The 57671-nt window shown below is 71.2% G+C and carries 41 protein-coding genes (1 of these 41 running past the window's edge); 10 read left to right on the top strand and 31 right to left on the bottom strand.

From position 1 onward, the window contains the following. The coding region (locus tag IT371_29445) for a hypothetical protein (protein MCC6751814.1) at positions 1 to 1480 on the bottom strand (1480 nt) is incomplete at its 3' end. A gap of 78 nt (positions 1481 to 1558) precedes the next feature. On the opposite strand from IT371_29445, the gene IT371_29450 reads away from it, so the two are divergent. The 5 genes from IT371_29450 (at position 1559) to IT371_29470 (ending at position 8964) form a co-directional block, all read left to right on the top strand. After that, complete coding sequence (locus IT371_29450) at positions 1559 to 2143, top strand: N-acetyltransferase (GenBank protein ID MCC6751815.1); 585 nt, start codon at positions 1559 to 1561, stop codon at positions 2141 to 2143. Next, on the top strand, positions 2140 to 3162 hold the full coding sequence (locus IT371_29455) for a Gfo/Idh/MocA family oxidoreductase (protein ID MCC6751816.1): 1023 nt from the start codon (positions 2140 to 2142) through the stop codon (positions 3160 to 3162). The genes IT371_29450 and IT371_29455 overlap by 4 nt, the downstream gene beginning before the upstream one ends. Positions 3163 to 3226: 64 nt before the next feature. Beyond that, complete coding sequence (locus IT371_29460) at positions 3227 to 5065, top strand: hypothetical protein (protein ID MCC6751817.1); 1839 nt, start codon at positions 3227 to 3229, stop codon at positions 5063 to 5065. Between the two features lie 197 nt (positions 5066 to 5262). Then, positions 5263 to 5796 carry a hypothetical protein gene (locus tag IT371_29465; GenBank protein MCC6751818.1) on the top strand — a complete coding sequence of 178 codons (534 nt, stop codon included), beginning with the start codon at positions 5263 to 5265 and terminating at the stop codon, positions 5794 to 5796. 78 nt (positions 5797 to 5874) lie between these two features. Then, on the top strand, positions 5875 to 8964 hold the full coding sequence (locus IT371_29470) for a PQQ-binding-like beta-propeller repeat protein (protein MCC6751819.1): 3090 nt from the start codon (positions 5875 to 5877) through the stop codon (positions 8962 to 8964). Here IT371_29470 and IT371_29475 read toward each other — a convergent pair. From IT371_29475 to IT371_29505, 7 genes are all read right to left on the bottom strand, one after another. Further along, entirely contained in the window at positions 8939 to 10165 is a 1227-nt protein-coding gene (locus IT371_29475; GenBank protein MCC6751820.1) for a TolC family protein, read from the bottom strand. The genes IT371_29470 and IT371_29475 overlap by 26 nt on opposite strands. Continuing rightward, the gene (locus IT371_29480) at positions 10162 to 13287 is read right to left on the bottom strand and encodes an efflux RND transporter permease subunit (protein ID MCC6751821.1); all 3126 of its coding nucleotides are present in this window, start codon (positions 13285 to 13287) and stop codon (positions 10162 to 10164) included. Before IT371_29480 ends, IT371_29475 begins: the two co-directional genes overlap by 4 nt. A gap of 14 nt (positions 13288 to 13301) precedes the next feature. Then, a complete protein-coding gene (locus IT371_29485; protein MCC6751822.1) occupies positions 13302 to 14810 on the bottom strand; it encodes an efflux RND transporter periplasmic adaptor subunit in 1509 nt (502 codons plus the stop codon). A 639-nt stretch (positions 14811 to 15449) separates the two neighbouring features. Beyond that, positions 15450 to 16505, bottom strand: coding sequence for a hypothetical protein (locus IT371_29490; GenBank protein ID MCC6751823.1), 1056 nt, complete (start codon positions 16503 to 16505; stop codon positions 15450 to 15452). A gap of 224 nt (positions 16506 to 16729) precedes the next feature. Next, the gene (locus tag IT371_29495) at positions 16730 to 17707 is read right to left on the bottom strand and encodes a 1-acyl-sn-glycerol-3-phosphate acyltransferase (protein ID MCC6751824.1); all 978 of its coding nucleotides are present in this window, start codon (positions 17705 to 17707) and stop codon (positions 16730 to 16732) included. Positions 17708 to 17847: 140 nt separating this feature from the next. Next, a complete protein-coding gene (locus tag IT371_29500) occupies positions 17848 to 21918 on the bottom strand; it encodes a tetratricopeptide repeat protein (protein ID MCC6751825.1) in 4071 nt (1356 codons plus the stop codon). 100 nt (positions 21919 to 22018) lie between these two features. Next, complete coding sequence (locus IT371_29505) at positions 22019 to 22690, bottom strand: SOS response-associated peptidase (GenBank protein MCC6751826.1); 672 nt, start codon at positions 22688 to 22690, stop codon at positions 22019 to 22021. A gap of 258 nt (positions 22691 to 22948) precedes the next feature. Between IT371_29505 and IT371_29510 the strand changes: the two genes are divergently transcribed. Beyond that, on the top strand, positions 22949 to 24115 hold the full coding sequence (locus IT371_29510) for a M23 family metallopeptidase (protein ID MCC6751827.1): 1167 nt from the start codon (positions 22949 to 22951) through the stop codon (positions 24113 to 24115). A 1053-nt stretch (positions 24116 to 25168) separates the two neighbouring features. After that, a complete protein-coding gene (locus IT371_29515; protein ID MCC6751828.1) occupies positions 25169 to 26290 on the top strand; it encodes a hypothetical protein in 1122 nt (373 codons plus the stop codon). Positions 26291 to 26296: 6 nt separating this feature from the next. Here IT371_29515 and IT371_29520 read toward each other — a convergent pair whose 3' ends face one another. From IT371_29520 to IT371_29590, 15 genes are all read right to left on the bottom strand, one after another. Then, positions 26297 to 27352 carry a hypothetical protein gene (locus IT371_29520; protein MCC6751829.1) on the bottom strand — a complete coding sequence of 352 codons (1056 nt, stop codon included), beginning with the start codon at positions 27350 to 27352 and terminating at the stop codon, positions 26297 to 26299. A gap of 199 nt (positions 27353 to 27551) precedes the next feature. Then, positions 27552 to 29960, bottom strand: a complete 2409-nt coding sequence (locus IT371_29525) for a xanthine dehydrogenase family protein molybdopterin-binding subunit (protein MCC6751830.1) — start codon at positions 29958 to 29960, stop codon at positions 27552 to 27554. After that, entirely contained in the window at positions 29953 to 30450 is a 498-nt protein-coding gene (locus IT371_29530; protein ID MCC6751831.1) for a (2Fe-2S)-binding protein, read from the bottom strand. The genes IT371_29525 and IT371_29530 overlap by 8 nt, the downstream gene beginning before the upstream one ends. Further along, the gene (locus tag IT371_29535) at positions 30447 to 31313 is read right to left on the bottom strand and encodes a xanthine dehydrogenase family protein subunit M (protein ID MCC6751832.1); all 867 of its coding nucleotides are present in this window, start codon (positions 31311 to 31313) and stop codon (positions 30447 to 30449) included. Before IT371_29535 ends, IT371_29530 begins: the two co-directional genes overlap by 4 nt. Next, on the bottom strand, positions 31310 to 32539 hold the full coding sequence (locus IT371_29540) for a CoA transferase (GenBank protein ID MCC6751833.1): 1230 nt from the start codon (positions 32537 to 32539) through the stop codon (positions 31310 to 31312). Before IT371_29540 ends, IT371_29535 begins: the two co-directional genes overlap by 4 nt. Before the next feature lie 10 nt (positions 32540 to 32549). Next, the gene (locus IT371_29545) at positions 32550 to 34157 is read right to left on the bottom strand and encodes a methylmalonyl-CoA mutase (GenBank protein MCC6751834.1); all 1608 of its coding nucleotides are present in this window, start codon (positions 34155 to 34157) and stop codon (positions 32550 to 32552) included. After that, positions 34154 to 34588, bottom strand: coding sequence for a cobalamin-dependent protein (locus IT371_29550; GenBank protein ID MCC6751835.1), 435 nt, complete (start codon positions 34586 to 34588; stop codon positions 34154 to 34156). The genes IT371_29545 and IT371_29550 overlap by 4 nt, the downstream gene beginning before the upstream one ends. A gap of 2 nt (positions 34589 to 34590) precedes the next feature. Next, positions 34591 to 35703 (bottom strand): acyl-CoA dehydrogenase family protein, encoded by a 1113-nt coding sequence (locus IT371_29555; protein MCC6751836.1) that lies wholly within the window; start codon positions 35701 to 35703, stop codon positions 34591 to 34593. Further along, positions 35700 to 37463 (bottom strand): hydantoinase B/oxoprolinase family protein, encoded by a 1764-nt coding sequence (locus IT371_29560; protein ID MCC6751837.1) that lies wholly within the window; start codon positions 37461 to 37463, stop codon positions 35700 to 35702. Before IT371_29560 ends, IT371_29555 begins: the two co-directional genes overlap by 4 nt. Then, a complete protein-coding gene (locus IT371_29565; GenBank protein ID MCC6751838.1) occupies positions 37463 to 39580 on the bottom strand; it encodes a hydantoinase/oxoprolinase family protein in 2118 nt (705 codons plus the stop codon). Before IT371_29565 ends, IT371_29560 begins: the two co-directional genes overlap by 1 nt. Next, a complete protein-coding gene (locus IT371_29570) occupies positions 39577 to 40206 on the bottom strand; it encodes an indolepyruvate oxidoreductase subunit beta (protein MCC6751839.1) in 630 nt (209 codons plus the stop codon). Before IT371_29570 ends, IT371_29565 begins: the two co-directional genes overlap by 4 nt. After that, entirely contained in the window at positions 40203 to 43613 is a 3411-nt protein-coding gene (locus tag IT371_29575; GenBank protein ID MCC6751840.1) for an FAD-dependent oxidoreductase, read from the bottom strand. Before IT371_29575 ends, IT371_29570 begins: the two co-directional genes overlap by 4 nt. After that, positions 43613 to 44113: an L-2-amino-thiazoline-4-carboxylic acid hydrolase gene (locus tag IT371_29580; GenBank protein ID MCC6751841.1), complete on the bottom strand. Its 501-nt coding sequence runs from the start codon at positions 44111 to 44113 to the stop codon at positions 43613 to 43615. The genes IT371_29575 and IT371_29580 overlap by 1 nt, the downstream gene beginning before the upstream one ends. Before the next feature lie 129 nt (positions 44114 to 44242). Beyond that, complete coding sequence (locus tag IT371_29585) at positions 44243 to 44401, bottom strand: hypothetical protein (GenBank protein MCC6751842.1); 159 nt, start codon at positions 44399 to 44401, stop codon at positions 44243 to 44245. Between the two features lie 39 nt (positions 44402 to 44440). Continuing rightward, positions 44441 to 45268 (bottom strand): M20/M25/M40 family metallo-hydrolase, encoded by an 828-nt coding sequence (locus tag IT371_29590; protein MCC6751843.1) that lies wholly within the window; start codon positions 45266 to 45268, stop codon positions 44441 to 44443. A 108-nt stretch (positions 45269 to 45376) separates the two neighbouring features. Between IT371_29590 and IT371_29595 the strand changes: the two genes are divergently transcribed. The 3 genes from IT371_29595 (at position 45377) to IT371_29605 (ending at position 49488) form a co-directional block, all read left to right on the top strand. After that, a complete protein-coding gene (locus IT371_29595; GenBank protein ID MCC6751844.1) occupies positions 45377 to 47227 on the top strand; it encodes an acyl-CoA dehydrogenase in 1851 nt (616 codons plus the stop codon). A 170-nt stretch (positions 47228 to 47397) separates the two neighbouring features. After that, on the top strand, positions 47398 to 48855 hold the full coding sequence (locus IT371_29600) for a hypothetical protein (protein ID MCC6751845.1): 1458 nt from the start codon (positions 47398 to 47400) through the stop codon (positions 48853 to 48855). A 78-nt stretch (positions 48856 to 48933) separates the two neighbouring features. Next, on the top strand, positions 48934 to 49488 hold the full coding sequence (locus tag IT371_29605; GenBank protein ID MCC6751846.1) for a prepilin peptidase: 555 nt from the start codon (positions 48934 to 48936) through the stop codon (positions 49486 to 49488). Between the two features lie 5 nt (positions 49489 to 49493). Here IT371_29605 and IT371_29610 read toward each other — a convergent pair whose 3' ends face one another. The 8 genes in view from IT371_29610 to IT371_29645 are tightly spaced (at most 20 nt apart) and all read right to left on the bottom strand, a layout consistent with a single transcriptional unit that may run on beyond the window. Then, positions 49494 to 50690 (bottom strand): hypothetical protein, encoded by a 1197-nt coding sequence (locus IT371_29610; protein ID MCC6751847.1) that lies wholly within the window; start codon positions 50688 to 50690, stop codon positions 49494 to 49496. Next, on the bottom strand, positions 50671 to 50967 hold the full coding sequence (locus IT371_29615) for a hypothetical protein (GenBank protein MCC6751848.1): 297 nt from the start codon (positions 50965 to 50967) through the stop codon (positions 50671 to 50673). Before IT371_29615 ends, IT371_29610 begins: the two co-directional genes overlap by 20 nt. Beyond that, positions 50964 to 51788 carry a tetratricopeptide repeat protein gene (locus IT371_29620; GenBank protein MCC6751849.1) on the bottom strand — a complete coding sequence of 275 codons (825 nt, stop codon included), beginning with the start codon at positions 51786 to 51788 and terminating at the stop codon, positions 50964 to 50966. Before IT371_29620 ends, IT371_29615 begins: the two co-directional genes overlap by 4 nt. A gap of 4 nt (positions 51789 to 51792) precedes the next feature. Next, positions 51793 to 52800, bottom strand: coding sequence for a type II secretion system F family protein (locus IT371_29625; protein ID MCC6751850.1), 1008 nt, complete (start codon positions 52798 to 52800; stop codon positions 51793 to 51795). Positions 52801 to 52810: 10 nt separating this feature from the next. Then, on the bottom strand, positions 52811 to 53776 hold the full coding sequence (locus IT371_29630) for a type II secretion system F family protein (GenBank protein MCC6751851.1): 966 nt from the start codon (positions 53774 to 53776) through the stop codon (positions 52811 to 52813). Next, positions 53773 to 55101 carry a CpaF family protein gene (locus IT371_29635; protein MCC6751852.1) on the bottom strand — a complete coding sequence of 443 codons (1329 nt, stop codon included), beginning with the start codon at positions 55099 to 55101 and terminating at the stop codon, positions 53773 to 53775. Before IT371_29635 ends, IT371_29630 begins: the two co-directional genes overlap by 4 nt. Position 55102: 1 nt before the next feature. Continuing rightward, the gene (locus IT371_29640; GenBank protein ID MCC6751853.1) at positions 55103 to 56290 is read right to left on the bottom strand and encodes an AAA family ATPase; all 1188 of its coding nucleotides are present in this window, start codon (positions 56288 to 56290) and stop codon (positions 55103 to 55105) included. Between the two features lie 20 nt (positions 56291 to 56310). Continuing rightward, positions 56311 to 57671 carry the 3' portion of a type II and III secretion system protein family protein gene (locus IT371_29645; GenBank protein ID MCC6751854.1) on the bottom strand. 91 nt of this gene lie beyond the right edge of the window, so the window shows 1361 of its 1452 coding nt (coding positions 92-1452); its start codon lies beyond the right edge, outside the window — the gene reads right to left on this strand; its stop codon occupies positions 56311 to 56313.

The following is a 57671-nucleotide window of genomic DNA, read 5'->3' on the forward strand; positions in this document are numbered from 1 at the left end:
AGAGTCCCTCGCAGCGCGCGCGCACCAGCGTTCCCGGCGGGACCGGGGTCGAACGCGCCACCTCGAGCGCCGTCCCGCTGCCGCACTCGCTGCGCGAGATGACCCTCCAGCAGGGGCACGGGTCGCAAGGTCCCGCGAGCGCCTTGCAGGCCTCGAGCTTCGCCGCTCCACCTCCCGGACGCACATCCTCGACCACGCAGTTCACCTGCGGGCCCGGGGCGGAGTCGGTGTCCTTGAGCGCCTGAAGGCAGGCCGCACCGAGCTTGTCCCGCACGAGCTGCCCCACCCGCGCCATGATCGGCACGAAGTCGGTCGTGCAGATCGGCGCCAGGAACGAACCCTGGCCGAGCCCGCTCACCACGGACCAGAGGCGAACGGACGGCGACGCGTTGACCAACGTGCCCTTCGCGCCGCAGCTCGGGGCGAGCCCGGGCATCGTGCCCTCCTTGATGACCTCGACCGGCTCCGGAGGGCCGGCGATGGCCACGAGCGCGGCCTGTCCGCCGGGCTTGAGGCCCTTGAGGAAGCTGACGTACTCCTGCACCTTGAAAAGGTACTCCTGCGACGGGACGCAGTTCTTGCGCGGACCGAGCTTGTTGCGGTCGTTCACGTCGCACGTCACGCCGAACTCGAAGCAGCGAAACGAGTTGAGCGGGCCGAGCGGGTCGCTGAGACCGTGCTGGCTCGGATCGAAGAGCGTCGTGTTCGCCGCCGAGCAGTCGTCCTCGTCGGTGACGAGCAGCACCACGAGCGGCGCCTCGGCGCGCAGGAACCCGCGGTTCACCCCCTTTTGCGGATCGAGGGCCAGGCGCATGGCCTGGAGCTGGTGTTCGAAGCCGCACCCGCCCGTGCCGAGCTGCGCGATGCACGAGAAGCCCTGGGTGATCTGCGCCACCGCGTCGCCGGCGCTCGGCACGTTGGTCTTGCCGTCGGCGTACTCGATCCACGGCAGCGACGGCGGCGTGCACTCCGCGATCCGGGGCTTGCTCTGCAGCCGACCCCCGTCCCCTCCCTTGGTCATGCAGGTGGGCAGGCCGTAGTCCGCCGCCCCGAGGTCCGTCGAGACGACCCCGATGCGGAGCGACGGAAGCCCTCCCGGCAGGAGCGCCATGGAGGTCACGAGCTGGGGCCAGGCCTTCGCCAGGAGCGACTGCTCCTCGGCCATGGTGTTCGAGTTGTCCACCACGACGAGGAAGTCCACCGCGCGCTGCGGGTTCACCGTGAAGAAGTGGTCCTTCTGTCGCGGCACGACGGGCGGGTCCCCGGACTGGGCGTCGGTCGAGGAGCCGCCGTCGCCGCCGAGGCTCGGACAGACGCTCGTCCCCCGGCACCCCGGGTCGGCGCAGTCCACCAGGCGGTCTCCGTCGTTGTCCACGAGATCGGAGCACTGCGCGTTACCGTGCTCGTAGTCCTCCTCGGCCGCCTTGCAGCCCGGGGCGAGCGCGAGGGCCACGCCGAGCCACGCGATGCGAACGCGCATGCAAGCTCCTCCTTCCTCTTTCCGTGACGAGCGTCGTCTGTCTACCGCGGACCGCGGAGATGCCGTATCGTAGCGCGCATGCAGGGCGAGGCGCCACGAATCCATCCCACCGCCACCGTGGACCCGGGCGCCGTCATCGGTGAGGAGACGCGCGTCTGGCACTACAGCCACGTCATGGCCGGCGCCCGCATCGGCGCGCGGTGCGTGCTCGGCCAGAACGTGTTCGTGGCCAGCGGCGCGACCGTCGGCAACGGGGTCAAGATCCAGAATAACGTCTCGATCTACGACGGCGTCTTCCTCGAGGACGACGTCTTCTGCGGTCCGTCGATGGTCTTCACGAACGTGATCGATCCGCGGGCCTTCATCGAACGTAAGAACGAGTACCGCCCGACGCGCGTCGGCCGCGGCGCGACCCTCGGCGCGAACGCGACCGTCCTCTGCGGGCACACCATCGGTCCCTACGCGATGGTCGGGGCTGGCGCTGTCGTGACGCACGATCTGCCGGCCCACGCGCTGGCGGTAGGAGTCCCCGCGCGCCAGGTCGGCTGGGTCTGCCGCTGCGGCGTGCGGCTTCCCGAGGCGGGCGCGACTCTGGCCTGCGAGGCCTGCGGAGCGAGCTATCGCCTGGTCTCGGGGCACCTCGAAGCGGAGCAGCGGACGTGAGCGGCAAAGAACCGGTGAACGTGGCCGTGCTGGGTGCCGGATACTGGGGGCGCAACTACGTGCGCAACCTGTCCGGGCTGCCCGAGGCGCGCCTTTCGTGGGTCTGCGACCTCGACCCCCGGGCCCGCGAGCGCGCCGCGACCGTCGCCCCCGAGGCGCAGGTCACCGCCGACTTCACGCAGATGCTCTCGGACCCCGCGGTGCAGGCCGTGGTCATCGCCACCAACGCCGCGCACCATCACGGCCACGGCCTGGCCGCGCTGCGCGCCGGCAAGCACGTGCTCGTCGAGAAGCCGATGGCCACCTCGGTGCGCGACGCGGAGGAGCTGGTACGCGCCTCCGAGGAGTACGAACGCATCCTGATGGTCGGGCACCTGATGCTCTACCATCCGGCCGTCGAGCGACTGCGCGCGATGGTGCAGGGCGGCGAGCTCGGGAAGATTCACTACCTCTACGCGCTGCGGGTGAACCTCGGGCAGATCCGGAGCGACGAGAACGCGCTCTGGAGCTTCGGCCCCCACGACCTCAGCATCATCCGCTACCTCCTCGGCGCCGAGCCCGAGAGCATCTCGGCGCGCGGGCAGGCCTACCTGCGCGCCGGCGTCGAGGACGTGGTCTTCGTGAACGTGGCCTTCCGCGACCACACCATGGCGCAGATCCAGCTGAGCTGGCTCGATCCCCACAAGGAGCGGCGGCTCACCGTCGTGGGCTCGCGCAAGATGGTGGTCTTCGACGACGTGCATCCGACGGAGAAGCTCCGCCTCTTCGACAAGGGCTTCGACCGTCCCCCCGAGTACGACTCGTACGGCGATTACCTCTCGCTGCGCAACGGCGACATCCACATCCCGCGCGTGGCCATGACCGAGCCGCTCACCGCGGAGTGTCGCCACTTCCTGCAAGCCGTGTCCGACGGTACCAGCGTGCGCTCGCCCGGCCACGAGGGGCTCGAGGTGGTGCGCCTTCTGGAAGCGGCGCAGCAATCGCTCGAGGCCGGGGGCGTGCCGGTCCGCTTTTCCTGAACCTCTCCGCGGCATCTCCAACAATCGCTGGATTTCTCCCGCGCGCATCGCTACAGTGCCGCGCATGAAGCACGTGGTCTTCGCTTCGTGTCGTGGTCCTTCCCTCCTCCTCCTGGCCCTGACGCTCCTCGGTTGCGAGCCGCCGCCCGACCGAACCGGTCGCCCGCCGGACGATCCTTCGACCGTCACCTTTCCGCTCGCACGGGATCCGCTCGACGCGGATCATCCGTATCCGGCCACGCGGCAGCTCGACCCCGCGACGGGGCGCTGGCGTCTCTCCCGGGGCGCGCTGGCCTTCACCACCGGAGCTCCAGTCAAGACGCGGGAGCTCTTCGCCCGCCTCGAGACCGAGCTCGGCGAGCTCGACGGCGTGGGGGCCACGGCGGTGGTGCGCATCCCGTACCGCGGAAGCCTCGTGAAGGAGTCTCTCGCCGCGGCGGTGCGAGTCCTGCCGCTCGGGGGCGGTCCGGCGGTGGCCGTCGAGGCGCGCCTCGAGGGGCAGACGCTCGAGCTCCGTCCGCAGGGGAGCTGGTCGAGCGGCGCGAGCTACGCGGTGCTGGTCCTCGCGGGCCAGCCCGGCGGCGCGCTCTCCTGCACGCCGGACGAGACGGTGAAGGAGCTCCTCGGCACCGAACCGCTCGCCGACCCCTCGTTGCGCGAGGAGCGACGACGCCTCGCTCCGCTCCTCGCCGCGAGCGGCCTCGCGCGCGAGCAGCTCTGCCTGGCCTTCACCTTTCGCGTGCAGGACACCGCCTTCGGCCTGCGCCAGCTACGGGAGCGGCTCGCCACGCTCGCGCGGACCCACGCGCCGCAGGTGACGATCACCGAGGTCGTTCCCGGGGCGCGGGTGAAGGGCCTCGAGGACGTGCGCGCCGTCGACCGCGTGCTCTACGGCACCTACCGCGCCCCCGAGCTGCGCGACGCACGCGGACACTTCATCCCCGCGCGGGTCACCGGGGGCGAGGAGCCGCCCTACGTGGAGCTCCGCTTCGGCCTCGCGCTGCCGCGACGTGCGCAGCCCGGGTCCGGCCCCTTCCCCGTGGTGATGGGCATCCACGGCTTCGGCGGCAGCATCGACACCACGCTCCCGCTCTACGCGCGCTACCTGGCGGAAGCGGGCTTCGCCTACCTGACCATCGACGGCGTGGACCACGGCAGTCGCTCGAACGGCACGCCGGCGGAGATCACCTTCCTCGACGCGTCCGACCTGCGGCGCACGCGCGACCGCTTCCGACAGACCCTCGCCGACCTGTACCAGCTCCGGCTGACCGTGGCGGCCGGCTCCTTCGTCGACGGAGAGCGCCAGCTCCTCATGCGCACGCGCGTGCGGTGGTCGGGGGGCTCGTACGGCGGCATCATGGGCACGATGCTCGCGGCCCTCGACCCGGAGCTCGAGGCCGCGCACGTCGAGGCCTGCGGCGGCCCCTGGCGCGACGTGATGCTCCACACCGCCGCCTCGTCGATCCTGGACATGTTCGTGGCGGTGCAGCTCGGCATGTCCCCGGGCGACCCACGCTTCCGCGGACTCATCCGGCGCTACCTCGAGCTGGCGCAGTGGGTGCTCGACGCCGGCGACGTGTCGGCCGCAGCCCAGCACGTCCTCCGGCAGCCGCTCGACGGTCGCCCGCACCGCCGCCTGCTCATGCAGTACTGGCTCGGAGATCAGCTCATGCCGCGGCAGGCGAGCGACCTCCTCGCCGACGCGCTCGGCGCCCCGGCCAACCGCACGCTGGAGAACGCCGAGGGGGTGATCGGCATCTGGCGCTACGACGTGACCGAATGGGGCCTCACCCCGGGCACCGAAGCCCACGGCGCCTTCTGGCGCATTCCCGCCGCGCGCGCGCAGGCCGTGCGCTTTCTCAGCTCCTTCGGCACGAGCATCACGCCGCCCGATCGCAACTGAGGGCCCGGTGGGCCGCGCCGAGGCGGGCTCCTGCGGGACTAGGGACCGCTGACCCCAGCGCGAGCGGCGGCAGTGGCCAGGCTCGGCTCCTCGGGCCGTCGTCGGCGCCCGCGGCAACTCGTCGAGATCGTGGGGCCTCTCCAACGGTCGGGGCCGGCACGCGCATTGCTCTAGGTCAGTCCCGACCGGAGCTACCGATGCCACGATCACGCGCTCACCTGGGACTCCTGCTGCTGGCCTCGCTCGGCCTCCTCGGCGCGCCGCGCGAAGCGAGCGCCGCCGGCGCCACCGAAGGCCTGGCCGAGCAGATGCAGCACCTCAACTCGCCCCTCTTCAACCTGCGGGCCCTGAGCCCGCACGAGCAGCAGCGCCTGGTCGGCGAGCACCGCCAGGCTCTCTACCGCCTCGCGCGTCGCCACGGGTGGCGTCCGACGGAGGGCCCGCGCGCGGGGCACCCTCCCGTCACCTCCGACGAGGTGCTGAAGGACGCCCTCTTCACGGCCGCCGACTACGCCTGGCGCGCGAGCCACGGCCGCATCGCCGTGCTGCGCATGGTGCGCACCGTGGCCGAGCTGATCTCGGCCGCGCTCTGGGAAGTGCAGCTCACCGCCGAGGCCATCGCCGGCCATCCCCGACAGGGCCTCGAGGCCGACCCCGACTGGCAGGCCGACCGCCAGGTGGAGCGCCTCCTCGGCCCCTCTCCCCGCCCCGAGACCTTGAGCCGCCTGTAGCCGTCGAAGAGGTGATCGCTCGGAGGACCTCGCCCCACTAGGTGGTCAAGCCCATCGCTGACCACCTAGAGGGAGGCCATGCATCACGTCACGCGTCGTGCCCGCGTCCGTCGTCTTCTCGCCCTTCGCCCCTTTCGCCCCGCACCTTCGCTGATGTCCGGCCTGCTCGGCCTGCTCGGCCTGCTCGGCCTCGTGGCACGCGCCGGGGCGCAGACGCCGCCGCCGAGCGCGGGCTGGCCCACGGTGGCCGGCACGCCGCAGCGCACGAGCTGGACCACCGACGAGGTGAGCGGCGCGCTGAAGGTGGATTGGTACCGGCCCATCGAGGCCTATATCGATCAAAAGGTGCAGGTGATCGCCACGGCGGGGAAGGTCTACCTTTCCACGTCGAAGGGGCTCTACGCCTTCGACGCCGCCACGGGCGCGCTGGCCTTCCGCTACGACACCGAGCTCCCGCTCGGCCACTCCCCGACGGTGGCGGGGGGCGTGGCGTACGTCGGCGGCTACGACAAGAAGCTCCACGCCGTGGACGCGACGACCGGCAAGGCGCGCTGGGTCTTCGACGGCGCCCGCGCCGGCTTCAACACGAACCCGCTGGTCCTGGACGGCCGCGTCTACGCCGGCTCGCGCGACGGCTACTTCTACGCGCTCGACGCCGCGACGGGGCGCCTCGTCTGGCAGTACCCACGCGCCGGGGAAGCGCCGCTCGGACCGATCATGCTCTCGGCGGCCCACGACGCGGGGACCCTCTACTTCGCCTCCAACAACATGTTCGCCTACGCGCTCCGGGCCAGCGACGGCACGCTCCTCTGGCGCTCGAGCAAGCTCCCGGGGCTGCAGCTCCAGTCCTTCTGGCCGGTGGTCTACGGCAACCTGGTGCTCTTCTCGACGGCCTTCGCCTACCGGCCGGGCAAGCCGGGCAAGGACAGCCTCGACGGGTTCCAGCTCCAGGACCTCTTTCCCGAGATGACCGAGGGGACGCTGGTCGGCACGGAGGTCACGCCCCCGGCCTGGGCGCAGGGCCGCACCACGCTGCGCGCAAGCCGCGTCACCGAGTACCTCGAGAAGCGACCCACGGCCACCGACCCGCGCAAGGGGAAGCCCTGGCGCCGCGTCGTGGTCGCGCTGAACAAGAGCACGGGCGTCGAGTACACCTACGACTCCGACGGTGACGGCAACCCCGAGTACCTCCCCGCCACCTTCTGGGGCACGGGCTCGGGCAACTACTACCCGCCCATCGTGGCGCCGAACGGCAACCTCTACTTCAACGGCGCGTGGCGCTGCTGCGGGGACGCGAAGGGGCGGGTCTACGCCTGGAACCCCGCCGACCCGGGGCTACTGGCCTACGCCGGCGGCTCGGCGCAGGGGGGCGGCGGCTTCGGCGCGCTCGCCGAACCACAAGCGCTCTCCGGAGCCGGAAGCACGATCTACCGCAGCATCTGCTGCGACCGGGTGCTCGACTGGTTCAAGACCACGCCCGGGCTGAATCCGGGGCAGGCGCAGGGGCAGGCCTACAGCTACGACCTCTCCAAGCTCGCCCCCGGCTACGACAGCATGTGGACCATCCTGCCCGGGTGGCCGCGTCTTCAGGGCTGGTACAAGGGGACCACGAGCAGCCCGAACGGCATCTACCACAACCACGGCGATCAGAACCCCGCCGTCCCGTACGGCGGGCGCGTCTTCATCCACCGGAGCAACGCGCTCATCGCCTTCTCGCCGACGGGGGCGGGCACGGCGCATCCGCTGCTCCCCATCGTCGCGGCGACGGACGCGGTGAGCGCGCCGAGCGCAGACGAGCTCAAGGCGCGGCTGGCGAGCGAGGTGCGAAAGCTCGTCGACGCGGGGCACCTGCGCCCCGGCTACTACAATACCTCGCAGTTCGTGAACGCGGGCCCCCTCGACGCGTACTTCGAGAACCCGGGCGACACGCTCTACAGCCTGGCCCTCGCGTATCCCCACCTGCCGGCCGAGCTGCAGGGGCGCGTGAAGGCCTACCTCGAAAATCAGGTGAAGACCTTCTTCGACCCCGCGATGCACGCCACCATCGGCTGGGCCACCGGCGCCGCGCGCGAGGACAGCGAGGTGCCGCCCGACATCGCGCCGCTCTTCGCGAGCTACCCGGCCAAGGCCGCGAGCCCCGGCTTCAGCTGGAGCTACCCGCCCTTCAACTTCTACGCGCTGGCGAAGGTGGCGGAGCGCGTCCCGGGGACGGACGTGGCCAAGCTCTACGCCCTCGCCAAGGGCAAGCTCCAGGTGCCGGTCTCGAACCTGGCCACCGACGACTGGTTCAAGCAGCGCCCCTACGAACACAACGCCTGGATCGGCGGCTACGTGGGCTTCCTCGAGCTCCAGCAGCGCGCCGGGATGCAGACCACCGACGCCGCGCTCCGCACCCGCGTGCAGGCGGAGCTCGACCGCCTGCTCGCCCTGCGCAAGACGCTCTTCAGCAAGGACACCTACTGGATCCGGCCGGCGGAGAACTACTTCAACTACCACCGCAAGCACCTGGACGTGGCGCGCAACTTCCTCTATCTCACGCCGCGCCTCGCCGAACATCTGGCGCGCGAGGTTCCCGCCGCCCGGGTCGCTCTGGCCGAGTACGAGTACCTCGCGCCCTACTGGTTCGTCTCGCGCTACGAGGCCACCAAGGGTGAGGGCGTGATGCAGCCGCTCTACGACGTGCCCGCGCTCTTCCAGGCGCGCGCGCTGCTGCTCAAGCAGAGCCGGCAAGCGCTCTACAAGGTCCTCGACGTGCCGGCCTTCGCCCGCGGAGACCTCTTCTACCTGCAGAACCTGACCCTCGCGATCGAGGCCTCCGACGACGGCAGCGCGCCGAAGCCACCGCTCCCCGACGGAGGCGGCGCCCCGGGTGGCGGCGGCTCGGGAGACGGCGGGCTCGCGGGCGGTCCCGGGGGCGGCGCGGGAGGCCAGGGCGGCCACGGCGACGGCGGCGCGAGCGGCGGGGCGAACGGTGGCGCGAACGGTGGCGCGACGGGGTCGGGCTCGAGCGGCGGCGCGGAGAGCGATCGCGCGCAGGCCGCCGGCGGCTGCGCGGTGGGAGCGGGGTCGCTGTCGATCGAGGGCGGGCTCGGGATCGGGATCTTGCTGCTCGCCTCGAGCAGGCGTCGATTCCTGGCAGCCCTCATTCGGCGCCGACGGCGCGCCTGATCTCCGCTTCCGCGACGCGAACCTCCTCTACAGACTCGATGTGGCCGCGCCGCGCCTCGAGCGCATCCCTCCGGATCAGGATGAGTTCGAAGAGGCCGATCTTTCCCGCGCGGTAGGCGGTTGCGAGCAGCGAGAGGTTCTCCTGCGCGGCCTGCACGACCTCCCCCTCGTAGGCGCGAGCAGCCTCGCGGGCCACGACGAGGCGTGAATGAGCGAGGAGCACCTCCTGGCGCACGCGTCGGAGCGTGGCCTCGAGCGCTCGCTGCGCCTGGATGAGCCGCGCCCCTGCGGCTCCCCGGCTCGCTTGATTACGGTTGAAGACCGGCAGCTCGAAAGACAGCGTGCCCAGGATCGCGTCCGCGCCCTCCTCGCGCTGGTAGCGGGCACCGAGGCGCGGGCGCGGCAACCACTCCTTCCGCGAGAGCCGACCTTCGGCTACCGCGGCCTCGACCCCGCGACGCGCCGCAACGAGATCGGCCCTCGCGCCCTCAGCGCTCCTGACCAGCGTTCCTACGTCCTCGGTGGGCGACAGCCCTGTCTTCAAGTCCCCCTGCAGGCGGAGCTCGTCGGTCGGCTCCAGTGCGAGCAGCATCCGGAGCTCCTTGTGGCCGACCGCCAGGCGCTGGGTCGCCAGCTTCAGCTCGCGGGACGCGCGACCGACCTCGATTCGCGCCGTGTTGACCTCGATCTTCGAGCCGTCACCAACCTCGAAGCGCTTCTCCGCCGCCTTCAGCGTCTGCCGGGCGAGCTCCACCGCCTGCCTCGCAAGGCCCAGGAGCTCTGCGGCGGCCAGGGCGCGGGCGAAGGCGACGCGCACCTCGGCCGCGAGCTCGTTCCTCCTCGTTGCCAGGCGGGCCTTGGAGGCGCCGATCTCCGCGCGGGCTAGGCCGATCCGGGCGCCTCTCTGGCCGGAGAGCTCGAGCTGCTGGCTGAGCTCGGCATCGACCTCGAGCTCGCCCCCGCGCGCCGATCGCCGGGCCCCGACGGCGATCCCCACCTCGGGGTTGGCCTGAAGGAGTAGGCTGGCGCCGCGAAGGCGCGCCTGACCCGCGATCACCTCGGCGCTGAGCGACGCCAGCTCCGGGTTGCGCTCGAGGGCGAGCCGCACGGCCCCATCCGCGGTCAGGGTCCGAACCGGCCCGGCGACTGCGGGCAAGGCAAAGAGACTGGCGAGCGCGACGTGACGAAGCAAACGCGTCATGAGGGGTCTCCTTCCACCGCGCCAAGGCCCGCGTCGTCCGGCGCCAGCTCGCTCTTCCCCCTCCGGCCGCCGCTGCCGGAGGTGCCGAAGGCGGTAAAGAGCACCGGCAGCACCAGCAGCGTGAGGAGCGTCGACGAGAGCACGCCTCCAATGACCACGGTCGCCAGCGGCCGCTGCACCTCGGCTCCCGGCCCGGTCGCCAGCGCCATGGGCAAGAAGCCCAGCGACGCCACCGAGGCGGTCATGAGCACGGGACGCAGGCGCGAGCGCGCCCCCTCCCGCACCGCTTGGGCGAGCTCGACCCCGCGATCGAGGAGCTGGCGGATCCGCGACACCAGGACCAACCCGTTCAGCACCGCGACGCCAAAGAGGGCGACGAACCCGACCGCCGCCGACACCGAGAACGGAAGGCCCCGGACGAGCAGGGCGAGCACGCCTCCGACCAGGGCGAAGGGGACCCCGCTGAAGATCCGCACGCTGTCCATGACCTGTGGGCTCGAGAGGTAAAGGAGGAAGAAGACCAGCGCGAGCGCGAGCGGAACCACGATAGCGAGGCGGGTTCTCGCTCGCGCGAGGTGCTCGAACTGGCCGCCGAAGCGCACGTAGTAGCCGGAGGGGAGCTTGACCTTCTCATCGATGGCCAGGCGCGCGAGCTCGACGAACCGGCCCAGATCAGCGCCACGCACGTTGGCTTGCACGACGATCCTCCGCTTGCCCCACTCACGCTGGATGGTCGTCGGCCCTGAGACCTCCTTGATGCTCGTCAGCCGACCCAGGGGGATCCGCTCGCCGGCCGGGCCCGCGACGAGCACCGCGCGCACGGCCGTCGCGTCGCGGTACTCCTCCGCGAGACGCACGCCGAGGTCGAAGCGGCGCTGTCCCTCCCGGATCTCGCCGGCCCTGCGTACCCCCATGGCCTCGACCACGTCCAGGACGCTCCGCGCGGGAATGCCATGGCGAGCGATCGCGTCCTGATCGACGGTCACCTCCAGGACCGGCTGGCCGGTCACCTGCTCGATGGTGACGTCAGCGGCGCCAGGGAGCGTGCGCACGGCCGCCTCGATCTCTCTGGCCTTGGCCTTGAGCACCTCGAGGTCGTCGCCGAAGAGCTTGATCCCCACGTCGGTGCGAACCCCGGCGACCATCTCGTTGACACGCATCTCGATGGGCTGGGTGAAGCTCAGGCGCATCCCCGGAATACCTTCGAGCTCTGCCTGGAGCTCCCGCACGAGCTCCGCCTGCGTACGGGCCCGGCGCCACTCGCCCCGGGGCCTGAGGGCGAGAAACAAATCCGAGACCTCGACGCCCATCGGATCGGTCGCCACCTCCGGGGTCCCGGTGCGGGTCCAGGCCCGCGCCACCTCGTTCGGGAACTTCTCGAGGACGATCCTTTCCAGCTTCTCGCCGATGCGCACCGACTCGCCGAGCGAGATGTCGGCGAGGCGCACCGTGTTGATGACGATCGTCCCCTCGGAGAGACGCGGGATGAACTCGCTGCCCAGGCGCGAAGCCGCGAGCGCCGTCGCGACGAGGAGCACGAGCGCCGCGGCGATCACGGCCTTCGGGCGGCCCATCGTCCACTCGAGCGCCGGGCTATAGACCCGCTTGAGCCACCGCACCAGCCGCGGCTCGGCGTACCCACCCTTGCGCAGCGCGAAGGAGGCGAGCGCTGGCGCGAGCGTAATCGACAGCACGACGGACCCGAGCAGGGCGAAGACGACGGTCAGGGCCATCGGCCGGAAGAGCTTCCCCTCGACCCCTTCGAGCGTCAGGATCGGCAGGTAGACGAGCGCGATGATGAGCTCGCCGAAGAGGGTGGGTTTGCGCACCTCGACGGCCGCATCACGGACCACCTCGAGGACGCTCCTGCGTCCCGGGTCGAGTCCCAGCTGTCGCTCGGCGTTCTCCACCAGGATGACCGAGCTGTCGACGACGAGGCCGAAGTCGATGGCGCCGAGCGACATCAGCGTCCCCGCGATGCCGAAGCGGCTCATCGCGTTGAAGGCGAAGAGCATCGAGAGCGGGATCGCCGCCGCCACGATCAGCCCCGCGCGCAGGTTGCCGAGAAAAACGAACAGCAGCGCGATGACGAGCAACGCACCCTCGAGGAGGTTGTTTCGCACCGTGCGCAGGACCAGGTCGACGAGCTCGGTGCGCTGGTAGACCGGCGCCACCTCGACCCCGGTGGGCAACGTCCTGGCCACCTCGCGCAGGCGCTGGGCCAGCGCCGTGGTCACTGCGTGGCTGTTCTCGCCGATCAGCATGAAGCCGAGCCCGAGCACGACCTCGCCCTGCCCGTCGGCGGTGACCGCCGCGCGTCGGATCTCGTGGCCCACCTCAACCGTGGCCACGTCGCGAATGCGCACCGAGACCCCATCGTGCGCGGCAAGGACCACCCCCGCCACCGCCTCTCGCGTGCGGAGGGCCCCGATGCCGAGCACCAGGCTCGAGGCGCCCCCCCGCTCGAGGACGCCCCCGCCGACGTTGGCGTTGTTACGCTCTAGCGCCTGGTAGACGTCGCCGAGCGAGAGGCCGTACTTCTGCAGCCGCCTGGGGTCGACGACCACGTGCCACTGACGCTCGTTGCCGCCCCACGCGTTGACCTCTGCGACACCAGCGACCGTGCGGAGCTGCGGTGCGATCACCCAGTCGTGCAGCGTGCGCAGCTCCTCCAGGCTCTTGCCCTTGCCCTTGACGAGGTAGTGGAAGACCTCGCCGAGCCCGGTGGACACCAAGCCGAGCGCCGGCTTCGCCACCCAGTCCGGCAGGTCGACCCGGTTCATCCGCTCGGCCACCTGCTGTCGCGCGAACCAGAGGTCTGTCCCGTCGAGAAAGCGGATCGTGATCTGCGACAGACCGAACTTGGAGATGGAACGGATCTCCTCGACTCGAGGCAGGCCGCCGAGGGACTGCTCGAGCGGCGCGGTGATCTGCCGCTCCACCTCGAGGGGCGCGAGCGCCGGCGCCACGGTGTTGATCTGGACCTGGGTCGGCGTCGTGTCGGGGAAGGCGTCGATCGGCAGGTCGTGAAAGGCGAACAGGCCGGCGGCGACCACGACAAGCCAGGCGACCAGGATCGCCCAGCGATGTCGGAGGGCCCAGTCGATGATCCTGGTGAGCAAGGGCGTTCCTCCGGTTAATCGTCGGCGCAGCCGGCGCCCATCGCGTCCTTCAGGATCTCGCTCTTGAGCAGGAACGCCCCGGTGGTCACGACCTCGGCCCCGGCGGAGAGCCCCGCGAGCACCTCCACCTCGCTGCCAGCCTGGGCTCCGAGGTGGACCTGGACGGGCTTGTACTCCGACGCGGCCGTCTTGATGAAGACGAGGGCCCGCCCTTCCGCGCGCTGAACTGCGTCACGCGGTACGAGCAGCGCCTTGCGCCTCGCCGTAACCTCGATGCGGGCGCGCACGAAGAGGCCGGCACGCAACGAGCGGTCCTGGTTCGGCAGATCGACGCGAGCTCGTACGGTGCGGGTGTTTGCATCGACCGAAGCGCCGATGCGATCGATCGTCCCTTCCCGGAGCGCTCCACCGAGGCCCTCGAACCGTAGGGTCACCTTCTGTCCGCGGCGCACCGAGGCAGCAGCGTCCTCCGGCACCTCGAGGATCGCCCACATGCTCGCCAGATCCGCCACGGCGACGAGCGGCACCTCCCCCGTGACGCTCTTGCCCATGACCGCCTCGCGGCTGACCACCGTGCCCGCGAACGGCGAGGTGAGGACGTAACGACCTCCGGCACCGGAAGTCCCCGCGCCGGACGCGCCCAGCGCCGCCCGGGCCGCGTCGAGCTCGGCCTTCGCCGCGGCGACCTCGGTTCGAGCGGCGTCGACGCTCTTCCTCGAGCTGATACCGCTCTCGACCAGAGCCTGTTCGCGCGCGAGCGTCGCCCGGGCCGCGTCGAGGCGTGCGCGGGCAGCGGCGAGCTTCGACTGCTGCTCGCCCACGCCGCTCGAGGCGAGCACGACCAGGGCCTGGCCCCGCTTCACCTCGTCGCCGATGTCGACCTTCACCTCCAGGACCAGCGCCTCGCCCCGCGCGGAGAGCTTGGCGTGGCGGTTCTGGTTGAACTGGATCTGCCCGACGACATCGATTCCCGTGGCGAGGGGCCGGGGGGTGGCTCGGATCGTCTCGATGCCGGCGAGCCGCCCCTTCTCGGGCGACGAGAGCTTCACCACGGTGCCGGGCTTCGGGTAGACGGGCAGCTCGTGGCCGGCGGCCCTGACCCGCTCCGGGTGGCAGACCGGGCACACCGACTCGGGGAGCCCGTGCTCCCGGCAGAAGTCGCCTTCCTCGATGAACTTGGCGATGAGCTCGGGCCTGCACTTGGTGCACTTCGCCTCCGGCACGCCATGCTCGTTGCACCACGGCTCGCTCGGCGCGGGCTCGGCGGCCTTGGAGGAGGTGAGGCTTGGGTTGCACTTCAGGCACTGGGACTCCGGCACTCCGTGCTCGTCGCACCAGTCGCCCTTGGCCTTGAACACTGCCTCGAGCTTCGGATTGCAGCGGGCACAGAGGGCCTTCTTGGCCCCGTGCTCGCACGTGTCCGAGACGGCCTGCGCGCGAGCGGGGGCCGGCTCGTTGCGCGTGCACGAGGCGGCACCGCCCAGAAGCGGGAACAGAAGCACGAACACGGCTAGAGTCCGCATGTAACCTCCATCGCGACGGAGAGCCATCGCGACCAGACCAAGAAGAGGAACCGGTTACTCGACGAAGGAGAGCCCGCCGCCGCAAGCACGCGCCTGTCCGTCGGCAAGACGCACCACTCCCGAGGTCGACGGGTCTCAGGTCCTGGGAGGATGAAAGACGCCCGGGGTCCTGCCCAAGGGGAGGGGCGAGGGAGGTTCGAAAACCACGCGAGCTACCTCGGCAGCAGGTCGCAGCGGCTCGACGGGCGCGGAGAGGACGCTGAGGACGATCCTGGCGCACGAGCCCGAGGTGCAGTTCGGAGGGCACTCCCGCCCGGCGAGAGACCCCTCGCAGTCCGACTCGCACTCCACCTCTGGACCGGTCGCGGCTAGGAAGATGGTGGGTACGCCGGAGGCCAAGAGCGCGAAGGCGACCACGGCCACCGATCTCAGCAGGGCTGCTCTCGCGCGGGGGCGCGTCATCTGGCCTCGCCGTGCTGGGTGCGCTCTCTGCAAAGGGGGATGCGCTGTTCCTCTCGCTGTCGCGCCGGCTTCGTTACCATTCGTGTGCAAATGTAACGTGACCGTCGAGAGTGTCAAGCAGGGGGGAACGGCGGGAGGGCCACCAGCGCGGCGTGATCGACGCGCGCGAGCGGTTCGCTACCGATAGTAGTGCGCGTAACGCTGGCCCGGCTGGCCCTGCTTGCGCAGGTAGGCCCGCTGGCTGCCGTCCTTCGCGCGGCCGACCCACTGCACGCCCATCTCCTTGAGGAGCGCCTTGTCGAAGCCCGCCGCGCGCCGAACGTAGCTGCGGCCGCGCTTGTCGAAGACCAGCTGCACGCCGGCCTGCTTGAGGATGTGCTTGGGCAGGTCGACCACGGTTCGCAGCCCTGAGTTGAAGCCCGGGTCCGTCGGGCGTAGCGGCAGGCGATAGGCCAGCATGCGCTCATGCGACCAGAGGCGCGCGTGCTCGGCGCGCGAGACAGACCGCTCCACACCGTCGGGGGTGATCAGCACAAATCGCGGTCCCCGGGCTCCCGCGACGCGCTCTTGACCGACCCAACCCCCCGGGCGCTCGCTCATCGGCTGGTAGAAGTAGACCGTCTTCCGCGTGCGGGCCCCCACCATGGCCTCGTCGATGACCTGCGTGCTGCCGTAGCGGCCTTGGCTCGCGGTGAGCTCGACGTTGCGCGACGCGATCTCCTTGCCGTCCACGTAGCGGTAGACCTTGACGAAGAGGCCCGAGCTGCCGAGCGACCCGCCCCGCGGAAACATCAAGATCTCGAGGCGGCGCTCGCCGTCTCGAAAGCGCATCTTGGTCATCATCCCGAACTCGGGGAAGCCCGTGACGGCGAGCCGTGGGCCCGCCTGAGCGACGAAGTCGTCGATCACCTTCAGCGCCACGGACGGGGTTCGCTTCATCGCGGCGGGCAAGGTGCTGCCCACGAGCTCGAGTTGCTCGATCTGGCGGGCCACGTCGCGGACCTTGCCCAGGATGGTGCCCATCTGCTCGGCGGTCGGGTTGATCCCCTGCCACCCCGGCTGGCCCCAGCCTCGGATCTGCTGCTGTTGCTCCGGGTTGAGCTGCTCGAGGAAGTCGTACTCCCCGTCGCTGACCCGGGCAGCGCGGGCGTGCGTGGCCGAGAGCGGGCCGAGCGCAAAGAGCGCTCCGAGGAGGAGCGCGAAGCGGCGAACGGTGCATGGATGGCGAGACATGGGTTCTGCTCCTTCGGCGCCCGCCTCTGGCACGGCGACGCCGACAGGGATGGTTTGCAACCGGGGGGCCAGTGGTCACGCTGCGACCAGGCGTGGGCACTCGCGCCGGATATGCTTGAGATTTGTTGTCAGGTTCGGAGCTGCGCCGCGGCGCGCCAGAAGCTGGCCTAGCCGCCACCTGGCCCCCTCGCCGGATTTCGTAGAGGGCGGTCCCCCGGCCGAACTCAGACGAAGCGCTTCGCGCCCTTGACGGCCGTGGAGGCCCCGGCGCGGTACTCCTCGTCGAGGAGCTCGCTGATGCGGGCCATCACGACGTCGGTGATGGCGCGGTAGCGGTCCTCGAACTGCTCCGCGTCCTCCGTGCTCGGCACGACGTGCTCCGGCACGCGATAGGGCGCGAGCTCGGGGCCATCCACGGGCAGCGGCCGGCCGACGCGGTAGACCACGCGCCCGCCCTTCGAGAAGGGGGAGTTGCCGGGGTAGATGCGATCGGAGCCGTTGCACCCCACGGGGAGGATCGTCGCGCCGAGGTGCTGCGTCATCTGCGCGAGGCCCGTGTAGCCGGGGCCGAGCCGCTTGGAGCGCGTCCCCTCGGGGAAGACGAGAATGTGCAGCCCGAGCTCCTCGAGCGCCTGGCGATTGAGCCGCACCACCTCGGTCATCATGGTGCGAAAGAGCGCGTTGAACCACGCCCCGAGCGCCGCGGCGTCCGGGCCGTGTTGCTCGAGGAGCGGGCGCACGCCGTCGGGGATCTCGTCGATCGACGGTCCGCTCTCCGACGGACGACCGTTGACGGCCTCGCGCAGCCAGCGGTACTCGGCGTCGTCGGGGACGCGCCCCACCGCCTTGCGGAACTCGGTGGTGATGAGGTAGCCGCGCGAAGGGAGCGGGATGCTGTTCATCCGCGAGAGGAAGCCCGCGTTGAAGGGATGCTCGAAGTACTTGCCCTTGACCCAGGTGGCCGTGAAGCCGAAGCCCTGGCGATAGAGCTGATACTGGAAGGGCCAGTAGTTGTAGCGGTCCGTGTGGTTCATCGCGAAGAACACGCCGCGCCCGCGTGGGATGTTCTCCGTCCCTTCGAGCACGATGGTCGTGCGCCGCGGGAACCGATAGTCGACCGAGAGCACGAGATTCGCCACGAGGAGCTGCCCCACCGGCGTCCGGCTCAGCTTGGTGTGCTTGAGACGTTCGAGGTCCAACATGGCGGCGAACTATGCCAGGCCGCTTCGCACGTGTCGACGCACATGCGGGACCCGGCGGCAAAATCGCCCCGCCGCGTTTCGACACGGCGCGGCGACGGGAAAAGGCGGTGCGTGGCGGGGCGCGTCGAGGGGTCGGCGGGCTATTCCGGCTGCAGCGACTTGAGGAGCTTCTGCGCCTCGGCGCGTTCGGGAGCCCCGGCGGGGGCCTTGCTCAGATAGGTCTGCAGGGACTTCTGCGCCCCCGCTGCGTCCCCCGCCTTGGCGAGCGCCTTGCCCAGCCGGAAGTGCGCGTCCACCAGCGCCGGGTCAGCCTCGATCGCCTTCTGGTAGTAACCGACCGCGCGCTGCGGGCGGTCGAGCTGGTCGTAGGTCAGCCCCATGCGGTACTGCGGCTCGGCGGCCCGCGGGTCCAGATCCATCGCGTCCTGGAGGTTCGTGATCGCCCGCCCCGTGTCCTTCTTCTTCAGGTAGGCCAGCCCGAGCGTGGAGAAGCAGGTGGCGCGCATGCTGTTCGGAAAGCCGCGCTTCTTGATCTCTTCGAGCGCCGTGGTCAGGCGCTTGATCGCCTCGGCGTACTCGGCGTCCGCGACGGCGATCTGCGCCAAGCCGATGAGCGCCTCGGGGTCGCCCGGGTCCTCCTTCAGCGCGAGGTGATAGGTGTCGTACGCGTCGTCGGTCTTCTTGGCCGCGAGCTGCGCGCGCGCCAGCGAGACGAGCAGATCGCTGCTCTTCGGAAACCCCTTGCGCGCCTGCGCCAGCAGCGACGCGGCGTCGGCCCCCTTGCCCGCGGCCAGCGCCACCTCGCCCTTGGCCCACGCGATCTCCTCGGTCGAGGCCCCCGCCTGGTGGGCCGAGCTCACCGACTGGGCCGCCTGGTCGAGCTTCCCCTCCGCCACCGCGAGCCGCGCCTGCAGGAGCTGCACGTCCGCGCGCCCCTGATCCGCGGCGGGGATCTCGCCCGCCTGCTTGAGCGCGTCCGCGAGCCGGCCCCGCTTGAGCTGCAGCAGCGCGAGTCCCACGTGCGCAGGCGTGTAGTCGGGCCGCCGCTCCAGCGCCTTGCCCAGCCGCTTCTCCGCCGAGGCGAAGTCGTGCTGCTCGAGCGCCACTCGCCCGAGCAGCGCCGGGGTCTTGGGGTCGAGGCTGTTGATGCGCCACGAGGCCTTCAGCGCCACGTCGGCGGCCTTGTAGTCCCCCGCCCAGTAGTGCACCTGCCCGAGGGCCAGCGGCGCCTCGTAGCTGTGCGGATTCGCCTTCACCAGCTCCTGCAGCGCCTTCACCGCGGCCGCGCTCTTGCCTTTGCGCGCCAGGTTCAGCGCCTGATACACGTTGGCCTCGAGCTGGTCGTTCTTCTCGGCCAGGATGGCCTTGAAGAGGCTCTCCGCCTTGTCGTACTCGCGCTGCGCGTACGCCACACGCGCGAGCAGCAGCCGCGTCTCGAGGAGCCGCGCCGGGGCCTTCTGCAGGTAGTTCGCCGCCTCGGCCGGCTTCTCCATCTCGATCAGCAGGCGGCCCATGCGCTGCAGGTACTCCGGCTGCTTGCCGTTCAGCGCGAGCGCGGCCTTCATCTGCTCGTGGGCGTCGATCATGCGAAAGATCCCCATCAGCTCGCCGGCCAGCTCGTAGCGGAAGGAGGAATCGCAACAGGGCGGCGACTTGGTAGCCGCGTCCAGCGCCGAAGACATCTCTCCGACCTTGCCCTGACGCCGCGCCACCATCCCCAGCACGAGCTGCGCCCAGCCGAGCTGCCCCTTCGAAGCCTTGGTCGTGAACTCCGAGCTCACCTTCTGCGCGTCGGCGGCGGCCTGGTCCAGGTCCTTGCCGTGCACGGCGGCGAGGCGCGCGCGCTCGATGAGCGCCTGGATGTTGCCCGCGTCCTTGGCCAGGATATCCGTCAGGGCCTGCGATGCCGTCGCGTAGCCCGACTCGTCCCGCCCCATGAGGACGGCCAGGCCGATGCGCGCGGCCACGTAGCCCGGCTCGAGCTTGAGCGCCCCCTGGTAGGCGTCGGCCGCCGTCTGCGGCTCGCTGCCGGCAGCGGCGAGCGAACGGCCCTGCAGGTAGCGGAGCAGCGCGCTCTCGGGAAAGACCTCGGCCCCCTTGCGCAGGTAACCCGCAGCCCCCACCGGGTCATCGATCAAAGAGAGATACCCCGTGGCCGCGGTGCGCCACTCCGAATCGTGACGCTCGCTCTGCTTGAGCGCCTCCTTGGCCTGCGCCAGGCGATCCTCGCCGAACTCGATCGAGAGCGCCGCGTCGCACATGGCGAGCGCCGCCAGCGCGCTGGGCTCCGCCTTCTTCCGGGCGAGGATGCGCTCGGCCGCCTTCTTCACCTCGGCGTACCCCTCGGGAGTGCTCTTGTGCACCGCCACGCGCACGGCCTTCCACTCGGCCTGGAGGTACTTGTGCGTGCGATACCAGAGGTAGCCGGCGAGGCCGCCCCCCGCGAGGGCCACCCCGAGCACGCTCACGAGGACCAGGCGCCCGGTCTTGCCTCCGGAGGCGCGCGCCGAGCTCCCCTTGCGCCCGGAGGCGCGGCGTTCGTAGGCGTCCTCCGGTTCCTCCTCCTCGCTCCCCGACTCGGCCATCGGGTCCCAGGTCTCGCCGGTGCCGGTGGGCGTGGGACGACGCTTGCGTCCCTTCTCGCCCGCGTCGAGCTCGGAGGGATCGCCGCGCCCGCCGAAGATGTCCAGCACCTCGTGCGAAGTGCCCGTGTCGTTTGCGCCGCCCGAGAGCTCCTCGGTGGAATCGCCGCGCTTGGCCGCCGGCGGCATCCCGGAGCTGGCGCGCGCGGCGCGGGCCTTGAGCGGGTCGATCACCTCGGCCGGGATCGGCTGCGGCTCGGGACGCGAGAGCGGGATGCTCGCCTCTTCGACGCCGAAGTCCTCGAACGCGTCCAGGTCACGCCCAGCGAGCCCCGCCGGCCTCGGGGCGGGCGGTGGCGCGCTCGCGGAGGACGCAGGAGGTGCCGGCGGCGCAGGGGGTGCCGGAGGCGCGAACCCGGAAGGCGGCGACGAGAACCCCGAGCCGATCTCGCGCGTCTCGGGGCGCGGGAGCTTGCGCGTGTACTCGTCGGCCCCGGGACCGCTCCCCAGCGCGAGGGTGTAGTTCGATTTCGGGTCCGACGGCGCCGGGCTCTTGTGCACGGGCTCGTGACTCACGGGCTTCGCGGCGAGCGGATCGAGCCGGAGCTGCGGTGCCGGAGAGGCGCTCGGCCGGAGCAGCGGCATCGTCGGCGCGTCCTCCTCCGTCGGAAGATCGTCGAGGCTGCCGAGCCGCAGGGTCCCCTGGTACTTGGCGCCGCTCCCCGCTCCGAGGTCCGTGGGCGTCATCTGCGCCTGCCAGCTCCCGCCGACGTCCTCGGGCTTCGACGCAGGCGCGGGCTCGGGACGCGGCGAGAAGGCCGCGCTCGAGAGGGCGAGCGTGGCGTTCGTCGGGGGAGACGACTCCGGTGGCCCCGTGACCGGGCGGTCGACGGCCAGCGTGGCGTGCCGCGCCTCGTCGTCGCTCAAGGTGCGCAGGCCGCGCGGAACGATCACCTCGCGGGCCGGCTCCACCACCAGGGGCTTCTGGCCGCCGCGCCCCGGGAGCTCCTCCATCATCGAGTCGGTCACCTCGAAGGAGCCGCTCGTCTCGAGCCCGGGCTCGGCCCCGCCGAAGGTGTAGGACTGGCCAGAGAAGGGATCGACGAATTGCCCGCTGGCAGAGGTCTCGCCCTCCACGAGCTCCTCGAGGTCCTCGGCGTCCAGCACCACGGCCGCGGCGTCGTCGATGAAGCGGTCGAGGGAGGCCGCGCGGATGGCCGGCCCTCCCGCTGCCGACGGCGCCGGCTCGCGCCCCGGTCGAGGCATCGCCGACGGGCGCGACAGGGTCTCGAGCAGGTCCCGACTGCGCGCGTCGGAGGGATCGAGGTCGATCACGCGCTCGAGGTGTTCGCAGGCCGTGGCCAGCTCGCCCCGGCTGCACGCCACGTCGGCCAGGATGCGGTAGGCCTCGGGCTGCTCGGGGTCGAGGCGCAGCACCTGCTGGGCCTCCTTCTTCGCCCCTTCGTGGCGCCCCTGCGCGAGCAAGCTGTGCGCCGCCACGAGCCGGAGCTGCGGGTCGTCGGTGCCACGCGCCAGCTCGTCCGTGCACACCTGCAGTGCGTCGGTGTACCGCTTGTCGCGCAGCATCTGCCGCGCGCGCTGCGAGGCGCCCTTGCCAGCGCTATCCATGGGATCGGATCCGGCCACCGCTCAATCCTGCTAACCGTTTATACCCTGGCGGACAGCGTCGGAGCAAACTCGGTTCCTCGCCCGAGGCGCCCGGGCATCGTCACGACGCCTCGACGGGCAGCACCAGCTCCGGCCGGTCCACGGCGGGGGCATTCACCGCGCGCGAGACCGGATAGGCCTCGAGCTCCTCCGCTGCGCACGGAACGAGCAGCGACTGGAGGAGCGGCTCGCCGCTCGCCGCGTGCAGCCACGCCGCGCGCCCCTCGCGCCCGAGGATCACCGGCATGCGGTCGTGGATCGGCGCGAGCAGCGCGTTCGGCTCGGTGGTCACGATGGTGCAGGTGCGCACCTCCACGGGCGACGCTTCGGCCTGCCAGCGTTCCCACAGGCCGGCGAAGGCGAAGGGACGCAGGTCGCGCCGGCGGATGTAGATCGGCACCTTCCCCGCGCCCGTGACCTGCCACTCGTAGAAGCCGTCGGCCAGGACGAGGCAGCGGCGCTTGCGGTAGGCGCTGCGGAAGCTGGGCTTGCTCGAGAGGGTCTCGCCCCGCGCGTTGATCAGCCGGGAGCCGATCTTCGGGTCCTTGGCCCACGACGGGATGAGACCCCAGCGAAGGAGCGACAGGCGCCCCGGCTCGGCGTCGGTGATCGCGGCCACGTCCTGGCTCGGCGCGATGTTGAAGCGCGCGGAGAGACCGCTCGGCAGCTCGGTCAAGCCGAAGTCCGCCTCGAGGAGCGCCCCGGGTCGGGTGAGTGTGTAGCGACCGCACACGGCCCGGACATTGTGCCCCGCGGCGCCGGCCCTGTCACGGCGCTGCCCGCCACACGGCGCTGCCCACCGCCGGTTGCGGCCTGCGAGAGGCACGTGGGGCCCCTTCCCCTCGACGGACGAGGTCCAGCCACTCCGCTTGTCGTCGGAATCACGGCGCATCGCCCCCCCCCTCCAACGGGCACTGGCCTTGCTACGCATTCCAGGGTGGGCTCGAGGTCGCGAAGGGCCCCGGTCCATAGACCCGGAGAGCGCACTCGCATGCTTCGCGCCGCCTTCCACCGCCCCCACCGCCGCCGGATTCACGGCCCACTTCTCGCGATGGCAGGCCTCCTCGCCGTCGCGCGACCCGTCGACGCGCGCACCGTGGCTCAAGGGGGAGCCGTGAACCTGCCGGCCGGCGCCGCGCTGCGCGCCCCCTTCCCCTGCGGCGTCAAGTTCACCGTCTCGCGCGGGTACGGCCTCGGCCTGCACCAGAAGACGACCAACACCTCCGGGTCGAACGACTACTACGCGCTCGATCTGGTGCGCGCCGAGGGGGGCGGCGGCAACGGCAAGGCGCTCACCGCGGTGGCCCCCGGCGTGGTGCGGTTCGCGGGGCGGGCGAGCGGCGGCTGGGCGGCTTACGGCAACGCGGTCCTCGTGGAGCACGACTTCGGCGACGGCCACAGGTACCAGGCCTTTTACGCGCACCTCTCGCAGGTGCAGGTGACCGTCTCGCAGCAGGTGGCGGCGGGCGACACCGTGGGGCTCATGGGCTCGACGGGGAACACGACCGGCCCGCACCTGCACTTCGTCTTCTACCGCAACGCCAAGCTCGACGGCGGGCCCTACGGCGGCGTGGCGGTGGTTCCCGAGCCGATGGGTAGCGTTCAGGATTTCGGTAGCACCTCGAGTGGGGTCTCGAACTGCGACGCCGCGCCTCCGACGGGAGGCGGCACGACGCCCGCGCGCGATGGCTCCGTGCCGGCGCCAAAGTCCGTTGTTCCGGGCTCGCCCGACGCGGGACCTCGCGCCCGGACCGACGCGATGGCGCCCTCGCGTCCCACGATCGGGGCGGACCTTGGCGGGCCCTCGCCGCGCGCGCGGACCGACGGGGGCGACGAAGGGCTACGGATCGATCGACCGGGCGGTGCGCTCGACGACCCGCCGGACGGCTCCGGGCAGCGCCTGTACGGGGGATGCACGGTGGGCTCGACGCGAGCCGACGGGCCGGGCCAGTTCGCAGCGCTCCTCGCCCTCGCGCTTGCGCTTGCCGCGCTCGCAACCCGCGCGCGTCGCGGGAGACGCGGCGGCTCACCGCGACGGTCGAAGGAGCGTGCCCAGCTGACCGCCGATCCAGGGCCCGGAGGCCCCGAGGTAGGCCACGCCGTGGAGGTTCGGCGCGCGCTGCCCCGGAGGGATGACGTCGGGGGGGAGCGGCGGTAGCGCCACCGCGCTCCAGCGCGTCCCGTCGAAGCGCACGACGGTCCCCTCGTCCCCCACGGCCCAGAGCTCCGTCGGCGAGACGCCCCGGAGGGCGTGCAAGGTCTGGCTCACGGTCGAGGGGATGCGCACCCAGCCCGCCCCCTGCCGGCGCAGCACCAGGCCGCCGTCGCCGACGACCCAGAGCTCTGTCGTCGAGAGACCCCAGATATCGCGTAGGCCGTTGGCCGGCGCGTCGGGCTCGCTCTTCCACGCGCTGCCGTCGTAGCGCAGCACCAGGCCGCCGTAGCCCACGGTCCAGATCTGAGACGCCGAGAATCCGAAGACCGTGCGCAGCTCGAGCGTCGTGGGCGACGGCGCCCTCTTCCAGCTCGCACCGTCGAAGTGCAGGAGCGTCCCCTGATCCCCCGCGCACCACACGTCGCGCGCGTTCGCCCCCCAGACGCCGCGCAGCGCGACGATCGTTTGGGAGGGGCTCGCGACCCAGCCTCCGCCGGGGAGATGCCGCAGGATGACCCCCTTGTCCCCCACGGCGAAGGCCTCGCCCGTGGCCGGGTCGGCCCAGACCGCGCGCAGGATCTCCGTCGTGACGTTATCCGCGTGGAGCTGCCAGCTCTCGCCGCTCAGGCGCAGCATCGCGCCGCTGTACGTGGCGGCGTAGCCCACCTTCTCGGCCGGACTCCAGGCGAGCGCCATGATCGCAGTCTTCTTCGGCGCCGGCACGAAGGTGAGGGGACCCCCGCTCGCGCCCCCCTCGCCCACGGACGCGCCGTCACCGGGCCGTGGGAGACCGTCCCAGGCGCCGGTCTGCGTGCCGCCGTCGGAGACCGCTCCGTCCCGCGCGCGACGCGCGCCGCCGTCGTCGGTTCGGTCGAAGCCGAGGCGGAGGCACGCCGGAGTCTGCACGGCGAGGAGCGCGAAGAGAGCAGCCAGCGCGCGGGACCGTGCGACGGTTCGGGAAGGTGTGCACCGGCGGCCGATGGATCGAGTGTAGACCGTGCCGTGGAGCCGCCACAAGCGCGCCCGCGCCGAGACGCACGGTGCTACGATGAAACGGTGAGACGTATTGCTCGGTCCGTCGGCGTTTCTCGGCACGCCCGGCCCACGCGACGGGCGGTTCGCGCGAGCGCATCCTTCACCCTCGTTGCGCTGCTCGCCGGCGACCTCGCCTGCAACCAGTTCTTCTCGTATCGACCGGGAGCAGGCCCCGCGACCGACGCGGCGGGGTACCCGCGAGACGGAGCGCGCGCGGAGGGCGGCCCGGCAGATCTTTCTTCGCGGCTCGACGGTGAGCAGGCGCCCGACGGCGGAGCTCCCCGGGATGGGGCGGCGCCTCGCGACGGCAGCACGCCTCGCGACGGCAGCGCGCCTCGCGACGGCAGCGCGCCCCGCGACGCCTCCGCGCCGCGGGACACCGGCCCGCGACCCGACGGAGCCACGGTGTGCGGCATCGGCCCGGGCTGCCACGAGTGCGAGCCGGTGCAGAACCCATCGTGCGCCCAGCTCTGCGGAGTGCGCCCCGAATGCGACGGCCTGCCCGATACGCGCGACCCCTGGCCCACGGAGTGCAACGTCCTCGACCTGGACGAGCCCTTCTTCACGCTCAGCGCCTCCCGGTGGGGCGTGGCGTTCAACGGAACGCGTTCGTCCCTCGCGAGCTGCGGCTGGTATCAGCTCGTGCCGCCTGCCAACTTCACGACCTGGCTCTGGACCGATCAGCCCCCGCCCTCCTCGACCGGGTCTCCTCTGCTGGAGATGCGCTTCGAGCTGCCCACGGCGACGACGAACTGGGAAGTCTTTCTCATCGCCGACGCGGCGGCGCCGACCGCCCAGTCCTTCACGGCGACCGACACGAACCCGCGCCGCCTCTGCTCGGTGCGACGGGTGGCCACGACCTTCGAGCTCTACGGGCTCGCGCAGGGGGCGACGACCTTCAATCACGCCACGACGAATTTCTCTCCGGCGGGGAGCTCCGTCGTTCTCCAGAGCTGGACCGACGGCAGCGTGCTCACCTGCCGGGCCATCTCCGGCTCCGCGACTGCCAATCGCACCGTGAACATTCCCGGCGTCCTCCCGACGAAGACTCGGTCCATCGTCGTCGGCGCGACCAACCTCGCCAGCTCGGGTCCCGTGCTGCCCGTCATGCTGGACTACGTGCGCGCCTTCCGGCTGCCCTGATCGCGGTCAGCGCGGCGGAAGAGGTCGCCGCGACCGGCGCACGCGCACGCCAACGAGGGCGAGCGCGAGCCACACCGCGAGCGAGCCCTCTTCCCCGGAGGGGAGCGGAACCGTCGCGCACCCGCCCTGGAGCGTGAGCTCCTCGGCGGCGGTGAGCCCATCGTTCGAGCCGAGCGGGTCGGCTGGCGGAAGCTCCGTCGGGTCCTGGGCCCCCGGGGTCGTCGGCGCCGGTAAGCCCGCGTCGGCCCGCGGCGAGCTCGGCACTCCCGCATCGCGGCGCGGCGTCGTGGACCTGCCCGCGTCGGCCCTGGGCGCGCTCGGCACCCCCGCATCGGCCTTCGGGGCCGTGGGAGGCGGAGCCGTCGGCGGCTGTTGCGGCGTCACGCAGCTACCGGGCGCGGTCACGAGCTCGATGTCCGCCCCGTAGTAGAAGCGGCCGATCGCGACGTAGTTGCGCCCCGCGAGCGAGAGGCACTGCGCCCCGTTCTGGGACTGACAGCCTCGGTTGTAGTTGTTCGTGGGGCTCGTGTTGCCGATGATGCTGCGCGTGATGTTCGTGCCGGTCTTCCCCTCGTTGTAGGTCACGTAGCGCTCGGTGTTGGTCCCGTCGGAGTCCCCGGCCTTGGCCACGCAGCTCTGCGCGTTCGAGGGCTTCGCTCCCGCCACGAAGAACGAGCAGATCACCACGCCCTTGTACATCAGCACCTGCCCCGAGGTGGCCTTCACCGCGTCGAAGTGGCGCTGCGAGGGCTTGTTGCCGCAGGTGTAGACCTGGTCGCTCGTGCCGTCCTGCACCGTGGTCGCCCCGCGCGAGAGCTTGTAGTAGGCGAAGGTTCGCGCCGCCACGGCCTGCGCCTTGAGCGCCTCCTTGTCCGCGCTGCCGTGCTCACAGGCGATGACGTGCGGAAGGTAGTCGTCCTCCATCGACTTGGCCCCCTTGCCGGCCACGGTGATCGTGCACTGGGCGGTGATGGCCTGCGCCTTCGCGCCGAAGTCGGGCTCCTCGCCGCACGCCGCGGCCAGCAGGGCGAGGGGAAGGAGGAGCTGCCGAATCTGGGTCATCACGTCTCGACGCACGCCGTCGTCGAGAGAGAGAAGCCAGGGCCGTGCCAGGATCCGCGAGTGGCCGGACCGTGAAGTGTCGCAGGATTGCCTTCTCACGCACCGCGTCGGAGGGGCCGGCGCGGGGCCTCGGGTGCCGCGGGTCGTGGGCACCGTGGGGCCACCCGTCCCGGGGAGGTGCGGGCGGCCTGTACTCCTGCTACCCGCGCGCCTTCAGCGCCGCGAGCACCCGCTCCGGCGTCATCGGCAGGTCGTGGAGCCGCACCCCCACCGCGTCGAAGACCGCGTTGCCGATGGCGGGCGCCGTGGGGACGAGCCCGGGCTCGCCGATCCCCTTCGCGCCGAAGGGCCCCTCGGGGTCGTGCGTCTCGACGTACTCCACCTCGACCGGGAAGGCCATCTCGTTGGCCGTGACGATCTTGTAGTCGGTGAAGCTCGGGTTCAGCATCCGCCCCGCGCGGCTCTGCACCTGCTCGTAGAGCGCGTAGCCGATCCCCTGCGCCAGCCCGCCGTAGACCTGGCCGTCGAGGGTCTGCGGGTTCAGCACGCGACCCACGTCGTGGATCGAGACCATCTTGAGCACCTTCACCTCGCCCGTCTCCTCGTCCACCTCCACCTCGGCCCCCTGCACGCCGAAGGCATAGGTCGCGGACATGTTGCCGTACCCCTTGTGCCAGTCGGGGAGCTCGCTCTTCGGCTCGTAGAAGGCCTCCACGGCGATCATCTCGCCCTGCTGTCCGCGGAAGTGCAGCGCCCGCAGGAGCCGTCCGAGCTCGAGCGAGAGCCACGGCTCATCGGGCGCCCCCTCGAGCGCGAGCACGCTGTCTCGCAGCACGAAGCGCCCCGCCTCCGCGGCGGCCTGCACGTCGAAGGCCGGCGCCTCGGCCCCCGGGTGCTTCTTTCGGTGCTGCTCGAAGCTCCGCCGCACCTCCTCGGGGAAGAGCTCGCGCGCCGCGGAAAAGATCTTCTCCTTCGCTTTCGCGCAGGCGCGGATCGCCGCGTTGCAGGCGATGAAGGCCCCGCGGCTGGCGTGCGTCCCCGCGTCCCAGGGGCAGGTCCCCGTGTCGGTCGGGTTGATGTGCACCCGCTCCGGCAAGACCCCGAGCTCCTCGGCGATCGTGGCCGTGAGCGCCGCGTGCAGCCCCTGCCCCATCTCGACGCCGCCGCAGTTCACGTTCACGTTGCCGTAGTCGTCGAGCTTCAGGATCACCCCGCCCCCGTCGGAGCGGTAGATGCGTCCCGAGCCCCCCACGTGCAGGAGCGCCGCGAGGCCCACCCCCCGCCGCTTGCCCCGCTGCTGCCCGCGCTTCGCCTTCCAGTCGAGGCGCCGCCCCGCGCTCTCCAGACACTCGCGGAGCGCGCAGGTCGTGATCTGGAGCCCCATCGGCGTGAGCGCGTTCGGCTCGTTGCAGTTCTTCAGCCGCAGCTCGAGCGGGTCGATCCCCGCCGCGTGCGCCAGGTCGTCCAGGTTGCTCTCGAGCGGCCAGGCCACCTCGGGGTTGCCGTAGCCGCGCATGGCCTGGCAGTAGGTGTTGTTCGTGTAGGCGAGCTGCGCCTCGAAATGCACGTTCGCCACCGGGTAGAGCGACGTCGCCGGCAGCATCATCACCGTCGGATAGGTCGCCCCCCACGAGGTGTACGCGCCGTTATCCAGGAGCGCCTCGATGCGGCGGAAAGTGAGCTTTCCTTCTGAATCGCACCCCTGCACCACCCGCACCTGCGAGGACTGCCGGGGGGAGAGGCACGCGAACTCCTCCTCGCGCGTGTAGACGATCTTCACCGGCTTGCCCGTGCGGTGCGCCAGCAGCATCGCCACATACTCGTAGACGTGCGTGTCGAGCCCGGTGCCGAAGCCCCCGCCGAGGGCCGGCACGATGACCCGCGCGTTGCGCCCCGGCAGGCCCATCAGCTCGAGCGCCCGGTTGAAGTCCCGCTGCGCGAGAAACGGGATCTGCGTCTTGGCCCAGAGCGTGACGTTGCCCCGCGCGTCGAACTCGGCGATGCAGCCCGCCGGCCCCATGCAGCTCTGCTGGATCACCGGCGTCGAGTACTGCCCCTCGACGATGTGCCGCGCGGCGCGCTCGCCGGCCGCGAGGTCCCCCGAGGTGTGCTGGTACTCGAGCGCGAGCCGGTTCGAGCGACGGGGCTTGCCCGAGGGGTCGGTCTCGTGCACGAGCGGCGCCCCCTCCGCGAGCGCCTCGCGCGGACAGAAGACCGCCGGCAGCGGCTCGTACTCGACGTCGATGAGCTCGACGGCCTCCGCCGCGATCTCCGGGTCGATCGCCGCCACAGCCGCCACCTCGTCGCGGAACTGCCGCACGCGCCCCTTCTTGAGCACGTAGTTGTCGCGCAGAAAGCCGATGCGGATCTCGGGGGTGTTCTCGGCGGTGAGCACCGCGCGCACCCCGGGGAGGCGTTCGGCGCGCGAGGTGTCGATGCGCACGATGCGCGCGTGCGCGTGCTCGCTGAACTTGAGCTTGCCGTAGAGCATCCCCGGCCGGCTCAGGTCCTGGATGTAGGCCGCGCGGCCGCTCGCCTTGTCCGCCGCGTCCGGGCGGGCGAGCACCTGGCCGATGTGCCGCAGCCCTTCGGGTCGCCGCTCAGCCATGCTGGCCTCCTTCCTTGTCCTCGCGCAGCGCCTTCGCCGCGGCCTGGATCGCCCCGACGATCTGCGTGTAGCCCGTGCAGCGGCAGAGGTTGCCCGTCAGGGCCTGCCGCACCTCCGTCTCGCTCGGGTCCGGGTTCCGCTCGAGGAGCGCGTGGGCCGAGGTGAGCATCCCCGGGGTGCAGAAGCCGCACTGCACGCCGCCGTGCGCGACGAAGGCCTCCTGCAGCCGCGAGAGCTTTCCCCCGGGCCCGCCGAGCCCCTCCACCGTCGTGATCTCCCGCCCCTCGGCCTCGAGCGCCAGCGTGAGGCACGAGACCACCGGCCGCCCGTCGAGGAGCACCGTGCAGGCCCCGCACTCCCCGTTGCCGCACCCTTCCTTGGTGCCCGTGAGCCCGAGGGGGCCTCGCAATAGATCGATGAGCCGCGTGTGCGGCGCCAGCTCGGCGGCGAGCGCGAGCCCGTTCACCTTGAAGGTGGCCTTGACCGTCATGCCGACCTCCCGTCCTTCTGCGCCCCGAGGAGCGCGGCGAGCGCCCGCCCGAGCAGGACGCCGATCATGTGGCGGCGGAAGTCCGCCCCCGCGCGCACGTCGCTGATGGGCTGCACCTCCGCCGAGGCCTCGGCCTTCACCCGCGCGAGGAGCTCCGGCGTCAGCCGCTGCCCCGCGAGGAGCGCCTCGGTCCGGGGGAGCCGCACCGGTCGCGGAGCCACCGACCCCGCCGCGAGCCGCGCCTGCGTCACCGTCTCGCCGTCGAGCTCCACCGCTACGGCGAGGCTCGCGAGAGCGATGTCCATGGCCACCCGCCCGTGTTTTAGAAAGCACGCTCGCGTACCGGAGCGCGGCCGCGGCACGTGGATCGCGCAGAGCAGCTCGCCGGGGCCAAGGCGCGTCGTCCCCGGCGCGGTGAAGAAGTCCGCGAGCGGCACCTCCCGGCGACCGGCGGGCCCGGCCACCTCGAGCCGGGCCTCCGCCACGAGCAGCGGCGGCGCCAGGTCGGCGCAGGGCGAGGCGTTGCAGAGGTTCCCGCCCGCCGTGGCCAGGTTCCGGATCTGCACGCTCCCGAGTCGACCCGCCGCCTGCACGAGCGCCGGGAAGAGCTCCGCCAGCGCGGGGCTCTCGAGCAGCGCCGCGACGCGCGTCCCGGCCCCGATCCGCGTGGTCTCGCCCACGGAGAGCCCCTCGAGCTCGGCGATCCGGCCGAGCGAGACGAGGGCCTTCGGCCGCTGCTTCCCCTCGCGGATGCGGACCATCAGGTCGGTGCCCCCGCCGAGGTAGCGGGCCCCCTCGAGCTCGGCCCCCAGGCGCAGCGCCTCGGGGAGGCTCGTCGGTCGATAGAGATCGAAGGCGGTCATGCGACCACTCCTTGCGCGCGGAGCGTGGCGATCTCGGCGGCGGAGAGCCCGGCCTCCTCGAGCACGCTCTGGGTGTGCGCCCCGTAGGCCGGGGCGAAGGGGAGCTCGCCCCCGAGCGAGGCGAGGTGCGCCGTCCCCACGGCCGGGGGCGGAAGCCGCACGGTGCGTCCGTCGGGGGTCTTCGTGCGAAGCAGCGCCTCCCGCACGAAGGGCAGGCTCGTCAGCTCGTCGAGGGTGCTGATCGGCGCGTTCGGCACCTCGGCGCGAACGAGCGCCGCGGCCACCGCCGCGGTAGATTGGCTGGCCGTCAGGCGCGCGATCGCGCCGTGGAGGTCGGCCCGGCGCGCCTTCCGCCCGGCGTTCGTGGCGTAGCCCGGGTCGGCGAGCGAAGCGAATATAGGTTCTAGAACGAGCCGCGCCCACTGCGCGTCGCTCCCCAGCGCCAGGTAGATGAAGCCGTCGGCCGTGGGGTAGGCGTTCACCGGCACGAACTGGCGGTGCTCGTTCCCCGCGCGCCGCAGCTCGTCGGCGGAGCTGCCGAGGTCGAGGAGCGGCAGGACCGTGGGCAGCCAGGAGAGCGCCACCTGCGCCATCGAGATGTCGATCGCCCGGCCCCCGCGCCCCTCGGCCCGGTCGAGCAGCGCGGCGAGCACCTGGGTGAAGGCCTCGTCCCCGGCCTTGAGGTCCACGAGCGGCACTCCCGCCTGCATCGGCGGCCCGTCGGCCTCGCCCGTCAGGTCCATGTAGCCGCAGAGAGCCTGCATCACCGGGTCGTAGCCCGGCACCTCGGGATAGGCGAGCCCCATGGCCGAGATGCTGCACCAGATGAGGTCCTCCCGCACCGCGCGCAGCGCCTCGTAGTCGAGCCCCAGGCCGGCGTGCCGCGCGGGCATGGTGTTGGTGCAGAAGATCTCCACGTCGAGCCCACGGATGAGCTGCGCGAGGAGCTCGCGCCCGGCCTCGGACTTGAGGTCCACCGCGATGGCCTCCTTGCCGCAGTTCGGGGCCACGAAGTAGCTCGCGCGGTCCTCGCCGGCCACCGGCTTGCCGACGTAGCGGTTCGGGTCCCCCTTGGCCTTGCGCCCGGGGATCGGCGTGGGCTCGAGCCGGATCACCCGCCAGCCGAGCTGGACCATGCGCTCGGTGGCGTACGGCAGCGAGAGCGCCTGCTCCATGCTGAGCACCACGCGGCGCAGCGGCTCGGTGGGCAAGGGACGAATGGTCATGCTCTCACTCCTAAAAACGTACGGGCTCTTTGAAACACCCATAGACCTCTTTCAGCGTGCCGCAGAGCTCGCCGACGGTGGCGTAGGCCTCGACAGCGTCCAGCATGGCCGGCATCACGTTCTCGCGCCGCTCGGCCGCCCCCCGCAGCGTCGCCAGCCGGCTTCGCACCGCGGCCCCGTCCCGCTCGCGCCGCACCCGCGCGAGCCGCTCGACCTGGCTGCGCGCCTCGGCCTCGCGGTAGGGGTGCAGCTCCACCTCGCGCGCCGCCTCCTCCTCGGTGAAGCAGTTCACCCCCACCTTCTTCACCTCGCCCCGGCGCAGCTTCTGCTCGAGCTCGAAGGCCTGCCGGCTCACCAGGGCCTGGATCTGCCCCTCCGCCACGGCGTGCACGATCCCGCCCTGCGCGTCGAGCTCCTTCATGATCGAGACGATGAGCTGCTCCATCTGGTTCGTCGTGCTCTCGACGAAGTACGAACCGGCGAGCGGGTCCACGGTGTCGCAGACCCCCGTCTCGTGCATCAGCACCTGCATCGTGCGCAGCGAGAGGCGCGCCGCGTGCTCGCTCGGGATGGTGTACGCCTCGTCGTACGAGCAGAGCGCCATGGTCTGCGTCCCCGAGAGCGCGCTCGCCAGCGCGTAGTAGGCGCCGCGCACGATGTTGTTCTCGGGCTGCTGGATCGTGAGCCCGCCGCCTCCCCCGCCGGCGATCATCCGGAGCTGCATCGAGCGCGGCTCCGTGGCCCCGTAGCGCTCCTTGAGGAGCTTGGCCCAGAGCCTGCGACCCGCGCGAAACTTCGCCACCTGCTCCCAGAGGTTGCCGTGCACGTTGAAGTTGAAGGAGAGCCCCGGCGCGACCTCGTCCACGCGCAGCCCGCGGGCGATGACGTGGTCCAGGTACGCGCAGGCGATCGCCAGGCCGTAGGCCATCTCCTGGGCCGGCGTGGCCCCCGATTCGCGGATGTGATAGCCGCACACCGAGACGGGGCTGTAGTGCGGGACCTCGCGCGCGCAGAAGGCCATGGTGTCCCCGACCAGCCGCACCGACGGCTCCACGGGGTAGATCCAGGTCCCGCGCCCGATGAACTCCTTGAGGATGTCGTTCTGCGCCGTCCCGCGGAGGTCTTTTAGAGCGAAGCCTCTCTTTCGCGCCATGGCGAAGAACATGGCCATGATCGCCGCCGCCGAGCCGTTGATGGTGAGCGAGACGGTGATCCCCTTCAGGTCGATGCCGTCGAAGGCCTCCTCCATGTCGGCCAGGCTGTCCACGGCCATCCCCACCCGACCCACCTCGCCCTCGGCCATCGGGTCGTCCGAGTCCAGCCCGCACTGCGTGGGCAAGTCGAAGGCCACGTTCAGCCCCGTGTTGCCGTGCGCGATGAGGTATTCGAAGCGGGCGTGCGTCTCGGCCGCCGTGCCGAAGCCCGAGTACTGGCGCATGGTCCAGGGGCGCTTGCGGTACATCTCGCCGTGGATCCCGCGCGTGTAGGGGTACTCGCCGGGCCGGCCGAGCTCGCCCTCCACGTTCGAGTCGAAGAGGTCACCCTCGGTGTAGACCGGCTTGATCTCGAGTCCCGACTCCCAGACCACCGGAGCGACCCCTTTGCCGCGTTCGCTCATGCCTGCCCTGCCTGCCTGCGGCGCGCCACCTCGCCGCGAATGAACTCCACGATCGCGTCGAGCGGCGAGGCCGTGGGGAAGACCCCGCTCGCGCCGAGCTCCTCGAGCGCGCCGCGATCTCGCTCGGGGACGTTGCCCCCCACGAGCAGCACCACCTGGTCGAAAAGCCCCGCCGCGCGCAGCGCGTCGCTCACCTTCTTCGTGAGCGGCAGGTGCGCCCCCGAGAGCACCGAGAGCCCCACCACGTCCACGGCCTCCTGCAGCGCGGCCCGGGCGATCGCCTCGGGCTGCTGGCGAAGCCCGGTGTAGATCACCTCCATCCCCGCCTGCATCAGCGCGCGGCAGACGATCTTGGCCCCCACGTCGTGGCCGTCGAGGCCCGGCTTGGCGATCAGCACGCGAATCGCGCGCTCCTCTCTGGCTTCCGTCATGGTCACAGCTCCCGCGCGATGTTCACGCGCAAGATCTCCGACGTGCCGCCACCTATCAGGGTGAAGCGCACGTCGCGAAGGTACCGCTCGAGCGGCAGGTCCTCGGCGAAGCCGTAGCTCGCGGCCACGCGCGCCGCCCGGTCACAGACCCGCGCCGCCGCCTCGGAGGCGTAGAGCTTGGCCATCGAGGCCTCGCGCGCGTTCTCCAGCTTCTGGTCGCTGCGCCACGCCGCGTAGTGCGTGAAGCGCCGCGCCACCTCGAGCTCGGTGGCCATCTCGGCCAGGTGCGCCTGCACCGCCTGGAACTCGCGGATCGGCCGGCCGAACTGCTTACGCTCCCCCGCGTAGCGGAGCGCCTCCTCGTACGCCGCGCGCCCGACCCCGAGGGCCAGCGCCGCCGTGACGACCCGGATCTCGGCGAGGATCTCCTTCAGATAGCCCATCCCGCCGTGCAGCGTGCCGAGGAGCGCGGTGGCCGGCGTCTCCTCGAAGAAGACCTCCGAGGTGAGCGAGGCCTTGACCCCGAGCTTCTCGATCGCGCGCCCCACCTTCAGCCCGGGGGCGTCCCGCTCGACGAGGAAGATCGAGAGCGCCTTGTCGCTCGTGCGGGCGAAGACAGTGAAGAAGTCCGCCACCGGACCGGAGGTGATCCACGTCTTGGCCCCCGTGAGGAAGTACCCGCCCTCCCGCTCCACGGCGCGGGTGGAGATCGCCGTCAGGTCGCTCCCCGCGTCGGGCTCGGTCATGCAGATCGTGCCCACCTTCTCGCCGCGCAGCGCCGGCTCGAGCAGGCGTTTCCGCAGCTCGGGGGGGGCGAAGCGGAAGACGAAGTAGGTCCCCATGAGCGACTGCATGGTGCAGGCCGCCGCCACCGCGAGGCTCCCCCACGCGAGCTCCTCCACCGCGAGCACGTACGAGACCACGTCGAGCCCCGCGCCTTCGGGCTCCGGGTAGCGCAGCGAGAAGAGCCCGAGCTCCCCGGCGCGGCGGAAGAGCTCTCGCGGAAAGCGCGGCTCCCGGTCGAGCGAGGCGGCCTGCGGGCGCACCTCGTCCCGCGCGAAGCGATAAAAGAGCGCGCGTACGCTTTCCTGGGCCTCGGTCGGCGCGAAGTTCATGCTGCCCCCCCGCCACCGCGCCGGGCCGCCCGCAGCCGCGCCGTCTCCTCGGAAAGCACGGCGAAGGTCACCGGGTCCACCGCCACGCCGTAGTGCGTGCGCGCGGCCTCGAGCGAGACCAGCTCGTTTCGCACCTCGCGGGCCACCTTCTCCGCCGGTCGCTCCTCGGGGGGACCGAAGCCTCCGCCCCCCCCGGCCTCCTGCACGTAGACCGTCCCCGCCGGCACCCCCGCCACCAGGTCCTTGCTCTTCGGCACCTGCACCGTCCCGTCCGGCCGCTCGAGCGCGATGCTGTTCAGCGTACCGACGCCGCCTCCCTCGAGCCCGAAGGCCGGCTCCACGTCCCCGTCGCCGAAGACCACGAGCTGCGTCTCGCGGCCCCCCACGCGGTAGCGCGTCTCGACGCCAAGGCCCCCGCGGTGCCGCCCCGGCCCCGCCGAGTCGGTCAGGTACTCGTGCCGCAGGAGCAGGTGCGGCGTCATCTGCTCGAACATCTCGTAGTCCTGGTCGAGCACGCCCCCCGAGGCGTCGATCATGCCGATGTGGTCGTAGCCGTCGCAGTCCCGCGTGGCCCCCGAGCCCCCCTTGAGCCCCATGAAGAGGATGTCCACGTAGGTCTCGTCGCGGTCGGGACGGAGCCCGGTGGAAAGCGAACACATCAACTGATTCCACCCCGCGGTCACGCGCTCCGGGATCGCCGGGGCGAGCGCCCGGATGATCGCGTCGGCGATCGGCGGGCAGAGGTGGTTGCCGAAGGTGGTGGCCGCCGGATAGGCCGCGTTCAGGATCGTGCCCTCGGGGATCACGAGCTCGAGCGGCTCGAGCATACCGTGGTTGTGCGGCATGTCGGGGTTCACCATCTGCAGGAAGGTCAGGATGGTGGCCGAGGCGCTCGAGGCGTAGGTCCCGTTCACGAAGCCGGTCGTCTGCGCGTCGGTGCCGGTGAAGTCGAAGACGATGCGCCCGGCCGTGACCGTGATCGTCACGCGGATGCGGTAGGTCGAGCCGACCGTCCGGCCGTCGTAGTAGACGGTGCTCTCGCCGCGGTAGGTCCCGTCGGGGATGGCCCGCACCTCCGACTCCATCAGCCGGCGCGTCGATTCGAAGAGCGCCCGCTTGTGGGCCTCGAAGCGTTCGAGCCCGTACTTCTCGATGAGCGAAAGCAGCCGGCGCTCGCCGACGGTGCAGCTCCCGATCTCGGCGCGCATGTCCTCCTGCACGATGGGCAGCCGGATGTTGGCGAAGATCAGGTCCCAGACGTCCTGGCGCAGCACGCCGCGCTCGTAGACCTTCACCGCGGGGATGCGCAGCGCCTCCTGCCAGACCTCGGTCGCGTTCGGGTTGTAGCCCCCGCGCACGGCCCCGCCGATGTCGGCCATGTGCCCCTTGGTGGCCGCCCACCCGACGAGCGTCTCGCCGAAGAAGATCGGCTTGAAGGCCGCCACGTCGTTGTTCTGGTTGCCGTAGCTGAAGACGTCGTTGTGAAAGAACACGTCCCCTGGGAAGACCTGCCCGGCGAAGCGCTCGGCGATGTGCCGGCAGACGGGGCTGAGCGAGAAGGAGAGGATCGGCAGGTTCTCCGTCTGCTCGAGCATGCGCCCCTCCGCGTCGTAGAGGCCGGTGACGAAGTCCTTGGCCTCGCAGAGGATGGGAGAGCGCGTGGTCTTCTCCATGCTAATGCTCATCTCGTCGGTGATGGCCTTGAGGGCCCGTCCGATGATCGAGACCAGCACCGGATCGATGGCGTCGCGTGCGTGCATCAGGCCACCCTCCCTTGCGCCGCCCGCAGGCGCAGTAGACAGCTCCCCCGCTCGTCGAGCTCCGCCGCGTAGCGCGCGCTGACGAAGATCGTGGTGTCCGTCCGTTCGATCAGCGCGGGTCCCGCCACGCGCGCCCCCGCGAGCAATAGGTGCCCGTCGTAGACCGGCAGCTCCTCGAAGCGGTCCGCGTCGAAGACGAAGGCGCGGCGTCGCCCCTTGAGTGCGCGGCTCGGGTCGGGGCCCCCCGCCTCGCGTCGCGGCAGCTCGGGCTTCTCCGTCCGGCCGAGCGCCCGCACCCGCACGTTGATCAGCTCCAGCGGTGTCCCCTCGCCCGCGAGGTCGTAGCCGTAGAGCCGGTTGTGCTCCGCGTGGAAGGCCCGCGCGAGCGCCGCATAGTCCCCACGAGCGATCGCCTCGCGCGCCACCGGCACGGTGACCTCGTGGTACTGGCGCAGGTAGCGCAGATCCAGCGCCACCTGCACCTCGGCCCGCTCGTCCGAGACCCCTTCCTTCGCCAGCTCCGCGCGCCCCTCCGCTACGAGTTCTTGCACCACCCCCTCGAGTCGGGCCGGGGGGAGCGCGGCGAGCGGCCCGACGCACGAGCGAACGAAGTCGTGGCCGAGGTCCGAGAGGAGCATCCCCGTGGCGCAGAGGATAGACGCCGTCGGCGGCACCACCACCGTCGGGATCTCGAGCTCGAGCGCGATGGGACAGGCGTGCAGCGGCCCCGCCCCGCCGCCGATCACGAGCGGGAACTCGCGCGGGTCGAGGCCACGCCGCACGGTGATCTGCCGGATGCCGTGGGCCATGTTGGTGCTGATCACGCGGTACATCCCGGCCGCCGCCGTCTCGACGTCCAGGCCCATGGGCCGCGCGATGTGGGTCTCGATCGCGCGCCGCGCCTTGTCGCGCTGGAGCTTCATCGCTCCGCCCGCGAAGTACTCGGGGTCCAGATACCCGAGGACGAGCTGCGCGTCAGTGGAGGTCGGCAGCTCGCCGCCGCGTCCGTAGCAGGCGGGTCCCGGCAGAGCCCCCGCCGACTGCGGCCCCATGCGGAGCAGTCCTCCGCCGTCCACCCAGCCGATGCTCCCGCCCCCCGCGCCAATCGTCGCGATGTCCAGCATCGGAAGCGCGATGCGCAGCCGGTCGATCTCGCCTTCGCCGCGGAGGGCAACGTGCCCGTCCTGCACCAGCGAGACGTCGAAGCTCGTCCCCCCCATGTCGGCCACCAGGCAGCTCGAGAGGCCGTGCGGCGCGGTGTAGGCCAGCGCCGCGGGGGGCCCGCCCGCCGGACCCGAGAGGAGCGTCATCGCCGCGCGCGCCTCGGTCACCTGAGGGAGCGCCACGCCCCCCGAGGACTGCATGATGAGGAGCACGCCGGCAAAGCCGATCCCCGCCAGCTTGCCCGTCAGCGCGCGCAGGTAGTCGCGCAGCACCGGCCCGACGTACGCGTTCAGCACGGTGGTCGAGATGCGGTCGAAGAAGCGGATCGTGGGCAGCAGCTCGGTCGAGACCGAGAGGTACGCCTCGGGGAGCTCCTGCCGGACGATCTCCGCCGCCGCGCGCTCGTGCGTATCGTTCGCAAAAGCGTTCATGAAGCAGACGGCCACCGCCGTCGCCCCCTCGCCCTTCAGTCGACGCGCCTCGGCCCGCAGCGCGGCGAGGTCGAGCGGCTCGAGCTCCTGCCCCTGGGCGTCCAGCCGCCCCGGCACCGGGCGCCGCAGGGCCCGCTCGACGAGCGGCTCCACGTTCAGGTAGCGGTTATCGTACTGACGTTCGCGAATTCCCCTTCGCATTTCCAGGGCGTCACGCACCCCGGCCGTGGTGAGGAGCCCGGTCTTCGCCCCCCGCCGCGTGAGCACGGCGTTGGTCGTGACCGTGGTGCCATGCACGATGGTCTTCACCCGGCGGGCCAGCGCCTCGACGGAGAGCCCGTGCGCCGCGGCCACCGCGCGGAGCCCGTCGACGAGCCCCACCGACGGGTCCTGCGGCGTGGAGAGCACCTTGAAGGTCTCCACCTCGCCCGTCCCCGACCAGCAGAAGAGGTCGGTGAAGGTCCCGCCCACGTCGATGCCGATCTTGAAGGTCGTTTCCGCCTGGGGCGTCCGGTCCGTCATCCCACGTCCTTCCCTGTGAGGGGTTCTCCCGGGTTCTCCTGCGCCCAGCGCCGGCCGAGCTCGAAGGCCTGCCGGTTGGCCTCGAGAAAGCGCGCCGGGCAGCGCTCGGCCACCGCGGCGAAGAGCGTCTCGCTCGAGAGCGGCAGAAGCTCGAGCCCCGAAAGCGCGCCGAGGAGCAGCACGTTCAGGGTCCGGCTGGCCCCCGTCTGGCCGGCGAGCGCCCTCCCGTCGAGGGCCTGCGTCGCGGGGGCCACCGCGCGGAGCCGGGAGAGGATCTCCTCCACGCTCGGGTAGGCCTCGCGCCTCTGCACCATGGCGAAGGGCACGATCGCGCCGTCCGAGAAGAGGACCCGCGTGGTCGGTCCCAGCCGCGGCAGGGCGCGCAGCGTCTCGAGCCGCTCGAAGCCGAGCACCACGTCCGGCGCGCGGCCGATGGCGAAGGCGCTTTCGCTCGTACCGAGGCGCACGAGGCACTCGACGCTCCCACCGCGCTGGGACATGCCGTGGAGCTGGCCCGCCCCGACGGGGAGGCCGGCGTGGTGCGCCGCGAGGCTCAGGATCTCGGCCGCGGTGAGGACCCCCTGGCCCCCCACGCCCACGAGCAGGACCGTCACGCCGCCCGTCATGCCTGCCCCGTCGGAACGATGGCCTGGTTGGGGCAGATCACGGCGCAGACCCCGCAGCCGAGGCAAAGCGTGGGCTCGATGAGGATGCGGCCGTTCGCCTCGTAAAAGGCGGGGCAGCCGAGCACGTCGATGCAGACCCGGCAGTTGCCGCACGAGCCGCAGGAGAGACAGCGCGCGGCCTCGGCCCGGGCCGTCGTCTCGTCGAGGGGCCCGTTCACCTCGTGGAAAGCGAGCAACCGTTCTGTAACGTCTCGCTCGGCCGGCACGGCGCGAGGCCGCCAGCTCGGCACGCCCAGCGCCACCGCCGTCTGGCCGTTTCCGGCCGCGGGACGGAGCGGCGGCGGCCGACGGTCGGCCTCCTCGGCCCCGCGCAGCAGGCGGTCGATGGCCCAGCCGGCGCGCTGTCCCGACGCGATGGCCGTCGTGACCATCCGCTCGCCGGGGATCACGTCCCCCCCGGCGAAGATGCGCGGGTGACTGGTCTGCCCCGTCTCGGGGTTCACGGCCAGAAGCCCGTCCGGCGCGCGCCCGAGCACCACCTCGTCGCCGTCCAGCATCGAGAGCTCCGCCCCCTGCCCGATCGCGACCAGCACCTGATCGGCCTCGAGCAGCACCAGGTCCGCCTCGAGCCCGAGCGTCTCCACGGCCAGACCGCCGGCCTCGAGCCGGACCGGCCGCACCCCCGTCGCGAAGTGCACCCCCTCGTGCTCCGCCGCCGCGAGCTCCTCGGGGAGCGCGGGCATCGCCTCACGCGCCTCGAGACAGGCCAGCGTGACGCTCGTCGCCCCGGCGCGCCGCGCGGCCCGTCCTGCGTCCACCGCCGCGTTCCCGCCGCCGATCACCACCACGCGCCGACCGGTGGGAAGCGGGGCTCCGGCCGCGTGCGCCCGCAAATAGGGTAAGGCCTCTAAAACCGCCGGGGCGCCCGGTCCGCCCGCGCCCGGCAGCTCGAGCCGCCGCGGCGCCTGCGCGCCCAGCCCGAGGAAGACCGCCTCGAAGCCGTCGGCGAGCAGCCCCGAGAGGCTGAGCTCGCGACCGAGCGCGCGCCCTCCCTCGAAGGTGATGCCGAGCGCGAAGAGCCGCTCCAGATCCCGCTCGAGCGCCTCGCGCGGCAGGCGATAGGCGGGGATCGCGTGCCGCAGCACCCCCCCCGGCTCCTGCGCCGCGTCGAAGACCGTCACCGCGTAGCCCCGAAGCCAGAGCTCGTGCGCCGCGCCGAGGCCCGCGGGCCCCGAGCCCACCACCGCCACCCGCCGCGCGTGCGTGCCGAGCCGCTTCCATTGATAGGGGTAGCTCGGCTGCGCGTCGGCCCACTCCACGACGAAGCGCTTCAGGTCGTTGACCGCCACCGCGCCCCCCGAGTCCTTGCGCACGCAAACGGTCTCGCAGGGGCGGTGGCAGACGCGACAGACGCTCTCGGGCAGCGGCGTGCGCGTGAGGATGTGGCCGAGCGCCTCGCCGTACTCGCCGGCCGCGATATGCCCGGCGTAGCCCTCGATGCAGAGGGAGAGCGGACAGCGCGCGGCGCACGGGGCCTGGCTCGCCACCGTCCCTAGGCCCTCGCGCACGGCGCTCCCCCGCGTGCGCGCCAGGTGCCGCTCGTAGCCCTCGGTGAGGCACTGGTCGCAGCGCAGGCCGCTCGCCGCACGTCCGCAGGTGCGGCAGCGGCTCGCATCCACCTGGTAGAGCTGCGGGCGAAACCCCTGGCCCGCCGCCCGCGCGTGGTTCACCGGGCAGGCGCGGCGCACGACGACCACCGAGAGCCCGTCGGCCTCGCGCGCCCGTCGGAAGGCGGCGATGCTGGCGGCCGGGTCGTAGGAGTCCACCGTCTCGACCTGCGTCGCACCGAGCGCGCGCACCACCGCCTCGATCGAGACCTCGGTGCGGGAGACGGGGCTCTCCTGAAAGCCGGTCATGGCCGTGATCTGGTTGTCCAGGATCACCGCCACCATCCCCACGTTCTCCTTGATCGCGTTCAGCAGCGCGGGCATTCCGGCGTGAAAGAAGGTCGAGTCTCCGACGAAGCCCACCGTGCGCTGGCCGGTCACGCGCGCCACCCCCGCGGCCAGCGTGAAGCCCGCGCCCATGCAGAGGAGCGCGTCCACCGTCTCGAGCGGTGGCCCGTAGCCGAGCGTGTAGCAGCCGATGTCGTTGAAATAGAGCTGTTCTTCTGAAAAGGCGGAGCGCGCGGCGAAGTAGGCCGCGCGGTGGCCGCACCCCGGGCAGAGCGACGGGGGACGCGGCGGGACGCCGAGCGCGGGCGCGACGGGCGCCGCACCGACCGGGCCGAGCTCGAACGCGGCGCGCAGGCCGCGCGCGATCACCTCGGGCTCGTATTCGAAGGCCGCCGGCAGGTGCCCGGTGCGCTTGCCCAGGATCTCGACCCCGAGTCCGTGCCGCTGGCAGAGCGCGCGGATCGCGTCCTCGAGGTACGGCGAGAGCTCCTCCACCACGAGCAGCCGCGAGAGCGGCTTCAGCGCGGCGAGCAGCGCGGCCTCGGGGAGCGGGTAGAGCCCCTCGAGGCTGAGCAGGGTGAGCGCCCCTTGCAGGCCGTAGGCCTCGCGCAGGTCATAGGTCGTGGCCGCCGGCGCTCCGGAAGCAAGCACGCCGAGCGCGCTCTCGCCGTGGACGCGCAGGGTTCCCCCCGCCGCGAGCCGCGCCTCCGCCCGCCGCAAGCGCTCCTCGAGCTCGAGGCGCATGCGCCGCGCGTTCTCGGGGAGCGGCGTGTAGCGGCGCGGGTCGCGCACGAAGCCCGCCGGGTGCGGCAGCTCGGGGAGCGCGCCGAAGCGGACCGCCGCGCGCGAATGGCAGAGCCGCGTGGTCACGCGGAGCAGGACCGGCAGGCAGGCCTCCTCGGAGAGCTCGAAGGCCAGCTTGGTCAGCGCGTGCGCGCGCGCCGGCGTGCTCGGGTCGATCACCGGCAGGTGCAGCATCGGCCCGAGGTGCCGCTGGTCGTGCTCGTTCGGGCTCGTGCGGCACGAGGGGTCCCCGGCGCTCACGATCACCATCCCCGCCTTCACGCCCACGTAGGTCATGGTGGTGAGCGGGTCGCCCGCGACCATCAGGCCGAGGTGCTTCATCGCGCAGATCGACCGCGCCCCGGCCAGCGCCGCGGCATAGGCCATCTCCACCGCCACCTTCTCGTTCACCGAGTACTCGAAGACGATCCCGCGCTGCTTCGCCAGCCGCGCGAAGCTGTCGGTGATCTCCGACGAGGGCGTGCCGGGGTAGCCGCTCGCGAAGCCCACCCCCGCCTCGAGCGCGCCGCGCACGATCGCCTCGTTACCCAGGATGCAGGCCTCGGCCCCCTCGCCCTGGAGCAGGGGGTCTTGCAGCCGCGAGCCGGTGCGCTCTTCCGCCCGCTCTGCGCCGCCTCGCGGCTCGGTTCGCCCGTCCGGCTGAGCCATCAGCGCTCGGTCCAGATCCGGCGCAGACAGCAGCTGCCCCCCGCGGGGAGCGAGGAGAGCGTCTCGAAACGCAGCTTCGTGCCGAGCACGCGGTTCACCTCGGCGATCGCGGAACGGAACCACGCGTCGCAGCCGGGCTGGTCCTCGGCGAGGAGCCCCGTCTTCTTGTGCCAGTGAAACCAGGGGCAGTCGTGGTGCCGCACGAAGGCCTCGTCCACTGCCGCGTCGGCGCCCGGCTCGACCACGGCGTCCTCGCCCATGCAGTCGCTGCTCCAGACGATGCTGGTCGCGAACTGCGGCGCGACGGGCTTCGCGGGGTCCATGCGCTTCACGTAGGCCTGCGCCGTCTGCACCCCCGTCACCTCCCACATGCGCAGGACCGCGGCGGCGGCTTCAGCCTCGGAGCCGAGCTCCTTGACCGCCTCGCGCCAGGCGAAGTGCTGCGCGCGGCTGATCTCGCACAGCACCTTGAACTTCTTGTCTGCGGTCAGGTCGGCCATGGGTTCTCCGTGCGGTCGCGAGGGAGGGAAAAGCGTGTCCCAGAAGGGCTGGCCCCGCCAGGGAGGGCGGCAGCATAGATCGTGGATCTTCGGCGCTACCTTGACCGAGGTCAAAGGAGACGGCGGCCCTCAGGGATTGGCGAAGCTCGCGAGCGCTGCCACGAGGCCCCGCGTGACCTCCGCGTGAAAGACCAGGTTCAGCTTGTCGAGCGTGTCACCGACGGAGTGATAGCCCGGGTTCTTCACCGGCTTCAGGGAGTCTCCCGTGTACTCCTCGATCGCGAACAAGGCCGCATACCCTTCTGACCAGAAGGGCCCTTCGTCGCCTCACCCACAGTGCTCGGAGATGATCTTCTTCACCTTCAGCCCCGTGTAGGCCTGCACCGCGACGGCCATGCGCTCCACGAGACCCGCGTGGGCGGGCTTGGTCGCGAGATCCAGGTCCTCTCCCGCCGGGCCGTACGCGATGGTGTCTACGTTCAGAAAGCCCTCCACCTTCGACGGCGGCAGCTCCTTCTTCAGGAAGGTGACGTAGGCCTGCGAGCCCACCGTCCCGACCTCCTCGTTCGAGAAGAAGACCAGCCGCACGCCGCGCGCGGGCCGGCACCCCGCGAGAGCCCGCGCCGCCTCGAGCACCGCCGCCGTCCCCGACGCGTTGTCGTCGGCGCCCGGAGCATCGGTCGGCTTCTCGCTGATCGAATCGTAGTGCGCCCCCGCGACAATGACCTTCGCCGCGGGGTCCTGCCCCTCGAGTCGGGCCTCCAGGTTCTCGTAGACCTTCCCCTGGTAGCTGTAGAGGTGCTTGCGCACGGTGAACCCGGACAGCTGGGCGAGCTCCCCGTGAAGGTACGCCGCGGCCTTCATCTGCCCGTCGTAGCTCCGCCGCTCGCCGAGAGCCACGAGGGCCTTCAGATCCTGGAGCAGGCGGGCCTGCGAGACGCGACCCACCAGCGCGGCGCTCGGCCGGCAGCGCGCTTCCGGGGATAGGCCGTCCGCCCGCGTCATATCCGCGCCCGCTTCCCGGGCGCCCGCTTCCCGGCCACCCGCCTCCGCCACCCCGGCGTCCGCGGAGAGCCCCTGGTCGGCGCAGCCGGCACTATCCAGCGCCAGGGCGGCAATAATGAATATCGAGGAGATAGACCGTGCACGTCGCATGGCGGCAGCCTACCGCCACGAGACTGGGCGGACCAGACCCTTCCCGCATGGCCCAGTGCGTCAACTTGGCCCTGGACGACTGACCGACCGGTCAGCTAGGCTTTCTGCATGCCAGAACGCACCTTCAACACCGACCTCCGAGACATGCGGTTCGCGCTCTTCGAGCACCTCTCCCTGGCCGAGCTGCAGGCCTTGCCGCCCTACGCGCAGCTCGACGAGGAGACGATCCTGATGATGATCGACGAGGCGGCGCGCTTCGCCCGCGAGGTGCTCGCGCCGATCAATCGCCCCGGAGATCAGATCGGCGCCGTCTACGCGAACGGCCGGGTGACGATGCCTCCCGGCTTCGCCGCCGCCTACAAGGCGATCCGCGAGACGGGCTGGCTCGGCCTGCTCTCCCCCGAATCGCGCGGCGGCCTCGGCATGCCTCTCATCATGGCCACGGCGATCGGCGAGCTCTACACGGGGGCGTGCTGCTCGCTCGCGCTCTCGCTCGGGCTCACGACGTCCACCATGTCGCTGCTCGAGAACGCGGCGCCGGAGGCGCTGAAGGCGATCTATCTGCCGAAGCTCCAGTCCGGCGAGTGGCAGGGCACGATGTGCCTCACCGAGCCGCAAGCCGGCTCCGCCGTCGGCGACATCCAGACCACCGCGCGCCGCGACGGAGACGCGTGGCTCATTCGCGGCACCAAGATCTTCATCACCGGCGGCGAGCACGACATGGTGGATAACCACGTGCACCTCGTGCTCTCGCGCACCGAAGGCGCGCCGAAGGGCTTCAAGGGGCTCTCGCTCTTCGTGGTGCCGAAGTTCCGCCCCACCCCCGACGGAAAGCCCGGCGAGCCGAACGACGTCACCTGCGCGGGGATCGAGCACAAGATGGGGATCAAGGCCTCCCCGACCTGCGTGATGCAGTTCGGGGACGCGGACAAGTGCCGCGCGTGGCTCCTCGGCGAGGAGGGCCAGGGCCTGCCGCTGATGTTCCACATGATGAACGAGGCGCGCGTGGCCGTGGGTCTGCAGGGGCTCTCGCTCGCCGCGCAGGCCTACTACTACGCCCTCGAGTACGCGAACGAGCGCGTGCAGGGCGTGGACGTGGAGAACTTCAAGAACCCCGACGCGCCGCGGGTGGTGATCAGCCAGCACCCGAACGTGCGACGCATGCTCCTCTGGAGCAAGGCCGTCGTCGAGGGGAGCCGCGCGCTGCTCTACAAGACCTCCTTCTTCGCCGACGTCGCGCGCCACAGCCCGGACCCGAAGGCGGCCGGCCGCGCCAAGGCCCTGCTCGAGGTGCTGACCCCCATCTGCAAGGCCTATTGCACGGACCTCGGCTTCGAGGTGACGCGCGTCTCGATGCAGTGCATGGGCGGCTACGGCTACCTGCAGGAATACCCCGTCGAGCAGCACCTGCGCGACGTGAAGATCGCGTCGATCTATGAGGGCACGAACGACATCCAGGCGCTCGATCTGCTCGGGCGCAAGCTGCCCGCGCAGGGGGGCCTGCTCTTCCGCACCCTCGTCGAGGAGCTGTCGCGCTTCACCGAGGCCCACAAGCAGCACAACACCCTCGGCAAGGAGCTCGGCGTCTTCGCCGAGGAGCTCGGTCGCCTGCAGGCCGTGAGCATGGAGCTCGCGGCACAGGCCTTCTCCGCCGACCGACGCTACCCGGTGCTCTGCGCCAGCTCGTACCTCGAGATGGCGGGAGGCGTGGTGATGGGCTGGCTCCTCCTCGAGCAGGGGGTGATCGCGCAGGAGAAGCTCGAGGCGATCTACGCCGCGAAGGGCGCCTCCGAGGCGGCGGCGCGCAGCACGCTGCACCAGGAAGACCCCGAGGCCCGCTTCTACTTCAACAAGGTGGAGACGGCGCGCTTCTTCACGCACCAGATCCTGACCCGCAACCAGACCATCGCCTCGCAGATCCGCAGCCAGGACCGCTCCGCGCTCACGTTCCTGCCGTAGACACCCGGCCCGGGGCACGGCCGGGCCCAGGCAGGCCGGGCTTCACCGTCCTCACCTACTCCAGCCGGCACGCACCTACCTGCCACACCGTCGCCGTGCGTGGCCGAAGTTGTGCGGCTCGCGCGCGCCCGGTACTCTCGATCTCATCTTAGGAGGAGGAGGCAGCGTTCATGCGCATGCATCGTTGGGTCACGGCTCTGCTCGTCGGGGGGATGAGCGCACTATCGGCCGGCTGTAAGAGCGACAATCCCGCCGCCGGCGACGGCTCCACGGCCAGCGACTCGAGCGTGACGGTCTACGACCGCGGCGCCAGGGACCTCGGGTTCGTGGACCAGCGCGTCGGGGACCAGAGCGTCGCGGACGCGCTGCCGAGCCCCGACGAGGGAGCGCCTTCGTCCGACTCCGCGGTGAACCCCGATCGCGGCCCGGCTTCCGACGGACCGCGGCGCGACGGCCCGCGGCCCGACGCCGGACGCCGCGACACCGGCGTGGCGCGCGACGTCTACCGGCCGGACGCGCCGCCGCCGCCGCCCGAGGTGCTCTGGACGCGGCAGCACAACGGCGCCGTGGACGGCAACGACTTCGCCACCGGCGTGGCCACCGACACCGCGAACGCGATCTACGTGGCCGGGCGCGAGACCGCCAACGCGCAAGGCACGAACATCTGGGTCGCCAAGTACGACACCGCCGGCACGCTGCAGTGGACCAAGACGGAGAACGGTTCCTCGAACGGCGACGACGCCGCGATGGCGGTGACCCACGATCGCGCCGGCAAGATGATCGTGTCGGGCTTCCTGGCGCAAGCGCCGGCGGTGGGACGGCAGCACTGGACGCGCAAGTACGACGCGGCGGGGGCCACCGTCTGGACCATCGGCCCCTCGGGGACGGCCGGCGAGGACCTCGACCGCGGCGTGGCCACCGACCGCCTCGGCCAGCCGGTGATCGTGGGCCAGCAGAACGGCTCGATCTGGATGGCCAAGTACACCACGGCGGGCGCCCCGATCGCGGGCTGGACCGACTCCGGCAACGGAGACAATCTGCTCTTCGGTGTGGACACCGACGGCACCGACGCGGCGATCGTCGTGGGCCGGGCGCGCGCGGCCACCGCACCGAACCCGTGGCGCATCTGGACGCGCAAGTACGCCGCCGACCGCACCATCGCGTGGACCAATCAGTACAACGACACGCCGAACCAGGAGGGCTACGCGGTGGCCACCGACTCGGCGAACAACGTGATCCTGGTGGGCTACGACACGGGTGCGGGCCAAGGGACGAACGTCTGGGTGCGCAAGCTGGACCCGGCCGGCAACACGATCTGGACGCAGTCCTATAACGGCGCCGCGAACGGCAACGACGCCGCCACCTGCGTCGCGGTGGACGCGCAGGACAACATCATCGTGGGCGGCTACGAGACCGTCGCGAACCAGTCGCTGAACGGGTGGCTCCGCAAGTACACCAAGGCCAACCCACCCGTCGTGACCTGGACGCGCACCATCAACGGCGGCGCGAACAACGACGACCGCTGGCACGGCGTGACCACGGACTCGGCGAACAACATCATCGCGGTGGGTCGCATCACAGTCGTGGGTCAAGGGACGAACGTCATCGTCCGCAAATACTCGCCGTAGCATGGGGGGCTCGCGATCCATCCCGCCTGGCTGTGTTGCGCGCTGCGGTGCCTGCTCACCTAGCCACGCCTTCCCTCGGTGAACTGGCTCCTCCTCCCCGATCTCCTCTGCCTGCTCGTCTGCGCCATCGGCGCGGTGACCGACCTGCGCGAATACCGCATCCCGAACTGGCTCACCGGCAGCGGGGTGCTCGTCGGGCTGATCGTCAACTATGCCGTGATCGCGGCCTACCTTGGGCCCGCGGCGGGCTTTCGCCTCGGGCTCGGGCACGCCGCTCTCGGCGCGGCGGTGCTCTTCGCGGTCTTCGGCCTCTTCGGCTTGCTGCGCCTGGTGGGCCTCGGGGACGTGAAGCTGATGGCCGCCGTGGGCGCGCTGTTGCGCTGGCCGCTCGCCCTCTGGGCGCTGGTCTACGTGGTGCTGGCGGGGGGCCTGCTGGCCCTGGTCGTGGCCGCGCTCCGGGGCCGGCTCAAGGCCACCTTCTCGGGGCTCTTCCGTCGCGGCACGCGAGCCGTCGAGCGCGACGACGAGGGCTTTCCCGCGGCGGCGCACCGGCTGCCCTACGGGGTGGCGATCCTGCTCGGGGTGGGGTGGGCCGTGGCCGCGCGCTACGTGCCCGCGCTGCGCATCCCGTAGAGGCCTTAGCGGACGAGGCGAATGCGCGTCGAGTCCAGGCCGAAGAAACCGCCGCCCGCCGGACCCGTTGAGGTCAGGTCACAGCGTAGCTTCCCGACGATGAACTTGCCCGAGGGCGGCGCGACGCAACCGCCACCGGCCCCCGGTGCGACGACGAAGGGCCCGCTGTTGCTGCACCGCGCGCCGTAGATCTCCAGCACCGCCCAGCCGGCAATGACGTGCGTCCCCGCGTACTGGAAGCTCGGACAAGCGCCCGTGCTCTGCAGCACCGGCACGCGCACGTTGAACGGTTGCGGCACGTTCGACGGGTTGCCGCGCCGCAGGATGTCCTGGATCGTCGGACAGAAGTTGTTGTTGCCGGTGTTCATGCCGTTGCCGTTGCCGACCTGGATCGACTGGCCGGCCATGTACCGGTTGCAGCCCCCGGTACACTCTCTCGTCACGGGGTCGATGGACACATTGCCATTCGCGTCGTAGCAGCCGGCGCGGATGAGCCCGTTGATGGCCGGGCCGCCCACCTGCCCGTGTGCAGCGAAGGTAGTCCACCCCGCGTTGTCCGAGTTCGCATCCTGAAACTGCATGCACCACTGGCACGTCCCGCTGCCGACGGGGTTCGTGAGATTGCAGTCCGCCACGACCAGCGGAAAGCCGCACTCCGAGACCGGCCCGCCCCCGACGGCGATGGCCGAGGCCCGCACGTCCGACTGGCTCCGCCCGAGGAACGACGCGAAGAAGTGTCGCACCGGGGTGCTCGAGGTCGCGGCGCGCTCGCCGAGCACCCGCACGGCGTTCGCCGCGGGAACCTGCGCCGTCGTGGGAGTCGGACCGAACGAGGTGAAGACCTCGGTGATCGTGTCCCAGTGCCCGAAGATGATGTCCGCGTCCTGAAGCGCGACGTTCGCGTTGTTGGCCGGGTTTTGCAGCGCGAGGTCCTTGGCCGCGGCGCGGGCGTTGGTGATCCCCGTGTCCGTGCCGTCCAGCTTCATCGCGCCGGCGTGCGAGGCCGAATCGCAGGTGTTCTGGATCTGGTTGCGCACCTGATACAGGTGGCCCGAGTCCAGCACGAACGCCGCCAGGCCGATGAGGACCGCCAGCATGATGGCGAAGATGAGGATGACGCTCCCCTCTTCGCGCCGGGCCCACCGCTCGCGCACGGCCGAAAGGCGCCGCGCCAGATGTCCCCTACTTGCCGCCCTTCCCATCTTTACCCTCCTGCAACAGCAACACCCTCGCTGGAGAGCCCTTGCCCACCTCGCCGGTCGCCTCCGAGCCCCCGATCGTCTTGCGGTAGCGGCCCTGGATCAGCACCGCCTCCTCGGAGTCGAGGCCGAGGGGGTTGCCCGTGGCTGCTTCCCGGTTGATCTTCTGACGGGTCCAGAATTGCCGCGTCTGCCGGCCGTAGTCCTCGCGCAGATGCTCGCGCGGGCCACACGCCGCAAGCCCCATCCCGGCGACAATCCAAAGCAATGCACGCTTCATGGCGTGTCCTCCTGTGGGGTCGTCCCGGGTGCCTCTCTCGCAGAGGATAGCAGGCTGGGCATCGGGCGACCGAGTCTTTTGCAGATGCGCTCGAGGTTCTTCCGGACGCGGAGGTGCTCCGGGTCGAGCTGCAAGGCCTTGAGATAGAAGTCGTAGGCACGTTCGAGCTCGCCCAGCTCCTCGTAGACGAAGCCCATGTTGTTCTGCGCCTCGGCCGGCTTGCCCCCCATGCGGAAGTGCCGGTACGCGAGATGCAAGTTCCCTTCGCGCGCGTAGGCGAAGGCCAGGTTGTTGTGGATGCGCAGGTGGGTCGGCTGGCGCAGGAGCGCGAGGCGATAGGCCTCGACGGCGTCACGCACGCGCCCCTGGAGGTACAGGCAAAAACCCAGGTTGTTGTGGTACGAGGCGCGCTGGTCGTCGAGCTTGAGGGCCGCTCGGTGCGCCTGCTCGGCCTCGCGATGCCGTCGCTGGGTGTCCAGAATGACCCCGAGGCTCCCGTACGCGGGGGCGAAGTTCACGTCGCGCTTGAGCGCCTCGCGCATCGCCCCCTCGGCGCGCCCCGGGACCCGGAGCTCCAGGTAGAGCCGCCCGAGCAGGTAGTAGGGCTCCGCGGCCTTGGGCTTGAGGCGCAGGAGCTCGTTCACGTGCGGCACGGCGCGCTGCGCCGACGAGGCCCGCAAGAGCGCGTAGGTCATGCCGCGATGAAACTCGTACGGGTTGCGGCGCGCGTCCCAGACCCGCTCGCCGCTCCCCGAGCCCGAAGAGCTCGCGCAACCGGCCAGCAGGGCCACGCCACAGAGCGCCGGTATTCCTCGCAGCATGGGCTTACCCTCCGCCGCCGGTGATGCGGGGCATCAAGATCCGGATGATGCGCACCACGGCCGGCCCCATGAGTACCGCGAAGAGCGACGGGAGGATGCAGAAGATGAGCGGCACGGTCAGCTTCACCGCCACGGTCGCGGCCCGCTCCTCCGCGAGCTGCATGCGGCGGATGCGCATCGCCTCGGACTGCACGCGGAGCGAGCGCGCCACCGAGGTGCCGAAGATCTCCGTCTGGATGATGATCGCCGCCAGGTTCGAGAGCTCCTCGACGCCGGTGCGCTGCGCGAGGCGCCGGAAGGCCTGGCCCCGCGAAAGACCGGCGCGCATCTCGAGCCCCGTCGTGGAGAGCTCGAACGACAGGATGGGCGCCGCGAGCTTGACCTCCTCGGCCACCCGGTTCACCGCGGCGTCGAGCCCGAGCCCCGCCTCCACGCAGGTGACCATCAGGTCGAGCGCGTCGGGGAGCGAGCGGTTGATCTTCGACTGCCGGTCCTTCACCCGCCCCATGAGCCAGAGGTTCGGCAGGTAGAAGCCGATGCTCATCAGCACGAGCGTATAGAGCGCGGCGAACCGGAGCGGCTGGGGTCGAATCGAGTTGAGCCAGAGAAAGAACACGCCGAGTGCCAGGCAGAAAAAGACCTTCGAGCCGAGGTACACCGCCATGGCGCGCTCGTGGCGGATGCCGGCGTAGGCCAGGCGACTCTGCAGCCGACCCCGTTCCTCCTCGTCGCCGGGCTGAGCCACCTTCGCGAGCGGGGTGAGCAGTCGGGCCCAGATCGAGGCTGGCTTGGCCTCTGTCTCCGGCGCCGGCCGCGGCTCGGCTGCGTCCGCCGGGACCACGGCCGTCGAGGGACGGATCGCCCGCTCCAGGCGCTCGCGGGTCGTATCGCGCCGCGCGACGGCCACGTACCGGAGCCCCATCACGAGCGCCATCGCCGCGCCGAAGGCCACGACCAGCACCGCGGCGTAGCCCGCCGGTCCCGCGAGGAAGTTCTGTACGAGCTGCCCCATCGTCCAGCTCCTAGTAATCCACCTGCGAGAGCTTGCGCATCCACAGGATGCCGAGGGCCCACATCACGAGGCCTCCGAGCGCCATCAGCCGGCCGATGGTGTCGGTGACCATCGGCACGAGGTACTGCGGGTTCATGAGTCCGACGAAGAGCAGGCACAGGAAGGGGAGGGCGCCGAGGATGTAGCCCGACAGGCGCCCTTCGGCCGTCAGCGCCCGCAGCTTGCCGTAGAAGCGAAACCGGTCCCGAATCGTGGTGGCGATCTGGTCCAGGATCTCCACCAGATTGCCGCCCGTCTCGCGCTGGATGATCACCGAGACGGCGAAGAGCTTGAGGTCCAGGTTGTCCGGCACGCGCTCGGTCATGTGCGTGATGGCTTCGCGAAAATCGACGCCGAAGTTCTGCTCCTCGAAGCAGCGGCCGAACTCGACCGCCACGGGGGCCGGCATCTCCTCGGCCACCAGCTTGAAGCCCGACGAGATGCCGTGGCCGGCGCGCAGCGACCGCACCATCATCTCGAGCGCGTCGGGGAGCTGCTGCGAGATCTTGATGCTGCGCCGCACGCGCGCGTTGAGCACGATGAGGATCGGGATCGCTCCGCCCAAGGGAATACCGACGAGGGCGGAGAGGATCACGCTGTGCAGCGGCATCACGAGCAGCATGGTGAGGCCCACGGCCAGGCCAATGCACAGCGCGAGCGTGAAGGCCACCGTCCAGTTGAGGTCCGTCTTGAGCAGGAGATCCTCGAGACGCTGGGCGAAGGGCCACGGCCGGAGGAGCGCGTCGAGCGAGGGGCTCCGCGCCATGCGGCGCTCGCGGAGCAGGCTCGCCCCCGCCGTCTGCATCCCGAGGGACTTCAGCCGGCGCCGGAGCTCGTGGCGCCGCTGCTCGCCCCGGTAGACCACGAGGTAGTAGGCCGCCTCGGCGGCCAGGAAGACCACGACACCGACGACGACGAGGAGGACGTTGGTGGTCATGCGCGAAAGCTGATGTCGGTCCCGTACCCCGCGCGCTGGATGCGCTCGAGGCTCTGGGGTCGGATGCCCGTCGCCACGCTCTCTCCGAGCACGTGTCCGTTCGCGTCCACGCCGCGCTGACGGAACATGAAGATCTCCTGCATCGTGATCACCGACCCCTCCATCCCCGTGATCTCCGAGATCGAGAGCACGCGACGCTTCCCGTCGGAGCCGCGCGACAGATGGACCACCATGTTCAGCGCCCGCGAGAGGGTCAGCGACATGACCGATTCGCTGTAGACCGCCCCGGCCATCCCCACCATCGCGCCGAGGCGCGTGAGCGCGTCGCGCGGGCTGTTGGCGTGCACGGTGGTCATCGATCCGTCGTGGCCCGTGTTCATGGCCTGGAGCATGTCCATGACCTCGGCGCCGCGAACCTCGCCGACGATGATGCGGTCGGGACGCATGCGGAGACTGTTGCGGACCAGGTCCCGCTGCGTGATCGCCCCCTTCCCTTCCAGGTTCGGGGGGCGGGTCTCCAGGCGCACCACGTGCCTCTGCTGGAGCTGGAGCTCCGCCGCGTCCTCGATGGTCACGATGCGCTCGGTCGGCGGGATGAAGGCCGACATGGCGTTCAGCATGGTGGTCTTGCCGCTGCCCGTACCGCCCGAGATGAGGATGTTCAGCCGCGCGCGCACCGCCGCGGCGACGAAGTCCAGCATGGCCGGCGTGAGCGAGCCCCCCGCGACCAGGTCCGGCGCGAGGAGCGGCTTGCCGCCGAAGCGGCGGATGGAGAGCGCGGGGCCGTCGAGCGCGAGCGGCGGGATGATCGCGTTCACGCGCGAGCCGTCAGGGAGGCGCGCGTCCACCATCGGCGAGGTCTCGTCCACGCGTCGGCCGATGCGGCTCACGATGCGGTTGATGATCTGCATCAGGTGATCGTTGTCGCGGAAGCGGACCGAGGTCTCGAGGATGCGCCCCTCGCGCTCGATGAAGACCGTGTTGTAGCCGTTGACCAGGATGTCGGCGATGGTCGGGTCGGCCAGCAGCGGCTCGAGCGGGCCGAGGCCCGTGATCTCGTCGAGGAGTTCCTGGATCAGCCGCTCGCGCTCGATGCGATTGAGCGGGAGCTGAGCCGCCACGATCAGGTCGGTGATCGTGTTGCGGAGCTCAGCGCGCAGCTCCTCCGGCTTGAGGCGGTCGAGCTTCTGCAGCTCGAGCCGATCCACGAGCTGGTCGTGAATCGCGCGCTTCATGTCGTGGTAGACCGCCGGCATCTCCTGCGCCGCCGCGAGGAGGTCGGGGTTCGAGTCGTGGCCGAGCTTCAGACGATCGCGGAGCTTCATCTCACTTCCCCAGGAAACCGAAGAGCCCGCGCCGCTTCTGCCGCGAGGTGCCCCCCACGAGCGGCACCAGGCCCTGAATGTCGAGCGTCACGCGCGCCTTGGGCGCAGCCTTCACGAGCAGGTTGCCGTCGTTGACCGCCTTGATCACCGTCGGGAAGTCGTTGCACACGGTCCCCACGATGGGCGTGTTGAGCGCGTCGCCGATCGAGTCCGGGTCGAGCTTCGTGCCGCGTGCGTAGCGGTTGAGCACCGGCTTGAGCTTGTCGGGGCCGTAACCGAGCCGCTTGAAGACCGCGAGGCACCGGTTGGCGTTCTTCACCGACGGGATGTCCTGCGTGATGGTGAGGAGGATCTTGTTGGCCAGGTCGAGCGCGACGAGCGCGTTCTCGTTGAAGTCGCGCAGGCCGTCCACCACGACGTAGTCGAAGTGCTTGCGCAAGAGGCCCAGGAGCTGCGCCGTCCCCTTGCTGTCCACCTCGGCGGTCTCGTCGAGGTTGTCCCCCTGCGCCACCGCGTAGAGGCCGGAGGTGTGCTGCGTGAGCGACTGCATCAGGAGCTCGCGGTCCAGCCGACGCATGTTCGAGACGACGTCGTGGAGCGTGTAGCGCGCCGTGAGGTCGAGAAAGGAGAGCACGTCGCCGAGCTGCTGGTTCAGATCCACGATCACCACGGCGTTGCGCTCGTCCTCGTCGCTCTCGAGCAGCGCGCCCGCCAGGTTGGTGGCGATCGTGGTGGCCCCGCTCCCCCCCTTGCAGGCGAAGACGGCGATGATCACCCCCTGCCGCGCGGCAGCGGGCTGCGAGGCGGCGACGGCTGGCTCGGCATCGCGCACGTTCAGGTCGCGGATCGCCCGGCGCACGTCCCCCGCCCCCTCGTCGAGGAAGGCATACTCCTTGGCCCCGGCGCGCATCGCGGCGAGGATCTTCTCGGGGTCGCGGTCGCGCGAGACGATCATCGAGACGCAGCCGTCGAGCCGCGAGATCTGCTGCGATACGCCGAAGATGGCCTGCGGGTCGTGGTCCAGATAGAGGAGCGCGATGCTCGGCGGCTCCTTCTGGATGAGCGCGAGCGCCTTCTGCGGGTCCTGCTCGGCGGCGCGGATGTTCACCATGTCCAGGATGTGCGGGCGCAGAGCCTCGAGCTCCTGCTCCCGCGCACCGACGATCACTACCTCAGGCTGCTGCGCCATGTCCGTACGTTTCCTCGCCGCTAGTCGCGGATGAAGCCGAGCTGACCGACGGGTCCCCCGCCGGAGCGAAGCGCCTCGTCGGGCTTCGAGCGGCTCGCCTTGCGCTTCCATCCGGAGGTCCGGCCCAGCAGGAAGAACTGGAAATCGTCCGGGTCGTTCAGGTCGTCCTCGCCGGGGAGCATGGGCACCTCGTGCGGCTGCATGGGCTGGACGAGGTGCGTGGTGACCACCACCATGAGCTCGGTCTCCTCGCGCTGAAAGGCCGTCGAGCGGAAGAGCGCGCCGAGGAGCGGGATGTCGCCGAGGAGCGGAATCTTGCGCACCGCGGAGCGGATCTTGTCGGAGAGGAGACCGGCCACGGCGAAGCTCTGACCGTCCTTGAGCCGGATCGTCGTCTCGCTGGTGCGGGTCTTGAAGCCGGGGATCGAGAAGCCCGCGATGGTCACGCCCGCGGTGGGGTCCGGCTCGCTGACCTCGGCGTAGAGCTTGAGGTTCATCGTGCGCTGGCCGAGGACGGTGGGGGTGAACTTGAGCCGCACGCCGAACTTCTTGAACTGCACCGAGACGGTCCCGAACTGCTGGGAGAAGACGATCGGCACCTCGCCGCCGGCGTGGAAGCTCGCGTCCTGCCCGGAGAGCGCCACCAGGGTCGGCTCGGCCAGGATCTTCGCCAGCCCCTCCTCGGCCAGGATGCTCAGGATGGCGCTGAAGGGGAACTTGTCCAGGTTGGCCGAGAAGAGCATGTTGAAGGCCTCGCCGTGCACGGGGGCCGGGACGACGGGGGGGACCATGGCCCCGGGCGCGGGGACGCCCGTGCCGGGAATTTGCAGGTACGGGATCACCTGGCCGGACTGGCCGCCGGCGCCGACGATCGCGCCCACGCGCCCGTTCGCCGGGTCGCTGTAGAGCATGTTCACGCCCATCTTGCGCATCCCCGTGCGGGAGACCTCGGCGAAGCGCACCTCGAGCTGGACCTGCTGGTTGCCGGAGACCTGCACGAGGTTCGCCAGCCGCTCGGAGTGGAGCTTGGCCACCTCCGCCACCCGCGCGGGGAGGCGGACGTCGCTCACCTCACCCGAGAGGACGACCAGGTCGCCCGCCGAGCTGACCTTGATCTGTTCCTTCGGGAAGAGCTCTCCGAGCTGCGTGCGGAGCTGGTTCAGGTTGCGCGTGCAGGAGACCGCGATGACCAGCGGCTTGTCCGAGTCGCCCCAGAGGATGAGGTGCGTGTAGCCGACCCCCTTCGCGGTGACCAGCACCTGGAGCGGCGTCACGACGCGCACGTCGGCCACGTTCGGGTCGGCGACCGAGACGCGCACGATCTTTTCCGACACGCGCATCAGGCGCGTCTGCCCCACCTCGAGGGCCACACGCTGGCTGG

It is taken from the genome of Deltaproteobacteria bacterium (genome assembly GCA_020848905.1).
GTDB lineage: Bacteria > Myxococcota_A > Polyangia.

What these genes read in the sequence shown, in the direction of transcription:
- IT371_29575 (MCC6751840.1), bottom strand. Translation starts at nt 43,613, where the DNA reads ATGGCTCAGCCGGACGGGCGAACCGAGCCGCGAGGCGGCGCAGAGCGG.
- IT371_29625 (MCC6751850.1), bottom strand. Translation starts at nt 52,800, where the DNA reads ATGGGGCAGCTCGTACAGAACTTCCTCGCGGGACCGGCGGGCTACGCC.
- IT371_29550 (MCC6751835.1), bottom strand. Translation starts at nt 34,588, where the DNA reads ATGACGGAAGCCAGAGAGGAGCGCGCGATTCGCGTGCTGATCGCCAAG.
- IT371_29450 (MCC6751815.1), top strand. Translation starts at nt 1,559, where the DNA reads ATGCAGGGCGAGGCGCCACGAATCCATCCCACCGCCACCGTGGACCCG.
- IT371_29565 (MCC6751838.1), bottom strand. Translation starts at nt 39,580, where the DNA reads ATGACGGACCGGACGCCCCAGGCGGAAACGACCTTCAAGATCGGCATC.
- IT371_29530 (MCC6751831.1), bottom strand. Translation starts at nt 30,450, where the DNA reads ATGACGGTCAAGGCCACCTTCAAGGTGAACGGGCTCGCGCTCGCCGCC.
- IT371_29535 (MCC6751832.1), bottom strand. Translation starts at nt 31,313, where the DNA reads ATGACCGCCTTCGATCTCTATCGACCGACGAGCCTCCCCGAGGCGCTG.
- IT371_29490 (MCC6751823.1), bottom strand. Translation starts at nt 16,505, where the DNA reads ATGTCTCGCCATCCATGCACCGTTCGCCGCTTCGCGCTCCTCCTCGGA.
- IT371_29545 (MCC6751834.1), bottom strand. Translation starts at nt 34,157, where the DNA reads ATGAGCGAACGCGGCAAAGGGGTCGCTCCGGTGGTCTGGGAGTCGGGA.
- IT371_29620 (MCC6751849.1), bottom strand. Translation starts at nt 51,788, where the DNA reads ATGCTGCGAGGAATACCGGCGCTCTGTGGCGTGGCCCTGCTGGCCGGT.
- IT371_29525 (MCC6751830.1), bottom strand. Translation starts at nt 29,960, where the DNA reads ATGGCTGAGCGGCGACCCGAAGGGCTGCGGCACATCGGCCAGGTGCTC.
- IT371_29475 (MCC6751820.1), bottom strand. Translation starts at nt 10,165, where the DNA reads ATGACGCGTTTGCTTCGTCACGTCGCGCTCGCCAGTCTCTTTGCCTTG.
- IT371_29600 (MCC6751845.1), top strand. Translation starts at nt 47,398, where the DNA reads ATGCGCATGCATCGTTGGGTCACGGCTCTGCTCGTCGGGGGGATGAGC.
- IT371_29560 (MCC6751837.1), bottom strand. Translation starts at nt 37,463, where the DNA reads ATGCACGCACGCGACGCCATCGATCCGGTGCTGGTCTCGATCATCGGA.
- IT371_29495 (MCC6751824.1), bottom strand. Translation starts at nt 17,707, where the DNA reads ATGTTGGACCTCGAACGTCTCAAGCACACCAAGCTGAGCCGGACGCCG.
- IT371_29540 (MCC6751833.1), bottom strand. Translation starts at nt 32,539, where the DNA reads ATGACCATTCGTCCCTTGCCCACCGAGCCGCTGCGCCGCGTGGTGCTC.
- IT371_29555 (MCC6751836.1), bottom strand. Translation starts at nt 35,703, where the DNA reads ATGAACTTCGCGCCGACCGAGGCCCAGGAAAGCGTACGCGCGCTCTTT.
- IT371_29500 (MCC6751825.1), bottom strand. Translation starts at nt 21,918, where the DNA reads ATGGATAGCGCTGGCAAGGGCGCCTCGCAGCGCGCGCGGCAGATGCTG.
- IT371_29595 (MCC6751844.1), top strand. Translation starts at nt 45,377, where the DNA reads ATGCCAGAACGCACCTTCAACACCGACCTCCGAGACATGCGGTTCGCG.
- IT371_29615 (MCC6751848.1), bottom strand. Translation starts at nt 50,967, where the DNA reads ATGAAGCGTGCATTGCTTTGGATTGTCGCCGGGATGGGGCTTGCGGCG.
- IT371_29610 (MCC6751847.1), bottom strand. Translation starts at nt 50,690, where the DNA reads ATGGGAAGGGCGGCAAGTAGGGGACATCTGGCGCGGCGCCTTTCGGCC.
- IT371_29630 (MCC6751851.1), bottom strand. Translation starts at nt 53,776, where the DNA reads ATGACCACCAACGTCCTCCTCGTCGTCGTCGGTGTCGTGGTCTTCCTG.
- IT371_29570 (MCC6751839.1), bottom strand. Translation starts at nt 40,206, where the DNA reads ATGACGGGCGGCGTGACGGTCCTGCTCGTGGGCGTGGGGGGCCAGGGG.
- IT371_29635 (MCC6751852.1), bottom strand. Translation starts at nt 55,101, where the DNA reads ATGAAGCTCCGCGATCGTCTGAAGCTCGGCCACGACTCGAACCCCGAC.
- IT371_29590 (MCC6751843.1), bottom strand. Translation starts at nt 45,268, where the DNA reads ATGCGACGTGCACGGTCTATCTCCTCGATATTCATTATTGCCGCCCTG.
- IT371_29520 (MCC6751829.1), bottom strand. Translation starts at nt 27,352, where the DNA reads ATGACCCAGATTCGGCAGCTCCTCCTTCCCCTCGCCCTGCTGGCCGCG.
- IT371_29460 (MCC6751817.1), top strand. Translation starts at nt 3,227, where the DNA reads ATGAAGCACGTGGTCTTCGCTTCGTGTCGTGGTCCTTCCCTCCTCCTC.
- IT371_29470 (MCC6751819.1), top strand. Translation starts at nt 5,875, where the DNA reads ATGCATCACGTCACGCGTCGTGCCCGCGTCCGTCGTCTTCTCGCCCTT.
- IT371_29580 (MCC6751841.1), bottom strand. Translation starts at nt 44,113, where the DNA reads ATGGCCGACCTGACCGCAGACAAGAAGTTCAAGGTGCTGTGCGAGATC.
- IT371_29465 (MCC6751818.1), top strand. Translation starts at nt 5,263, where the DNA reads ATGCCACGATCACGCGCTCACCTGGGACTCCTGCTGCTGGCCTCGCTC.
- IT371_29640 (MCC6751853.1), bottom strand. Translation starts at nt 56,290, where the DNA reads ATGGCGCAGCAGCCTGAGGTAGTGATCGTCGGTGCGCGGGAGCAGGAG.
- IT371_29510 (MCC6751827.1), top strand. Translation starts at nt 22,949, where the DNA reads ATGCTTCGCGCCGCCTTCCACCGCCCCCACCGCCGCCGGATTCACGGC.
- IT371_29485 (MCC6751822.1), bottom strand. Translation starts at nt 14,810, where the DNA reads ATGCGGACTCTAGCCGTGTTCGTGCTTCTGTTCCCGCTTCTGGGCGGT.